Annotated in this window: 52 protein-coding genes and 2 pseudogenes (2 of these 54 only partly in view); 35 read left to right on the top strand and 19 right to left on the bottom strand. The window is 64.9% G+C overall.

Going from position 1 to position 56476, the window contains the following annotated elements; all coding sequences use genetic code 11:
• The 3 genes from ptsN to ACLE20_RS10175 all read left to right on the top strand — a co-directional run.
• Positions 1 to 436: the 3' portion of a PTS IIA-like nitrogen regulatory protein PtsN gene (ptsN, locus tag ACLE20_RS10165; protein WP_410940154.1), read on the top strand. 29 nt of this gene lie to the left of the window's left edge; only the last 436 of its 465 coding nucleotides appear in the window; the start codon falls outside the window, past its left edge; the stop codon is at positions 434 to 436.
• Positions 437 to 517: 81 nt separating this feature from the next.
• Positions 518 to 1285 carry an SDR family NAD(P)-dependent oxidoreductase gene (locus ACLE20_RS10170; RefSeq protein ID WP_410940155.1) on the top strand — a complete coding sequence of 256 codons (768 nt, stop codon included), beginning with the start codon at positions 518 to 520 and terminating at the stop codon, positions 1283 to 1285.
• A 34-nt stretch (positions 1286 to 1319) separates the two neighbouring features.
• Positions 1320 to 2594 (top strand): D-arabinono-1,4-lactone oxidase, encoded by a 1275-nt coding sequence (locus ACLE20_RS10175; RefSeq protein WP_410940156.1) that lies wholly within the window; start codon positions 1320 to 1322, stop codon positions 2592 to 2594.
• 42 nt (positions 2595 to 2636) lie between these two features.
• On the opposite strand, the gene ACLE20_RS10180 is transcribed toward ACLE20_RS10175, so the two are convergent.
• On the bottom strand, positions 2637 to 4922 hold the full coding sequence (locus ACLE20_RS10180) for an NADP-dependent malic enzyme (protein ID WP_410940157.1): 2286 nt from the start codon (positions 4920 to 4922) through the stop codon (positions 2637 to 2639).
• 149 nt (positions 4923 to 5071) lie between these two features.
• Between ACLE20_RS10180 and mutS the strand changes: the two genes are divergently transcribed.
• The 19 genes and pseudogenes from mutS to trmB all read left to right on the top strand — a co-directional run bounded on the left by mutS (position 5072) and on the right by trmB (position 27020).
• Entirely contained in the window at positions 5072 to 7777 is a 2706-nt protein-coding gene (gene mutS, locus ACLE20_RS10185; protein WP_410940234.1) for a DNA mismatch repair protein MutS, read from the top strand.
• Between the two features lie 297 nt (positions 7778 to 8074).
• A complete protein-coding gene (locus tag ACLE20_RS10190) occupies positions 8075 to 10909 on the top strand; it encodes a [protein-PII] uridylyltransferase (protein WP_410940158.1) in 2835 nt (944 codons plus the stop codon).
• Complete coding sequence (gene murJ, locus ACLE20_RS10195) at positions 10906 to 12510, top strand: murein biosynthesis integral membrane protein MurJ (protein ID WP_410940159.1); 1605 nt, start codon at positions 10906 to 10908, stop codon at positions 12508 to 12510. Before ACLE20_RS10190 ends, murJ begins: the two co-directional genes overlap by 4 nt.
• Positions 12511 to 12529: 19 nt before the next feature.
• Positions 12530 to 12919, top strand: coding sequence for a VOC family protein (locus ACLE20_RS10200; protein ID WP_410940160.1), 390 nt, complete (start codon positions 12530 to 12532; stop codon positions 12917 to 12919).
• A gap of 51 nt (positions 12920 to 12970) precedes the next feature.
• Entirely contained in the window at positions 12971 to 13753 is a 783-nt protein-coding gene (locus ACLE20_RS10205) for an AAA family ATPase (protein WP_410940161.1), read from the top strand.
• A gap of 72 nt (positions 13754 to 13825) precedes the next feature.
• Entirely contained in the window at positions 13826 to 14890 is a 1065-nt protein-coding gene (gene trpS / locus ACLE20_RS10210) for a tryptophan--tRNA ligase (RefSeq protein WP_410940162.1), read from the top strand.
• A 66-nt stretch (positions 14891 to 14956) separates the two neighbouring features.
• Positions 14957 to 15448, top strand: a complete 492-nt coding sequence (locus ACLE20_RS10215) for a universal stress protein (protein ID WP_410940163.1) — start codon at positions 14957 to 14959, stop codon at positions 15446 to 15448.
• Between the two features lie 188 nt (positions 15449 to 15636).
• A complete protein-coding gene (locus tag ACLE20_RS10220; protein ID WP_410940164.1) occupies positions 15637 to 16203 on the top strand; it encodes a NifU family protein in 567 nt (188 codons plus the stop codon).
• A gap of 110 nt (positions 16204 to 16313) precedes the next feature.
• Positions 16314 to 16973: a tRNA (adenosine(37)-N6)-threonylcarbamoyltransferase complex dimerization subunit type 1 TsaB gene (tsaB, locus tag ACLE20_RS10225; protein WP_410940165.1), complete on the top strand. Its 660-nt coding sequence runs from the start codon at positions 16314 to 16316 to the stop codon at positions 16971 to 16973.
• Positions 16974 to 16983: 10 nt separating this feature from the next.
• A complete protein-coding gene (locus ACLE20_RS10230; protein ID WP_410940166.1) occupies positions 16984 to 17478 on the top strand; it encodes a GNAT family N-acetyltransferase in 495 nt (164 codons plus the stop codon).
• Between the two features lie 7 nt (positions 17479 to 17485).
• On the top strand, positions 17486 to 18274 hold the full coding sequence (locus tag ACLE20_RS10235) for a lysophospholipid acyltransferase family protein (RefSeq protein WP_410940167.1): 789 nt from the start codon (positions 17486 to 17488) through the stop codon (positions 18272 to 18274).
• A 112-nt stretch (positions 18275 to 18386) separates the two neighbouring features.
• Positions 18387 to 19724: pseudogene (gene miaB / locus ACLE20_RS10240) on the top strand (tRNA (N6-isopentenyl adenosine(37)-C2)-methylthiotransferase MiaB); the annotation flags it as partial.
• Positions 19725 to 19753: 29 nt separating this feature from the next.
• Positions 19754 to 20806, top strand: a complete 1053-nt coding sequence (locus tag ACLE20_RS10245) for a PhoH family protein (RefSeq protein WP_410940168.1) — start codon at positions 19754 to 19756, stop codon at positions 20804 to 20806.
• Positions 20807 to 20824: 18 nt separating this feature from the next.
• Positions 20825 to 21331: an rRNA maturation RNase YbeY gene (gene ybeY / locus ACLE20_RS10250; protein ID WP_410940169.1), complete on the top strand. Its 507-nt coding sequence runs from the start codon at positions 20825 to 20827 to the stop codon at positions 21329 to 21331.
• Between the two features lie 12 nt (positions 21332 to 21343).
• Complete coding sequence (locus ACLE20_RS10255; RefSeq protein ID WP_410940170.1) at positions 21344 to 22519, top strand: transporter associated domain-containing protein; 1176 nt, start codon at positions 21344 to 21346, stop codon at positions 22517 to 22519.
• A gap of 92 nt (positions 22520 to 22611) precedes the next feature.
• Positions 22612 to 24207: an apolipoprotein N-acyltransferase gene (lnt, locus tag ACLE20_RS10260; RefSeq protein WP_410940171.1), complete on the top strand. Its 1596-nt coding sequence runs from the start codon at positions 22612 to 22614 to the stop codon at positions 24205 to 24207.
• Between the two features lie 139 nt (positions 24208 to 24346).
• Positions 24347 to 24769, top strand: a complete 423-nt coding sequence (locus ACLE20_RS10265) for a helix-turn-helix domain-containing protein (RefSeq protein ID WP_410940172.1) — start codon at positions 24347 to 24349, stop codon at positions 24767 to 24769.
• Positions 24770 to 24998: 229 nt separating this feature from the next.
• Positions 24999 to 26240, top strand: a complete 1242-nt coding sequence (gene metK, locus ACLE20_RS10270) for a methionine adenosyltransferase (RefSeq protein ID WP_410940173.1) — start codon at positions 24999 to 25001, stop codon at positions 26238 to 26240.
• 81 nt (positions 26241 to 26321) lie between these two features.
• Positions 26322 to 27020, top strand: coding sequence for a tRNA (guanosine(46)-N7)-methyltransferase TrmB (trmB, locus tag ACLE20_RS10275; RefSeq protein ID WP_410940174.1), 699 nt, complete (start codon positions 26322 to 26324; stop codon positions 27018 to 27020).
• Between the two features lie 21 nt (positions 27021 to 27041).
• Here trmB and ACLE20_RS10280 read toward each other — a convergent pair whose 3' ends face one another.
• Both ACLE20_RS10280 and ACLE20_RS10285 read right to left on the bottom strand, forming a co-directional pair.
• Positions 27042 to 27299, bottom strand: a complete 258-nt coding sequence (locus tag ACLE20_RS10280) for a DUF1150 family protein (protein ID WP_410940175.1) — start codon at positions 27297 to 27299, stop codon at positions 27042 to 27044.
• A 144-nt stretch (positions 27300 to 27443) separates the two neighbouring features.
• The gene (locus tag ACLE20_RS10285) at positions 27444 to 27872 is read right to left on the bottom strand and encodes an Hsp20 family protein (RefSeq protein WP_410940176.1); all 429 of its coding nucleotides are present in this window, start codon (positions 27870 to 27872) and stop codon (positions 27444 to 27446) included.
• A gap of 262 nt (positions 27873 to 28134) precedes the next feature.
• Between ACLE20_RS10285 and ACLE20_RS10290 the strand changes: the two genes are divergently transcribed.
• Positions 28135 to 29079 (top strand): nucleoside hydrolase, encoded by a 945-nt coding sequence (locus ACLE20_RS10290; protein WP_410940177.1) that lies wholly within the window; start codon positions 28135 to 28137, stop codon positions 29077 to 29079.
• A gap of 70 nt (positions 29080 to 29149) precedes the next feature.
• Here the strand turns inward: ACLE20_RS10290 and ACLE20_RS10295 are convergent, their stop codons facing one another.
• The 3 genes from ACLE20_RS10295 to ACLE20_RS10305 all read right to left on the bottom strand — a co-directional run bounded on the left by ACLE20_RS10295 (position 29150) and on the right by ACLE20_RS10305 (position 31789).
• The gene (locus ACLE20_RS10295) at positions 29150 to 29476 is read right to left on the bottom strand and encodes a hypothetical protein (RefSeq protein ID WP_410940178.1); all 327 of its coding nucleotides are present in this window, start codon (positions 29474 to 29476) and stop codon (positions 29150 to 29152) included.
• 166 nt (positions 29477 to 29642) lie between these two features.
• Entirely contained in the window at positions 29643 to 30551 is a 909-nt protein-coding gene (locus ACLE20_RS10300) for a ribokinase (protein WP_410940179.1), read from the bottom strand.
• A gap of 65 nt (positions 30552 to 30616) precedes the next feature.
• Positions 30617 to 31789: a DNA recombination protein RmuC gene (locus ACLE20_RS10305; protein ID WP_410940180.1), complete on the bottom strand. Its 1173-nt coding sequence runs from the start codon at positions 31787 to 31789 to the stop codon at positions 30617 to 30619.
• A gap of 133 nt (positions 31790 to 31922) precedes the next feature.
• Between ACLE20_RS10305 and def the strand changes: the two genes are divergently transcribed.
• Entirely contained in the window at positions 31923 to 32447 is a 525-nt protein-coding gene (gene def, locus ACLE20_RS10310; protein WP_410940181.1) for a peptide deformylase, read from the top strand.
• A 9-nt stretch (positions 32448 to 32456) separates the two neighbouring features.
• Here the strand turns inward: def and ACLE20_RS10315 are convergent, their stop codons facing one another.
• Positions 32457 to 33188: a hypothetical protein gene (locus ACLE20_RS10315; protein ID WP_410940182.1), complete on the bottom strand. Its 732-nt coding sequence runs from the start codon at positions 33186 to 33188 to the stop codon at positions 32457 to 32459.
• A 138-nt stretch (positions 33189 to 33326) separates the two neighbouring features.
• Between ACLE20_RS10315 and ACLE20_RS10320 the strand changes: the two genes are divergently transcribed.
• From ACLE20_RS10320 to truA, 3 genes are read left to right on the top strand one after another with little or no spacing between them, the layout of a single operon-like run.
• Positions 33327 to 34376, top strand: coding sequence for a helix-turn-helix domain-containing protein (locus ACLE20_RS10320; RefSeq protein WP_410940183.1), 1050 nt, complete (start codon positions 33327 to 33329; stop codon positions 34374 to 34376).
• Between the two features lie 48 nt (positions 34377 to 34424).
• The gene (fmt, locus tag ACLE20_RS10325) at positions 34425 to 35360 is read left to right on the top strand and encodes a methionyl-tRNA formyltransferase (RefSeq protein ID WP_410940184.1); all 936 of its coding nucleotides are present in this window, start codon (positions 34425 to 34427) and stop codon (positions 35358 to 35360) included.
• On the top strand, positions 35360 to 36103 hold the full coding sequence (truA, locus tag ACLE20_RS10330) for a tRNA pseudouridine(38-40) synthase TruA (protein WP_410940185.1): 744 nt from the start codon (positions 35360 to 35362) through the stop codon (positions 36101 to 36103). The genes fmt and truA overlap by 1 nt, the downstream gene beginning before the upstream one ends.
• 10 nt (positions 36104 to 36113) lie before the next feature.
• Here truA and ACLE20_RS10335 read toward each other — a convergent pair whose 3' ends face one another.
• Positions 36114 to 36713: a hypothetical protein gene (locus tag ACLE20_RS10335; RefSeq protein ID WP_410940186.1), complete on the bottom strand. Its 600-nt coding sequence runs from the start codon at positions 36711 to 36713 to the stop codon at positions 36114 to 36116.
• A complete protein-coding gene (gene dapE, locus ACLE20_RS10340) occupies positions 36700 to 37920 on the bottom strand; it encodes a succinyl-diaminopimelate desuccinylase (RefSeq protein ID WP_410940187.1) in 1221 nt (406 codons plus the stop codon). Before dapE ends, ACLE20_RS10335 begins: the two co-directional genes overlap by 14 nt.
• A 112-nt stretch (positions 37921 to 38032) precedes the next feature.
• Between dapE and ACLE20_RS10345 the strand changes: the two genes are divergently transcribed.
• The 3 genes from ACLE20_RS10345 (at position 38033) to ACLE20_RS10355 (ending at position 40489) form a co-directional block, all read left to right on the top strand.
• On the top strand, positions 38033 to 38311 hold the full coding sequence (locus tag ACLE20_RS10345) for a metal/formaldehyde-sensitive transcriptional repressor (RefSeq protein WP_410940188.1): 279 nt from the start codon (positions 38033 to 38035) through the stop codon (positions 38309 to 38311).
• Complete coding sequence (gene dmeF / locus ACLE20_RS10350) at positions 38308 to 39318, top strand: CDF family Co(II)/Ni(II) efflux transporter DmeF (protein ID WP_410940189.1); 1011 nt, start codon at positions 38308 to 38310, stop codon at positions 39316 to 39318. The genes ACLE20_RS10345 and dmeF overlap by 4 nt, the downstream gene beginning before the upstream one ends.
• A 121-nt stretch (positions 39319 to 39439) precedes the next feature.
• Complete coding sequence (locus ACLE20_RS10355) at positions 39440 to 40489, top strand: aldo/keto reductase (protein ID WP_410940190.1); 1050 nt, start codon at positions 39440 to 39442, stop codon at positions 40487 to 40489.
• 12 nt (positions 40490 to 40501) lie between these two features.
• On the opposite strand, the gene dapD is transcribed toward ACLE20_RS10355, so the two are convergent.
• Positions 40502 to 41359 carry a 2,3,4,5-tetrahydropyridine-2,6-dicarboxylate N-succinyltransferase gene (gene dapD, locus ACLE20_RS10360; protein ID WP_410940191.1) on the bottom strand — a complete coding sequence of 286 codons (858 nt, stop codon included), beginning with the start codon at positions 41357 to 41359 and terminating at the stop codon, positions 40502 to 40504.
• A gap of 171 nt (positions 41360 to 41530) precedes the next feature.
• On the opposite strand from dapD, the gene ACLE20_RS10365 reads away from it, so the two are divergent.
• Both ACLE20_RS10365 and ACLE20_RS10370 read left to right on the top strand, forming a co-directional pair.
• On the top strand, positions 41531 to 42430 hold the full coding sequence (locus ACLE20_RS10365) for an LOG family protein (protein ID WP_410940192.1): 900 nt from the start codon (positions 41531 to 41533) through the stop codon (positions 42428 to 42430).
• Positions 42431 to 42512: 82 nt separating this feature from the next.
• Entirely contained in the window at positions 42513 to 42941 is a 429-nt protein-coding gene (locus ACLE20_RS10370) for a pyridoxamine 5'-phosphate oxidase family protein (protein WP_410940193.1), read from the top strand.
• A gap of 119 nt (positions 42942 to 43060) precedes the next feature.
• On the opposite strand, the gene ACLE20_RS10375 is transcribed toward ACLE20_RS10370, so the two are convergent.
• The 5 genes and pseudogenes from ACLE20_RS10375 to argB all read right to left on the bottom strand — a co-directional run bounded on the left by ACLE20_RS10375 (position 43061) and on the right by argB (position 48895).
• The gene (locus ACLE20_RS10375) at positions 43061 to 45892 is read right to left on the bottom strand and encodes a M10 family metallopeptidase C-terminal domain-containing protein (protein ID WP_410940194.1); all 2832 of its coding nucleotides are present in this window, start codon (positions 45890 to 45892) and stop codon (positions 43061 to 43063) included.
• A 425-nt stretch (positions 45893 to 46317) separates the two neighbouring features.
• Entirely contained in the window at positions 46318 to 46827 is a 510-nt protein-coding gene (locus tag ACLE20_RS10380) for an EF-hand domain-containing protein (protein ID WP_410940195.1), read from the bottom strand.
• Positions 46828 to 46979: 152 nt separating this feature from the next.
• On the bottom strand, positions 46980 to 47684 hold the full coding sequence (locus ACLE20_RS10385) for a pyrimidine 5'-nucleotidase (RefSeq protein ID WP_410940196.1): 705 nt from the start codon (positions 47682 to 47684) through the stop codon (positions 46980 to 46982).
• 53 nt (positions 47685 to 47737) lie between these two features.
• A pseudogene (locus tag ACLE20_RS10390) lies at positions 47738 to 47878 on the bottom strand (type II toxin-antitoxin system RelE/ParE family toxin); the annotation flags it as partial.
• 108 nt (positions 47879 to 47986) lie between these two features.
• Positions 47987 to 48895, bottom strand: a complete 909-nt coding sequence (gene argB / locus ACLE20_RS10395; RefSeq protein ID WP_410940197.1) for an acetylglutamate kinase — start codon at positions 48893 to 48895, stop codon at positions 47987 to 47989.
• A 217-nt stretch (positions 48896 to 49112) separates the two neighbouring features.
• On the opposite strand from argB, the gene ACLE20_RS10400 reads away from it, so the two are divergent.
• Positions 49113 to 49841 (top strand): anti-sigma factor domain-containing protein, encoded by a 729-nt coding sequence (locus tag ACLE20_RS10400; RefSeq protein WP_410940198.1) that lies wholly within the window; start codon positions 49113 to 49115, stop codon positions 49839 to 49841.
• A 55-nt stretch (positions 49842 to 49896) separates the two neighbouring features.
• On the opposite strand, the gene yihA is transcribed toward ACLE20_RS10400, so the two are convergent.
• The 4 genes from yihA to rpmH form a co-directional block, all read right to left on the bottom strand.
• Entirely contained in the window at positions 49897 to 50550 is a 654-nt protein-coding gene (yihA, locus tag ACLE20_RS10405; RefSeq protein WP_410940199.1) for a ribosome biogenesis GTP-binding protein YihA/YsxC, read from the bottom strand.
• Positions 50551 to 50655: 105 nt separating this feature from the next.
• Positions 50656 to 52449: a membrane protein insertase YidC gene (yidC, locus tag ACLE20_RS10410; RefSeq protein ID WP_410940235.1), complete on the bottom strand. Its 1794-nt coding sequence runs from the start codon at positions 52447 to 52449 to the stop codon at positions 50656 to 50658.
• Positions 52449 to 52883, bottom strand: a complete 435-nt coding sequence (gene rnpA, locus ACLE20_RS10415; protein ID WP_410940200.1) for a ribonuclease P protein component — start codon at positions 52881 to 52883, stop codon at positions 52449 to 52451. The genes yidC and rnpA overlap by 1 nt, the downstream gene beginning before the upstream one ends.
• 71 nt (positions 52884 to 52954) lie before the next feature.
• Positions 52955 to 53092, bottom strand: a complete 138-nt coding sequence (gene rpmH / locus ACLE20_RS10420; protein ID WP_323106326.1) for a 50S ribosomal protein L34 — start codon at positions 53090 to 53092, stop codon at positions 52955 to 52957.
• Between the two features lie 317 nt (positions 53093 to 53409).
• On the opposite strand from rpmH, the gene ACLE20_RS10425 reads away from it, so the two are divergent.
• Both ACLE20_RS10425 and ACLE20_RS10430 read left to right on the top strand, forming a co-directional pair.
• Complete coding sequence (locus tag ACLE20_RS10425) at positions 53410 to 55521, top strand: methyl-accepting chemotaxis protein (RefSeq protein ID WP_410940201.1); 2112 nt, start codon at positions 53410 to 53412, stop codon at positions 55519 to 55521.
• Positions 55522 to 55759: 238 nt separating this feature from the next.
• A protein-coding gene (locus ACLE20_RS10430) for an ATP-binding protein (RefSeq protein WP_410940202.1) crosses the window boundary here: on the top strand, positions 55760 to 56476 show its beginning. The gene runs 759 nt beyond the window's last position; the window shows 717 of its 1476 coding nt (coding positions 1-717); it begins with the start codon at positions 55760 to 55762; its stop codon lies beyond the right edge, outside the window.

The raw sequence follows: 56476 nt of genomic DNA on the forward strand, positions 1-56476 counted from the left end.
TGCGATCCTCCCCGCTCTGAGGGCCCAGACCAAGAAGCAGCTGCTTCAGGAACTGTCGGCCAAGGCGGCGAAGATCACGGGCCTGCCCGAGCGCGAAATCTTTGACGTCATCCTCCAGCGCGAACGCCTTGGTTCCACCGGCGTCGGCAATGGCATCGCCATCCCGCATGGCAAGCTGCCCGGTCTCGACCAGATCGTGGGCATCTTTGCCCGGCTGGAGTCTCCCGTCGATTTCGAAGCGCTGGATGACCAGCCGGTCGATCTGGCCTTCCTGCTGCTGGCACCCGAAGGGGCCGGCGCGGATCATCTCAAGGCGCTGTCGCGCATCGCCCGCGTGCTGCGGGATTCCGACATGGTGGCCCGCCTGCGTGGCACCGATTCCGCCACCGCCATCTATGCGTTCCTGAGCGACGACCAGACCTCCAACGCCGCCTGATCAAACTCGTCTTGCTGCCATATCGACAGCGGCCCGCTTCTCTCCGATACTGCCTTCAAACAAAGAAGGTGGGGACAGGGCATGGCAGGCAGGCTGGCGGGGAAGGTGGCGTTGATCAGCGGGGGCGCCGGCGGCTGCGGCCAGGCGGCCTCCGAACTCTTTGCGCGGGAAGGGGCGCGGGTCGGCATCGTCGACCTGCCGAGAAGCCGCGGGGCGGAGCTTGCCGAACAGATCCGCGCAGCGGGCGGCGAGGCGATCTTCGCGCCCGCCGACGTCTCGGTCTCCGCTGAGGTGACCGCGGCCGTCAAGGCCGTCGAAGCCGCCTTCGGTCCGATCACCGTTCTCTTCAACCATGCCGGCATCCTGGCCGTCGGGCCCTTTCTCGAGGTCGAAGAGGAGGAGTGGGACCGGCTGATGGCCGTCAATGTCCGCTCCATGTTCCTGATGACCAAGGCGGTGCTGCCCGGCATGATCGCCGCTGGCGGCGGCAGCATCGTTTCTACCTCTTCCATCTCCGCTGTGGCGGCGACGCCGATGGAGGTGCTCTACGACACCACAAAGGGCGCCTGCCATATGTTTGCCCGCGCCATCGCAGTCGAGTTTCGCGATCGCGGCATCCGCTCCAATGCGGTCTGCCCCGGCTTCATCGCCACCGACCACGGCAAGCGCGAGCTGGTTGGGCTGGCGAAATATGGCGTCGATGTTTCCGATGCGGCGATCGCCGCCCAGCAGGGGCGCATGTGCGAGCCGATCGAGGTTGCGCAGGCTGCGCTGTTCCTCGCCAGCGACGAGGCGAGCTTCATCAACGGCACCCATCTCTTCGTCGATAACGGCTTCACCGCCGTCTGAGCGGCGTGGCCAAGTGAGCCTGAGGGAGAACGGCATGGACAGTGGGATCGGCAAGAGTTTGGAGAGCGAAAGCGGCCTCAGTGCCGGCGGGCACTGGCGCAACTGGGTGGGGAATCAGTCCTGCATCGTGCGCCGTCGCGGCGCGCCGACGAGCGAGGCGGAGCTCTCGCAGATGGTGGCCACGGCAGCCGGCGAGGGACTTGCCGTCCGCTGCGCCGGCTCCGGCCATTCCTTTACGCCGGTGGCGCTGACGAGCGGGCTGCATCTGACGCTCTCCGGCATGCAGGGGGTCACCGGCATCGACCATGAGCGCAAGCGCGTTTCGGTCTCGGCCGGCACGACCATCAACACGCTCGGCAAGATTTTGAAGCAGAACGGCCTGTCACTGATCAACCAGGGTGACATCGACAGCCAGGCGCTGGCCGGCGCGCTGACCACGGGCACGCATGGCACGGGCGCTGCGCTCGGCAACATGGCTTCGCAGATCGTCGGCATGCGGCTCGTCCAGCCGGATGGCAGCATCCTCGTGGTCGACGAGCGGGACCCGGATCTCCTCAACGCCGCCCGTGTCTCGGTCGGCATGCTGGGCGTGATCTCCGAAATCACGCTGCAGGCGATGGACAGCTACAATCTGCATGAAAAGCTCTGGCGCTGCACCTTCGAGGAATGCATGGAGCAGCATGACGATCTTGCCGCCAGCCACCGCCATTTCGGCTTCTTCTGGTGCCCGGTTCCGGAAAGCCGGCACTGCTACTGCCTGCCGGACACCGCCTCCGTCTCGACCACCGACCGTCTGCACGATGTCTGCGAGATGAAGGTGATCGACATCACCGATCAGCCGGCGATGGAGCGCGGCTTCGAGAAGATCGCCTATTCCTCGGAGATCTATCCGATCGAATATGTGCCGAATTTCCACGAGCTCGAATATGCCGTGCCCGTGCGCTACGGCAAGGAAGCCTGCCGGCAGGTGCGGGAGCTGATGCTGACCAAGCATCCGACCTGCATCTACCCGATCGAATATCGCTTCACCGCCGGCGACCCCGGCTGGATCAGCCCCTTCTTCGAGCAGGATTCGATCACGCTCTCGGTCTCCGGGGAGCCCGGCACGGATTACTGGACCTATCTGAAGGACGTGGACGATATTCTCCGCCAGTTCGGCTCGCGCCCGCACTGGGGCAAGCTGCATTTCCTGACCGCCGAGGATGTGACGACGCTCTATCCGCGCGCCGCCGACTTCAAGGCGCTGCGGGAGAAGCTCGATCCCGCCGGCATCTTCTTGAACGACCATCTGCGCCAGCTCTTCGCCTGACGCTGCCCGGCCGCAGCTCCGGCCGGGACCTCTCTTTGCGCCTCATCGGCCGGCATTATGCGCGGCGAGCGCCGCCATGTTGACAATATCGGAATCCTTCGCGCCCATCGGCACGATTTGCACCGCCTTGTCGAGGCCGACGAGCAGCGGGCCGATGACGGTCGAACCGCCCAGTTCCTGCAGCATCTTGGTGGAGATCGAGGCCGAGTGGAAGGCGGGCATGACCAGCACGTTGGCGGGGCCGGACAAGCGGCAGAAGGGATATTGCTCCATCAGCTGCGGGTTGAGCGCCACATCCGCCCCCATTTCTCCGTCGAATTCGAAATCGACACGGCGGCGATCCAAAATGTCCACCGCCTCGCGCACCCGCTCCGAGCGCTCGCCGGAGGGATGGCCGAAGGTGGAATAGGCGAGCATGGCGACGCGCGGCACATAGCCGAGCCGGCGGGCAAGGCCCGCGGCCTCCTCGGCGATATCGGCAAGCTCCTCCGCCGTCGGCATGTCGTGGACCGCCGTATCGGCGACTAGAACGTTGCGGCCGCGGCAGAGCGCCAGCGACACGCCGATCACCCGGTGGCCGGGCTTGGGGTCGATGCAGCGGCGCACGTCGTCGAGCGCGGTCGAGTAATTGCGGGTGATCCCCGTCACCATGCCGTCGGCATCGCCGAGCGCCACCATGCAGGCGGCGAAGTGGTTGCGGTCGTGGTTGATCAGCCGCTGCGCATCGCGGAACAGGAAGCCTTTGCGCTGCAGCCTGGCATAGAGATAATCGACATAGGCGCCGGTGCGCTGCGAGATGCGGGCGTTGACGAGCTGAATGCCCGGGCGGTTGAGGTCGATGCCCTCGCGCTCCGCCGTCTCGCGCATCCGGTCTTCCCGGCCGAGCAGCATGGCCGTGCCGAGCTGCTGCGTGGCATAGGCCACCGCCGAGCGCATCATCTGCACCTCCTCGCCTTCGGCAAAGACGATCGTCTTCGGATTGCGGCGCACCCGCTCGAAGATGCGGGTCAGCGTCGAAGCGATCGGGTCGCGCCGGGCGGAAAGCTGGCGGGCGTAGCCGGCGAGATCGGCGATCGGCCTGCGCGCGACGCCGCTTGCGATCGCCGCTTTCGCGACCGCCACCGGAATCGAGGAGATGAGCCGCGGATCGAAGGGGACGGGGATGATGTATTGCGGCCCGAAGCGCGGCCGATTGCCCTGATAGGCGGCGGCCACGTCATCCGGCACGTCTTCCTTGGCGAGCTCGGCCAGCGCGCGGGCGGCGGCGATCTTCATGTCCTCGTTAATGGTCGTCGCGCGGACATCGAGCGCGCCGCGGAACATGTAGGGAAAGCAGAGGACGTTGTTCACCTGGTTCGGATAGTCGGAGCGCCCGGTCGCCATGATCGCGTCGTCGCGGATCGCCGCCACCTCTTCCGGCGTGATTTCCGGATCGGGATTGGCCATGGCGAAGATGATCGGCCGTGGCGCCATGGAGCGGATCATGTCTTCAGAGAAGGCGCCCTTCTGCGACAGGCCGAACACGATGTCGGCGCCCTCCATCGCCTCTTCCAGCGTGCGCCGGTCGGTGCGGGCGGCATGGGCGGATTTCCACTGATTCATGCCCTCGGTGCGGCCCTGATAGATCACGCCCTTGGTGTCGCACATGATGATGTTGTCGGCGTTGAAGCCGAGCGATTTGATGAGCTCGACACAGGCGATCGCCGCGGCACCGGCACCGTTGCAGACGAGCCGCGCCGTCTTCAGGTCGCGGCCCGTCAGTTCCAGCGCGTTGATGAGCCCGGCGGTGGCGATGATCGCCGTTCCGTGCTGGTCGTCATGGAAGACCGGGATATCCATGATCTCGCGCAGCTTCTGCTCGACGATGAAGCATTCCGGCGCCTTGATGTCTTCGAGGTTGATGCCGCCGAAGGAGGGGCCGAGATAGCGCACGCAATTGATGAAGGTCTCCGCATCCTCGGTATCGACTTCCAGGTCGATGGAGTCGACATCGGCGAAGCGCTTGAAGAGCACCGACTTGCCCTCCATCACCGGCTTGGAGGCGAGCGCGCCGAGATTGCCAAGACCCAGAATGGCCGTGCCGTTGGAGATGACGGCGACCATGTTGCCGCGCGTCGTGTAATCATAGGCCGTCGCCGGATCGGCGGCGATCGCCTTGACGGGAACGGCGACGCCCGGCGAATAGGCGAGCGACAGGTCGCGCTGCGTCGCCATCGGCTTGGTAGGCGTGATCTCCAGCTTGCCGGGCCGGCCCTCGGCGTGGAACTGCAGCGCCTCTTGATCCGTCACCGCCGTGCCGCTGCGCCGCGCCTTGCGTTCGTCCACCATGCCGTTTCCTCCCAAGCTTCTGTGGGTGGCCTCCTCGCCTCCCTTCATTCTCGTTGCCTTCTATAGACGCCGATGGCTAGTCTGCCACCTTGTTTTTGGGGTCGGGAATGGCTTTTGTGAGCGATCGGTCATCTTCGGGCGGCGAGGCGATGGGCGAAGATCCGCCGTCTGTCGACAGTCAGGCGGCGCCCCTGAAGGCCACGCCGATGATGGAGCAATATATCGAGATCAAGGCGGCCAATCCGGGCTCGCTGCTCTTTTATCGCATGGGCGATTTCTACGAGCTGTTCTTCGACGATGCGATGGAGGCCTCGCGTGCGCTCGGCATCGTGCTCACCAAGCGCGGCCAGCATCTCGGCCAGGACATCCCCATGTGCGGCGTGCCGATCCATGCCGCCGACGACTATCTGCAGAAACTGATCGCGCTCGGCTACCGCGTCGCCGTCTGCGAGCAGATCGAGGATCCGGCGGAGGCCAAGAAGCGCGGCTCGAAATCGGTCGTGCGGCGTGATGTCGTGCGGCTGGTGACACCCGGCACCATCACCGAAGACAAGCTGCTCGTCGCCTCCGAGAGCAACTATCTGATGGCGCTGACTCGGGTGAGGGGCGGCGCCGGCGCGAACCTGGCACTTGCCTGGATCGATATCTCCACCGGCATCTTCCGCTTGGCGGAGACCAACGAAACGCGGCTGCTCGCCGATATTCTGCGCATCGAGCCGCGCGAGCTAATCCTCGCCGATACGCTGTTTCATGATCCGGAACTCCGCCCCGTGCTGGACGTGATCGGCCGCGTCGCCACCCCGCAGCCGGCCGTGCTCTTCGACAGTGCGACAGCCGAGAATCGTCTCGCCCGCTACTATGGCGTCCAGTCGCTTGATGGGTTCGGGCAGTTCTCGCGGGCCGAACTGGCGGCGGCCTCCGCCGCGGTCGGCTATGTCGAGAAGACCCAGCTCGCCGAGCGGCCGCCGCTCAACATCCCCGAGCGGGAGAACACGGCGGCGACGCTCTTCATCGACCCGGCGACGCGCGCCAATCTGGAACTCGTCAAGACGCTGTCCGGCAGCCGCGAGGGCGCGCTCTTGAAGGCGCTCGACCGCACTGTCACCGGCGGCGGCGCCCGGCTGCTCGCCGAGCGGCTGATGTCGCCGCTGACCGATCCCGAGGCCATCCGCCGCCGGCTCGATTCGGTCGCGGCCATTCTCGACGATCCGACGCTTTGCGCCGACCTGCGAAGCGCCCTGAAGCGCGTGCCGGACATGCCGCGCGCGCTCTCCCGTCTCTCGCTTGGCCGCGGCGGCCCGCGGGATCTGGGCGCCATCCTGGCCGGCACGGGTGCGGCCGCGGAGATCGCCCGCCTCCTGGACGCTGCCGAGCTGCCGGAGGAACTGCTGGAGGCGAAGGCGGCACTTGCCGGCTTGCCGGCCGATCTCGCGACACGGCTGGCGCAGATGCTGGCCGACGACTTGCCGCTGTTGAAGCGCGACGGCAATTTCCTGCGCGATGGCGCCGATGGTGAGCTCGACGAGATGCGCGCGCTGCGCGACCAGTCGCGCCGGGTCATCGCCTCGCTCCAGGCGCGCTATGCCGAGGAGACCGGCCTCAAGGCGCTGAAGATCAAGTACAACAATGTGCTCGGCTATTTCATCGAGGTCACTGCCGGCAATGCCGGACCGCTGACCGAGGGCGAGGCCAAGGCGCGGTTCATCCACCGCCAGACCATGGCGAACGCCATGCGCTTCACGACGACGGAACTGGCGGCGCTCGAAACCAAGATCGCCAACGCTGCCGACCGGGCGCTTGCCATCGAGCATGCCGCCTTCGAGGCCTTGAGCGCCGAGGTGGTCGGCGCGGCCGGCCCGATCAAGTCCGCAGCCGCCGCGCTCGCGGTGCTCGATGTTGCGGCGGGGCTCGCCGTACTCGCCGAGGAGCAGGACTATCGCCGGCCGGTGGTCGATCGCTCGAAGATGTTTCGCATCGAGGGTGGGCGCCATCCGGTCGTCGAGCAGGCGCTGCGCCGCCAGGCGGCCGCGGCCTTCGTCGCCAACCATTGCGATCTCTCACCCGCGAGTGAAACCGGGGATGGCGCGCTGTGGCTGCTGACCGGCCCCAATATGGGCGGCAAGTCCACCTTCCTGCGCCAGAATGCGCTGATCGCGATCATGGCGCAGATGGGGTCCTATGTGCCCGCCACCGCCGCTCATATCGGCACGGTCGACCGGCTGTTCTCGCGTGTCGGCGCCTCAGACGATCTCGCCCGCGGCCGCTCCACCTTCATGGTGGAGATGGTGGAGACGGCGGCGATCCTCAACCAGGCGACCGACCGTTCGCTGGTGATCCTCGACGAGATCGGCCGCGGCACGGCGACCTTCGACGGGCTGTCGATCGCATGGGCGGCGGTGGAGCATCTGCATGAGGCCAATCGCTGCCGCGGCCTGTTCGCGACCCATTTCCACGAGCTGACCGTGCTGTCGGAAAAGCTCCCCCGGCTTTCCAATGTCACCATGCGGGTGAAGGAGTGGGATGGCGAGGTGGTCTTCCTGCACGAGGTCGGGCCGGGGGCGGCCGATCGCTCCTATGGCATCCAGGTCGCGCGTCTTGCCGGGCTTCCGCCGGCCGTGGTGGCCCGGGCGCGCGATGTGCTGGCCAAGCTCGAGGATGCCGACCGCAAGAACCCGGCCAGCCAGCTGATCGACGACCTGCCGCTCTTCCAGGTCGCGTTGCGCCGGGAGGAGGCCGCCCGCGTCAAGCCCTCGGCGGTCGAGGCGCGGCTGAAAGCGCTCAACCTCGACGACATGACCCCGCGCGAGGCGATGGACGCGCTCTACGCGCTGAAGTCGGAGCTGGCAAAAGGCTGACGGCCGCCTCACCTCAGCGCCGCAAGGGGCTTGACCTTGGCCCGGCGAGAGACGATGTCTGCGCCAACGAGAGCTGCGCTGCGGCGAAAGGGGAGACCAGATCTCCCACAGCGACGAGCGAAACGACTTGGCAAGGCTTCTTGTTTATTGATCTTGAAACAATTGAGCCGGCGTGCGCAGGGGCAAGACCCCAGGAGGCGCCCTCCAGCTCCGCGGTGAGAGGTTGGATGGCGCATGCATAAGCAGCGGCTCGCAAAAGAGGCCGGGCCCCAGCCTATCCGGCCGGTCGCTGGCAAGATGAAGATGCACGTTCCTGATTCACTCGACATTTCGAACCTGCGCGCCCGCTGCGAGATGATCGCCTCGGTGCATGCCGACAATCGCGACCAGATGCGCCAAGCCCTGCTGGCTGCTTTCAAGGAGGCCAATGCCGCGGGTCGGGCACGCGCCTACGAGCGCCTGAAGGAAGACGGCAGTGGCCTCAAGTGTGCCGAACGCATCTCGCGCCTGCAGGATCAGCTGATCACCGTCCTGCATGATTTCACGCTCAATCACATCTTTGCCGCCGCCCAAGCGCCGAAGGCGGAGCGAATCGCGATCGCGGCGGTTGGTGGTTATGGGCGCGGCACCCTGGCGCCGGGCTCGGATATCGATCTTCTGTTCCTGCTGCCGGCGCGCAAGGCGCCCTGGGCGGAGCCGGCGATCGAGTTCATGCTCTATCTGATGTGGGACATGGGCTTCAAAGTCGGCCATGCGACGCGAACGGTCGACCAGTGCATCGACCTGTCGCGCGAGGACATGACGATCCGCACGGCGATCCTCGAGACGCGGTTGATCTGCGGCACGGCCACGCTGACCGAGGAGCTCGATCGGCGCTTCGACGACGAGATCGTGCGCAATACCGGCCCGGAATTCATCGCGGCCAAGCTGGACGAGCGCAATGAGCGCCATCGGAAAGCCGGCGACACGCGCTATCTGGTCGAGCCGAACGTGAAGGAAGGCAAGGGCGGCTTGCGCGACCTGCACACGCTGTTCTGGATCTCGAAATATTACTACCGCGTCCGCGAATCGGCCGATCTCGTCCCTCTCGGCGTTCTCTCGCGCGCCGAATATAATCTGTTCCGCAAGTCGGACGACTTCCTCTGGGCGGTGCGCTGCCATATGCATTTCCTGACCGGGAAGGCGGAGGAGCGGCTCTCCTTCGATATCCAGCGGGAAATCGCCGAGGCACTCGGCTATCACGACCATCCGGGCCTGACCGCCGTCGAGCGGTTCATGAAGCACTATTTCCTGGTGGCCAAGAATGTCGGCGACCTCACCCGCATCTTCTGTGCGGCGCTGGAGGACCAGCAGGCCAAGAACCGTCCCGGCTTCGCCAATGTCATCACGCGCCTGCGCCGCCGCATCCGCAAGATCCCCGGCTCGCTCGAATTCGTCGATGATGGCGGCCGGATCGCGCTTGCCAATCCGGATGTTTTCCGGGACGACCCGGTCAATCTGATCCGCCTTTTCCACATCGCCGACGTGAATGATCTCGAATTTCATCCGGCGGCGCTGAAGCAGGTCACCCGGTCGCTGTCGCTGATTACGCCGGCGCTTCGGGAGGACGAGGAAGCAAACCGCCTGTTCATGTCGATTCTCACCTCGCGGCGCACGCCGGAGCTGGTGCTTCGGCGGATGAACGAAGCTGGCGTGCTCGGCCGCTTCATCCCGGACTTCGGCCGGATCGTCTCGATGATGCAGTTCAACATGTATCACCACTATACGGTGGACGAGCATCTGCTGCGCGCCGTCGACATCCTTTCGCGGATCGATCGTGGCGAGGACGAGGAAATCCATCCGCTGGCGGTGAAGCTCATGCCGGCGGTCGAAGACCGTACCGCCCTTTATGTCGCCGTGCTGCTGCACGACGTGGCCAAGGGGCGCCCGGAGGATCATTCGGCGGCGGGTGCCCGGCTGGCACGGCGCCTGTGCACGCGCTTCCGGCTGACGGCAAAGCAGATCGACACGGTCGCCTGGCTGATCGAAGAACATCTGACCATGTCGATGGTGGCGCAGACGCGCGACCTCAACGACCGCAAGACCATTCTCGACTTTGCCGAGCGCGTGCAATCGCTGGAGCGGCTGCGCATGCTGATGATCCTGACCGTCTGCGACATCCGCGCCGTCGGCCCCGGCGTCTGGAACGGCTGGAAGGGCCAACTCCTGCGCACGCTCTATTACGAGACCGAGCTCTTGCTCTCCGGGGGCTTCTCCGACGTGCCGCGCAAGGAGCGGGCGGCGCATGCCGCCGACATGCTGTTCGAGGCCTTGAGCACCTTCAGTCAGAAGGACCGCAAGGCCTATGCGCATCTGCACTACCAGCCTTATCTCCTCTCGGTGCCGCTGGAGGATCAGGTGCGGCATGCGAAGTTCATCCGCGAGACCGACAAGGCGGACAAGACGCTGGCAACCATGGTGCGCACGCACCAGTTCCACGCGATCACCGAAATCACCGTTCTGGCGCCCGACCATCCGCGCCTGCTCGCCATCATCGCCGGCGCCTGTGCCGCGGCTGGCGCCAATATCGTCGATGCGCAGATCTTCACCACCACCGACGGCCGGGCACTGGACACGATCCTCATCAACCGCGAGTTCCCCGCCGATGACGACGAGCTGCGCCGCGCGGCAAGCATTGGCCGGATGATCGAAGACGTGCTGGCGGGACGCAAGCATCTGCCGGAGGTGATCGCGAGCCGGACGAAGAGCCGCAAGCGGCCGAAGGCCTTCACGGTGCCGCCCGCCGTCACCATCAGCAATTCGCTGTCCAACGCCTTCACGGTCATCGAGATCGAATGCCTCGACCGCACGGGATTGCTGTCGGAGATCACCGCCGTGCTTTCCGACCTGTCGCTCGATATCCGCTCGGCCCATATCACCACCTTCGGCGAGAAGGTGATCGACACCTTCTACGTGACCGACCTGGTGGGCGCGAAGATCACCAATGAATCGCGCCACGCCAATATCGTCGCGCGCCTGAAGCCGGTCATGGCGGGGGAAGCGGATGAGGCGCGCGATCGTATGCCGGCCGGCATGATCGCGCCGGCCGCCTCGGCCCGCGCCTCCGTCCGCAAGGCAAAGATCGAAGGATGAGCCTGGTCCGAAAATTCGCCACCGTTGGTGGCGCCACCCTCGGCAGCCGGGTTCTGGGCTTTGCGCGCGAGACGCTGATGGCCGCGGCCCTCGGCACCGGCCCGATGGCCGATGCCTTCTATGCGGCCTTCCGCTTTCCCAATCTCTTCCGTCGCCTCTTCGCCGAAGGCGCCTTCAACGCCGCCTTCGTGCCGCTCTTCGCCAAGGAGATCGAGGCGAACGGGATCGAGGGCGCCAAGCGCTTCTCCGAAGAGGTGCTGGGCGTCCTTTTTACAGTCCTGCTGCTGATCACCATCGTCATGGAACTCGCCATGCCGCTGATCGTCTCGACGATCATTGCACCGGGCTTCGTCGATGATCCGCAGAAGTTCGATATCACGGTCAAGCTCGCCATCGTGATGTTCCCGTACCTGATGTGCATGTCGCTCACCGCCATGCTCTCCGGCATGCTCAATTCGCTGCATCATTATTTTGCGGCGGCGATCGCACCGGTCTTCCTCAATGTCACGCTGATCGCGGCGCTGGCCTATGGCCTGTGGAGTGGCGCCGATCCGTTGGCGACCGCCTGGTATCTCTCCTGGGGCGTGCTGGTGGCCGGCCTTCTGCAGATGGCGGTGCTCTATGCCGGTGTCCGCTATGCCGGCATGCGCTTCCGCCTGCGTCGGCCGCGCTATACGGAGAATGTCAAACGCCTGCTCTGGCTGGCGCTGCCCGCCGCCGTCACCGGCGGCATCACCCAAATCAACCAGATCATCGGCCAGATGATTGCCTCGACGAAAGATGGCGCGATCGCCGTGCTGCAATATGCCGATCGCGTCTACCAGCTGCCGCTCGGCGTGGTCGGCATTGCCGTCGGCGTCGTGCTGCTGCCCGAACTGTCGCGGGCCCTGCGATCCGGCGCGCGCAAGGAGGCCGACAATCTCCAGAACCGCTCGCTCGAATTCGTCCTGTTCCTGACCCTGCCGGCAGCGGGCGCGCTCTGGGTCATTTCCGACGAGATCGTCCGCGTGCTCTATGAACGCGGCGCCTTTTCGGCCGCCACCACGGCAACCGTCGGCAGCGTGCTTGCCATCTACGGACTCGGCCTGCCGGCCTTCGTCATGACCAAGGCGCTCAATCCCGGCTTCTTCGCGCGCGAAGACACGAGGACGCCGATGCGCATCACCGGGCTCACCGTGCTCGTCAATTGCGCACTCGCCGTTTCGCTCTTCCCGTTCTTCGGCGAGCGCGGCATCGCGACCGCGGAGGCGACGGCAGGATGGGTCAATGCCGTCATCCTCTTCTTCGTCCTGGTTCGGCGTGGCCACTGGCACTGGGAAACGGCGCTGTTCTCGCGCGTCGTCCGGCTCGTCATCGCCACGATCATCATGGCGGCGGCGCTCAATTATGCGGCGGATTTTCTGGCTGACTGGCTGACGCCCGGAACCGCGCTCCTCCATCAACTGGCGGCGCTGGTGCTGCTGATCGGCCTGTCGATGGTCCTCTATTTCACGCTCGCCTTCGCGATCGGCGGCGCCGATTTCGGCATGATCCGCCGCAACTTGAAGCGCAAGCCGGGACCCGACACCGAACCGGCCGTCATGCCGCCGCCGGGGATTTGAGGATGGGAGGCCGCCGCGCATGAGGCAGATCATCGCCCGCATCACCCTGGTCGTGCCTGATTACGAACCGGCGATCGCCTTTTATTGCGGCGCGCTCGGTTTCGACCTCCTCGAAGATCAGGACATGGGAGAGGGCAAGCGCTGGGTGGTCGTCCGGCCCAAGGGGGCGGCGGAGACTGCGCTCTTGCTCGCCAAAGCGGTGAATGCAGACCAGGCGGCGGCGATCGGTCGCCAGGCCGGCGGTCGCGTCGGGTTCTTCCTCCATACCGATGATTTTGTGCGCGACCACGCCGCCTTCACCGCAGCCGGCGTCCGCTTCCACGAAGCGTCGCGCCACGAGCCTTATGGCATCGTCGCCGTCTTCGAAGACCCGTTCGGCAATCTGTGGGACCTGCTGCAGCCGGCATAATGCCGCACGAACGCGGTGCTGCGGCCGGTCGCAATGCTCGAGGAGGTGATCGTGGCGCGCAATAAACCCTCTTTGCTTCGTCCGCCCTTCCTGAAAAGGGTCTGGATCGACGAAACGGCGGTACCGCCTGCAAAGGGCTATCCTTTCGACCTGCCGATGTTCGCCAACGGTTTCGACGTCAACTTCCCGACGCCCGTGACCATCATCGTCGGCGAAAACGGCACCGGCAAATCGACCTTTTTGGAAGGCCTTGCCGGTCTGATCGGCTTCGACCAGGCGGGCGGCGGAGCCGGCTATCGGCCGGTCGATCACAGTGGCGCGGTCGAGGTGGCGGGCGACGTCCTGCGCTCGGTGCTGCGGGCCGGCTGGCTGCCCAAGGTCAGCACCGGCTGGTTCTTCAAGGCGGAGACCTTCTTTTCCGTCGCACGCTACCTCGACGATGCCGCACGTGATGCCAGCGCCTTGCCACCCGACTTCTTGTCGCATTCCCATGGCGAAGGGTTTCTGCGCTTCTTCGGCGAGCGTTGCCTGAGGCGTGGCATTTTCCTGTTCGACGAGCCGGAATCAGCGCTGTCACCGACCCGCCAGCTCGAATTCCTGCGTCTAATCGCGGACATCGAGCGCGCCGGAACAGGCCAGCTGATTATTGCGACCCATGCGCCTCTTCTGATGGCCTATCCGAACGCCACCCTGCTCGAAACCACGCGCTCCGGCTTCCGCCCCATCGCCTTCCGCGAGACCACCCACTACCGCGTCATGGAAGCGTTCTTCCGCGATCCGGAGGACTATCTCGCGAACGCCCTCTCCGCGCAGGATCCAGATCGCGCCCCTTGATCCCCGCCCTTGCCCCGTGCATAAGCCCGCCAAACGCCCCAGCGCCGTCCACACGCCCTGATCGAGGTTCCCATGGCAGAGTTTCCCCCGCTCGTCTTTTCCGGTGTCCAGCCGACCGGCAATCTTCACCTCGGCAATTATCTCGGCGCGATCCGCAAGTTCGTGGCGCTGCAGGAGAAGAATGATTGCATCTACTGCGTCGTCGATCTTCATTCGCTGACCGCGCAGCTGGTGCATGAGGACCTGCCGGGGCAGATCCGCTCGATCGCGGCCGCCTTCATCGCGTCCGGCGTCGATCCCAAGGCCCATATCGTCTTTAATCAGTCGGCCGTGCCCGCCCATGCGGAGCTTGCCTGGATCTTCAATTGCGTCGCCCGGATCGGCTGGATGAACCGCATGACGCAGTTCAAGGACAAGGCCGGCAAGGATCGCGAGAATGCCTCGCTGGGCCTGCTCGCCTATCCGAGCCTGATGGCCGCCGACATCCTCGCCTACCGCGCGACCCATGTCCCGGTCGGGGACGACCAGAAGCAGCACCTGGAACTCGCCCGCGACATTGCGATGAAGTTTAACCTCGATTATGCCGAGCGCATCCGTGCCCATGGCAAGGGGGTGGATATCGTTGTCGGCGAAGAGCCGGTGCATGCCTTCTTCCCGATGGTCGAGCCGCTGATCGATGGCCCGGCGCCGCGCGTCATGTCGCTGCGCGACGGCACCAAGAAGATGTCGAAGTCGGATGCGTCGGATCTCTCGCGCATCAATCTGATGGACGATGCCGAAGCGATCTCCCGAAAGATCCGCAAGGCCAAGACCGATCCGGATGGCTTGCCCTCGGAGGTCGATGGTCTTCAGGGACGACCCGAGGCGGACAATCTGGTCGGGATCTATGCGGCACTTGCCGATCTTTCCAAGGCTGAGGTTCTCGCTCAGTTCGGCGGCCAGCAGTTCTCGGTCTTCAAGCCGGCGCTGGTCGACCTCGCCGTCAGCCATCTGGCGCCGATCACCGCCGAGATGCGCCGTCTGATGGACGATACCAGCCATATCGACGCGATCCTGCGGGATGGCGGCGAGCGGGCCGGGGCGCGTGCGGAGATCGTCATGAACGATGTCAAGGACATTGTCGGCTTCCTGCGATAAGCCGTTGCCGATTGCGGCAAAAAAGAGGCCTTGCGGCCGGACGGGCGGAATGCGACAAACGCCATCATGGTTTCCGCACGTCTCTCGAATATGGAAGGTCACCGCCGCAAGTTTCTGGCGGTGATCGACGATACGCCGGAATGCGGCCGCGCCGTTCACTATGCCGGTCTGCGCGCCCGCCATTCGAACGGCGCCCTTGTCCTGCTCTATGTCATCCCGGACGGCGACTTCCAGCAATGGATCGGCGTCGAAGGCATCATGCGCGCAGAGGCGCGCGCCGAAGCGGAAGCGACGCTGGCCAAGATCGCCCAGACCGTGCGCGAAAAGGTCGGCATCGAGCCGGAAATGGTCATCCGCGAAGGGGTGGCGACGGCCGAAATCCATGCGTTGATCGAAGAGGATCGCGACATCGCCATCCTGGTGCTCGCCGCAGGCTCTGCCAAGGATGGCCCCGGTCCGCTCGTCGCCTCGATCGCCGGCAAGACCGCCGCCTTCCCGATCCCCGTCACGGTCATTCCCGATCTGTTGACCGACGAGGATATCGAGGCGCTGAGCTGAAGCGGGCGGTGCGCCACCGTGCGCAGGAATCATCTTTATGACGGCCCTCATATCTGGTATCAGCCACTCCACATTCCCATCTTCAGCAGAGATCCTGCTCAAGCGGGAGCGCGCGCGCCGACGAGGGCCGACGCCGATTGTTTCACCCCATGCCCGATGGCCGCTCTGGCCAGACTTGGAGATCTGCGATGTTCATCCAGACCGAATCGACCCCGAACCCCGCGACGCTGAAATTCCTTCCCGGCAAGGTCGTGCTTGAAAACGGCACCGCGGAGTTCCGCGACGAGGACGAGGCGCGTGCGGCCTCTGCGCTTGCCGCCCGCATCTTCGCCATCCCCGGCGTGAGCAGCGTCTATTTCGGCTACGACTTCATTACCGTCACCAAGAGCGACGCGGAATGGCAGCATTTGAAGCCCGCGATTCTCGGCTCGATCATGGAGCATTTCATGTCGGGCCAGCCGGTCATGGCCGGTGGTGCCCGTGCCGAAGAGGCGGATGAGCAGGGCGAGTTCTTCGACGACGGGGATGAGACGATCGTTGCCACCATCAAGGAACTGCTCGAGACGAGGGTTCGCCCGGCGGTCGCCCAGGATGGCGGCGACATCACCTTCAAGGGTTTCCGTGACGGCACCGTCTTCCTCAACATGAAGGGCGCCTGCTCCGGCTGCCCGTCCTCGACGGCCACGCTCAAGCATGGTGTGCAGAATCTGCTTCACCATTTCGTGCCCGAGGTTCAGGCGGTCGAGGCCGTCTGATTCGTCGGCGACACCGACGCGACAGACTGCACCTTGAGCCCGCGCCATAGCGCGGGTCTTCCACCCTCTTCGCCGGGCCGGCCCGGCGCGGCCTTTCGGTTGACCTGACGATGATCGTTCTCGCCCTCGACACCGCCGGTATTGCATGCCAGGCCGCCCTCTTCGATGCGGCCGCCGGCAAGGTGCTCGGCCAGGCGAGCGAGGAGATCGGCCGCGGCCATGCCGAGCGGTTGATGGAGATGATCGATGCAGCGCTTCTGGCCTCGGGACTGCCGCTGGAGGCGGTCGATCGCATCGCGGTGACCATCGGGCCCGGCTCCTTCACCGGCATTCGCGTCGGCGTCGCGGCGGCGCGCGGTCTTGCGCTGGCGCTTGGCAAGCCCTGTGTCGGCATTTCCATCCTCGAGGCTCTGGCTCGTGCGGCCCTGCCGGATGCCGGAGGCCGGGCTATTCTTTCCGTCCTCGATGCCAAGCGCGAGGAGCTCTATCTGCAAGTCTTCTCGCCGGATGGCAGTCCACGCGCCGAGCCACAGGCCGTCGAAATCATGTCCGCTCGGGCCGAGTTTGCAGGTTTCGAAGGATTGATCGTCGGCTCCGGCGCCGGCTGGCTGACCGGCGCGGGCCCCGCCGCTCGGCCGGATGTGGCCGAGATCGGTGTGGTCGCGGCGCTGGGCGCTAAGGCCGATCCGCAGACAGCCCTGCCGAAACCGCTCTATCTGCGCGGACCGGATGTCCGCTCGCAGGCGGGCTTTGCCGTTGCGAGGGCCTGAAGATCCGTCCATGTCGCTGATCGACTATTTCATCCGCCGGCCTGAGTTCGACATCTTCCAGATGCGCGCCGACCATTTGGAAGAAGTCGCGGATCTGCACCGTCAGCGTTTCTCACCACCCTGGAGCGCCGGCGAATTTCATGGCCTGCTCAGCCAGTCGAGCGTCTTCGGCTTCGTCGCGCGGCAGAACAATGCCTATGCCTGGCCGGCCATGGGCGGCTTCATCCTCGTGCGTGCCGGCGGGGGGGAGGCGGAAGTCCTGACGATCGGGGTCGATCTTCGCTATGGCCGCAGCGGACTTGGCTGGCGGCTGATGCAGGCAGCCCTCACCGAGAGCCGCAAGCACGGCGTTGAGAGCCTGTTCCTGGAGGTCGATCAGGCCAATGTCCCGGCGCTCGGCCTTTATCGCCGTCTCGGCTTCCGCAAAGTCGGCGAGCGAAAGGCCTATTACAAGGGCGGCGGGCCGGAAACGGGCGGTGCCGATATCATGCGGCTTGACCTGTGAGGCGCCGATGATCGCCTGGGCCCGCATTGTTATCTGCGTCCTGCTCCTGAGCCTGGCGACGCTCCTCCTTGCTCCCCTCCAGATCCTGTTTCTGTGGCGCGACATGCCTCAGCGGCGCAGGCTGCCCCGTTTCTTCCACCGCATCGCCTGCCGGATGATCGGCCTCAGGGTGCATGTTCACGGGCGGATCGACCCGCGCCGGCCGCTGATGCTCGTCGCCAACCATGTCAGCTGGAAGGACATTCTGGCCCTCGGCTCTGTGGCCGATGTCGTCTATGTGGCCAAGGCAGAGGTGCGTCAGTGGCCGGTCTTCGGCGTGCTCGCGAGGCTGCAGAAAACAATCTTCGTCGAGCGCGAGCAGAAGCGTGCGGCAGGTCTGCAGGCGAGCGAGATCGGCAGCCGTCTGGCGGCCGGCGAGATCGTCGTGCTCTTCCCGGAAGGCACGACCTCGGACGGCAACCGGCTGCTGGAGATCAAGTCTTCGCTGTTCGGGGCCGCGGCCAGCGCCGTTCCGCAATCGCCGACCGGGACGGTGCATGTCCAGCCGGTGGCGCTTGCCTACACGCGCGTCCACGGCATGCCCATGGGACGCTACCACCGGCCGATCGCCGCCTGGCCAGGCGATATTGCCCTTCTCCCGCATCTGATCGGCGTGCTGCGCGAGGGCGCGCTGGATGTCGATCTCGTCTTCGGCGAGACGATCGATTATGCGCGGGACACCAACCGCAAGCTGGTGAGCCGACAGATCGAGGCAGCGCTGCGATCCATGCTGGTCGCGCGGCTGCGCGGGCGTTAGCCTTCATTTCCCCGCGCTTTTGCGCTATGGCACCGCCATGACCGACCAAAGCCTCCTCACTCCCCCCGTTTTCGACGCCGCCGCCGCACCCACGCCGCTTGCCGGCCAGCCGAAGAAGGTCTTCGTCAAGACCTATGGCTGTCAGATGAATGTCTATGATTCCGACAGGATGACGGATGCCTTGGCGCGCGATGGCTATGTGCCGACCGATACGGCCGAAGATGCCGACCTCGTGCTGCTGAACACCTGCCATATTCGCGAAAAGGCCGCCGAGAAGGTCTATTCGGCGCTGGGGCGATTGCGGGAGCTGAAGAAGAAGAAGGGTGCGCAAGGCCGAGAGATGATGATCGGCGTTGCCGGCTGTGTCGCGCAGGCCGAAGGCGACGAGATCCTGCGGCGCGCCCCGGCCGTCGATCTCGTCATCGGGCCGCAGACCTATCACCGCCTGCCCGATGCGCTGCGCCGTGTGCGCAGCGGCGAGCGCGTGCTCGAGACCGACTATGCCATCGAAGACAAGTTCGAGCATCTGCCGGCCCCCGACAAGGCGCGCACCCGCGCCCGCGGCGTCACGGCTTTCCTCACCGTGCAGGAAGGCTGCGACAAGTTCTGCACCTTCTGCGTGGTGCCCTATACACGGGGCTCCGAGGTCTCGCGGCCAATGGCGCAGGTGGTTGCCGAGGCGGAAAAGCTGGTGGCGGCCGGCGTGCGCGAGATCACGCTGCTCGGCCAGAATGTCAATGCCTGGCATGGCGAAGGGGAGGGCGGACGGGCGCTTCGGCTCGGCGATCTTCTGCGTCGCCTGGCGGAGATCCCCGGTCTGGCGCGGCTGCGCTATACGACCAGCCATCCGCGCGACATGGATGACAGCCTGATCGCCGCCCATGCCGAGCTCCCGGCGCTGATGCCCTATCTGCATCTGCCGGTCCAATCCGGCTCCGACCGGATCCTGAAGGCGATGAACCGGCGGCATACGGCGGCGGAGTATCTGGCGCTGATCGCGCGCATCCGCGCCGCCCGGCCGGACCTTGCTCTGTCCGGCGATTTCATCGTCGGGTTTCCCGGCGAGACCGACCGGGATTTCGAGGATACGCTGGCGATCGTGGAAGCGGTCGGTTACGCGCAGGCCTTCTCCTTCAAATATTCGACGCGGCCCGGCACGCCCGGCGCGGAGCTCAAGGATCAAGTGGCGGAAGAGGTGAAGGCGGAGCGGCTGGAGCGGCTGCAGGCTTTGCTTCTCAGCCAGCAACAGGCCTTCAACCAGGCCTGCATCGGCCGCGAGATCGACCTTCTGCTCGAAAAGCCGGGCCGCATGCCCGGCCAGCTCATCGGCCGCTCACCCTGGCTGCAATCGGTGAATGTTGATGCAAAGGGCCTGGAAATCGGTGACATTAGCCGTGTACGAATCACCGCCGCGGGCCCTAACAGTCTGTTTGCCAACGTGGTAGACTGAGGCTCAGGTCTTACCAGGAGCCTTGCCGCTTGAACGGACACGAATTGGTTTCATCCTCGCCGCGCCAGTCGAAGACACAGACCGACGCCAATCATTTCGTGCTGACGTTCGAGAACAACCGCATGGCCAGCGAGCTCTTCGGCCAGTTCGACCAGAACCTGAAGCTGATCGAGCAGCGGCTGCATGTCGATGCGCGCGCACGCGGCAATTCGGTGTCGATCTCCGGCGAAGTCGCCGCGACCGATCAGGCCCGTCGGGCTCTCGATTATCTCTACAGCCGCCTGCAGAAGGGAAATACGATCGAGCCTTCCGACGTGGAAGGCGCGATCCGCATGGCGGTGGCGGCTGACGACCAGCTGCAGCTGCCGACCATGGAACGCAAGGCAAAGCTCAATTTGGCGCAGATTTCCACCCGCAAGAAGACCATTGCCGCCCGCACGCCGACCCAGGATGTCTATATCCGGGCCCTCGAGCGCTCCGAGCTGGTCTTCGGCGTCGGCCCGGCCGGCACGGGCAAGACCTATCTCGCGGTTGCCTATGCCGCCCAGCTGCTCGAGCGCGGCGCCGTCGATCGCATCATCCTCTCCCGCCCGGCGGTGGAAGCCGGCGAACGGCTCGGCTTTCTGCCGGGCGACATGAAGGAGAAGGTCGATCCTTACCTTCGCCCGCTTTACGACGCGCTCTACGACATGATGCCGGGCGACAAGGTGGAACGGGCCATCACCGCCAATGTCATCGAGATCGCGCCGCTCGCCTTCATGCGCGGCCGCACGCTCGGCAATGCGGCGGTGATCCTCGACGAAGCGCAGAACACCACCTCGATGCAGATGAAGATGTTCCTGACGCGGCTTGGCGAGAACGGGCGGATGATCGTCACCGGCGATCCGAGCCAGGTCGATTTGCCGCGCGGCGTCCAGTCCGGCCTCGTCGAGGCATTGCAGATCCTCAAGGGCGTCGAAGGCGTCTCGGTGGTCCGATTCAAGGATGTCGACGTGGTCCGCCATCCGATGGTGGCACGCATTGTCCGCGCTTACGAATCAAGCACCGCTGTCCAGGACGAAAGCGAGCAGACGGACCGCTGAGGCGCCGTCTGCCCGATCATGACCATGCTCGACATTCAAATCAGCATCGAGGCGGACGGCTGGGCCGGCGAGGATGCGTTGCTGGCGCTAAGCGAAACCGTGCTTGGTACGGCAGCGTCCTTTCTCGCGCGCGAAGAGGGCCAGCCCTTCCCCGACACGCCGCCCGAAGTCTCGCTGCTCTTCACCGACGACGAGACGATCCGCGGCATCAATGCGGAATGGCGAGACCAGGACAAGCCGACCAACGTGCTGTCTTTCCCCGGTTTTCCGGTTGTTCCAGGGGGCAAGCCCGGGCCGATGCTGGGCGATATCATTCTCGCGCAGGAGACGATCGCGCGCGAGGCGGCCGAGCTCGGCAAGCCATTCGAGGCGCATCTCACCCATCTTCTGGTGCACGGATTCCTGCATCTTTTCGGCTATGACCATTTGGAAAGCGACGAGGCGGAACGAATGGAATCGCTGGAGACTCGCATTTTGGCCGGTCTTGGGCTATCTGATCCCTATGGGGACACGGATCCCGTTTGACGATTTGGAACGATGAGCGACTTCAGGACACAGTCGACGGCGGTCTCGCCCGAAGAGGGCGAGGCGTCCAGCCAAGACGAGCCGGGCAGTAGTAGCCCCGCTCAGTCGAGACACGAGACCACAAGGCAACCTTCCTTCTGGGCCCGTGCGGCACGCCTCTGGCGCAGCCCGAACGGTGCGACGATCCGCGAGGATCTGGCCGATGCGCTGATGGCGGATCCCGGCACGGATGCGGTCTTCTCGGCGCCCGAGCGCGCCATGCTCAACAACATTCTCCGCTTCCGCGAGGTTCGCGTCGCCGATGTCATGGTGCCGCGGGCCGACATCGAGGCGGTGGACCAGAGCATCACCATCGGCGAGCTGATGCTGATCTTCGAGGAATCTGGCCGCTCGCGCATGCCGGTCTACAATGAGAGCCTCGATGATCCGCGCGGCATGGTGCATATCCGCGATCTGCTCTCCTATGTAACACGCGCCGCGCGTAGCCGCCGCGATGGGCCGCCGCGCCCGCCGGCCTCGCCGCCGGCGATCGCCATCGCCGAGCAGGGCGACAAGACGCTGCGCCAGCCACGCGCCGGCTTCGACCTCGCCCGCGTCGATCTCAACGAGACGCTGGAGGCCTCTGGCATCGTTCGCCAGGTCCTGTTCGTGCCGCCGTCCATGCATGCCGCCGATCTGATGCAACGCATGCAGACGGCGCGTATTCAAATGGCGCTGGTGATCGACGAATATGGCGGGACCGACGGTCTGGCCTCGCTGGAGGACATCGTCGAGCTCGTGGTCGGCGATATCGAGGACGAGCATGACGACGAGGAGGCGATGTTCACGCGCACCTCCGACGACGTCTTCGTCGCCGATGCCCGGGTGGAGCTCGAGGAGATCGCCGAGGCGATCGGCCCGGATTTCGACGTGCGCGAACAGCTGGAAGACGTCGATACGCTGGGCGGCCTGGTCTTTGCCACGCTCGGCCATATTCCCGTGCGGGGCGAGGTGGTGCATGTCATCCCCGGCTTCGAGCTTCAGGTCCTCGAGGCTGATCCCCGCCGGGTGAAGCGCGTGCGCATCATCCGCAAACGCTCGCCCGCCCGCCGCCGGCAGCGCGAAGGTGAAGAAGGGGCTGTCGGCCTGCCCGCCGGCACGACGGTCGCCTGCCGCGGTCCTGATCACGGCGCCCGGCACGATGCTTGAGTGCCAAGGACCCTCCAGTCTCGGCCGACAGGACAAGGCAAGGCTTTTTTGAAAGAGTGCCCACGGACTGATTCGAGGGTCGGGGGCTGAAGATGGAGTGGCTTGCAGGCAGGGTGATGCTGGTTTCCGGCATGCGCCGTGCGGGAGTGGCGGTACTGGCCGGCCTGTTGACGGTTCTCGCTCTGCCGCCGTTCGATCTCTTCGCCATCCCCTTCTTCACCTTGCCTCTCCTCGTCTGGCTGATCGACGGCGTCTCCGGCAATCCGGACCATGGGATGCTGCGCCGCTCTTTCCCCGCCTTTGCCATCGGCTGGTGCTTCGGCTTCGGCTATCTCGCCGGCAGCCTCTGGTGGCTCGGCGCCGCGCTGCTGGTCGAGGCGGATACATTCGCCTGGGCACTGCCCTTTGCGGTGCTCGGCCTTCCGGCCTTCCTCGCGATCTATTACGGACTGGCTGTCTCTCTGGCGCGGCTTCTCTGGTCGGACGGATGGGGCCGGATCGCCGCCCTCGCGCTTGGCTTCGGCGTGGCCGAGTGGCTCCGCGGCATTCTGCTCACCGGCTTTCCCTGGAATGCCATCGGCTACACGGCCATGCCGGTTCCGGTCCTGATGCAGTCTTCGGCGATCATCGGCATATCCGGCATGAACATCGCCGCCGTCTTCGTCTTCGCCGCGCCGGCGCTTCTCGGTACGCGGCGCGGCCTGCGCGCGGGCCTCGGACTCGCGATTCTGATGGTCGGCCTGCATGTGGGCTATGGGGCCTATCGCCTGTCGCTGCCCGCCGCTGTACCGCTCGATCCGCCGCTGACGGTGCGCATCGTCCAGCCGCTGATCGACCAAGCGAAGAAGCTCGACGACAGCGAACGGTCGGCGGTATTCGAGGCCCATCTGGCCCTGAGCGCGGCCGCCGTCGATGGCGGCAGCCGGCGTCCCGACCTCATCGTCTGGCCCGAGACGGCGGTACCCTTCCTTTTGACCGACAATCCGGATGCCCTGGCGCGGATCGCCGATGTGCTGCAGGACGGTCAGATCCTGGTGACGGGTGCCGTGCGCACCGAGGATGCCGGCGCTGGGCTGCCGCCCCGCTTTTACAACTCCATCTATGTCATCGATGATCGCGGCCAGATCGTTGGAGCGGCCGACAAGGTGCATCTGGTGCCCTTTGGCGAATATCTCCCTTTCGAAACGCTGTTCGCCAAGGCCGGCTTGAGCGCAGTCGCCGCCTCCATGCCGGGCGGCTTCTCCGCCGCCGCCGCGCGCACCGTGCTGACGCTGCCGGGTGGGCGCACGCTCTATCCGCTGATCTGCTACGAGGCGATCTTCCCGGGTGAACTCGGCAATGCGCCGCTTTCCGCCGCAGCGCTGCTGAATGTGACCAATGATGCGTGGTTCGGAGAGACGCCCGGTCCCTATCAGCATTTCCAGCAGGCGCGGCTGCGCTCCGTCGAAACCGGTGTGCCGATGATTCGCGGGGCCAATTCCGGAATATCCGCCGTCGTGGATGGGCGTGGAACGGTGGTGAAGGGCCTGGATCTCGGCGCGCGCGGCTTCGTGGATGTCGATCTGCCGGGCCGCACCATTCCCCCCTTCACCCCCGAGGCGCAGGTGCGCAATGCCATTCTCCTGGCGATTGTCGCCGCGCTCGTCGCGCTCGCCGCGCGCCTTGGTTTTCGCCTGCCGAAGAATTGACCGAAAATCATGAAATCTGCATAGTGCCGCCGGTCAACCTGACCGGCGGGCATTGGCTCTGCCCGCTGCATGACGATCCTGCGGCCGACGCGCGTCGGGCGAGGGAGCAGAGTGCGCCTCCGGCGAATGGGAACAGGGAATGATTGAGAACAAGAAGAAGCCGAATCCGATCGACATCCATGTCGGCAGTCGCATCCGGCTTCGAAGAACTATGCTGGGCATGAGCCAGGAGAAGCTCGGCGAAAGCCTCGGCATCACCTTCCAGCAGATTCAGAAATATGAGAAGGGCACCAACCGCGTCGGCGCCAGCCGGCTGCAGAATATCTCCGCCATTCTCAATGTGCCCGTCTCCTTCTTCTTCGAGGATGCGCCTGGAGATGCCGCCGGCGGTGCGCCAGCCGGGCTCTCGGAAGCTTCCAGCTCCAATTACGTTGTCGATTTCCTCTCCTCGTCCGAAGGCTTGCAGCTCAACCGCTCCTTCGTGAAGATCACCGACCCCAAGGTGCGTCGCAAGATCGTCGATCTGGTCAAGGCGCTCGCTGCCGATTCGGACAGCGACTGACGCCCCCCACGCCCGCTGCCGTTCATCCAATGTTACGCCGTTCATCCAGTCCCGGCTGAACGGCGTCCTCGCGTGAGCTTCGCGCAAGCCAGAGCGCGCAACCATCCGGCGGATCGGCAGCCACCATTTGCAGACGGATATAAAGATATATTTATATCCTTGTTCGCTTGTTTTTTGGTGGGACTGTCTCTAAACGATATGGGCTATTTACTTTGAGGGGACGTCCCGCATGCGCGCCAACTATCTCTTCACCTCGGAATCCGTGGCCGAAGGGCACCCGGACAAGGTGTGTGACCGGATCTCGGACGAGATCGTCGATCTGGTCTATCGTGAAGCCTCCAAGACCGGCGTAGATCCCTGGAGCGTCCGGATCGCTTGCGAAACGCTTGCCACCACCAACCGCGTGGTCATCGCCGGTGAAGTTCGCCTGCCGCCAAGCCTGATGAAGAAGGACAAGAGCGGCGAAGACGTGATCAATCCGGCCAAGTTCAAGTCCGCAGCCCGCAAGGCCATCCGCGAGATTGGCTATGAGCAATCGGGCTTCCACTGGAAGAGCGCCAAGATCGACGTTCTCCTGCATTCCCAGTCGGCCGATATCGCCCAGGGTGTCGACAATGCCTCGGACCGCCAGGGCGACGAAGGCGCGGGCGACCAGGGCATCATGTTCGGCTATGCCTGCCGCGAGACGGCCGAGCTCATGCCGGCCCCGATCTATTATTCGCACAAGATCCTGTCGCTGCTCGCCGCAGCCCGCAAGAAGGGCGAGGGCGAAGCCGCTCTACTCGGTCCTGATGCCAAGAGCCAGGTGACCGTGCGCTATGTGGATGGCAAGCCGAAGGAGGTCGCCTCCATCGTACTCTCCACCCAGCATCTCGAAGAGTCCTGGGACTCGGCCAAGGTTCGTTCGGTCGTCGAGCCCTATATCCGCGAGGCGCTGAGCGACATCGAGATTGCCGAGGATTGCCAGTGGTACATCAACCCCACCGGCAAGTTCGTGATCGGCGGCCCGGATGGCGATGCCGGCCTCACCGGCCGCAAGATCATCGTCGACACCTATGGCGGCGCGGCCCCGCATGGTGGCGGCGCCTTCTCCGGCAAGGACACGACCAAGGTCGACCGCTCGGCCGCCTATGTCGCCCGCTACCTCGCCAAGAACGTGGTCGCCGCCGGCTTGGCGGACCGCTGCACCATTCAGCTTTCCTATGCGATCGGCGTCGCGCAGCCTCTGTCGGTCTATGTCGATCTGCATGGAACCGGCAAAGTGACCGAGGATGAGGTGGAAGCCGCCATCCGCAAGACGATGGATCTCTCGCCCTCCGGCATCCGCCGCCATCTGGATCTTAACAAGCCGATCTATGCCAAGACGGCGGCCTATGGCCATTTCGGCCGGAAGGCCGGCCGCGACGGCTCCTTCTCCTGGGAAAAGCTCGATCTGGTCAAGCCGCTGAAGGACGCATTGAAGGCGGCGTGAGGCCTTTCGCGATTCTGCATTTCGCTCTAGACGAAAGCGGCTGCCCCCGGGGCGGCCGCTTTTTTGATGGAGACGACGCGAATGACCGAGCCGCGACCGAGCCGCGCAACCGAGGCCTTCTTCGGCCGGCGCAAGGGCAAGCCGCTGCGCGCCAGCCAGGCCGCCCACCTCGACACGGTCCTGCCGCGCCTCAAGCTCGATCTTGCAGCACCGGCACCGACCGACCTTGGCGGCCTCTTTCCCGAGCCGGTCGCGCGGCTTCGGCTCGAGATCGGCTTTGGCGGCGGCGAACATCTGATCCACCGCGCCACCGAGCAGCCGGATACTGGCTTCATCGGCGTTGAGCCCTTCGTCAATTCCATGGCCAAGCTGGTGGGCAGCATCGAGGCGGCCGGCGCGAAGAACATCCGCCTTTATGATGACGATGCGACGCTGGTGCTCGACTGGCTGCCGGAGGCCTCGATCGACCAGATCGATCTGCTCTATCCCGATCCCTGGCCGAAGCGGAAGCACTGGAAGCGCCGCTTCGTCTCCAAGATCAATCTCGATCGCTTTGCGCGCGTGCTGAAGCCGGGCGGGCTTTTCTGCTTCGCCTCGGATATCGACACCTATGTCAACTGGACGCTGCTGCACTGCCGCGACCACGCCGCCTTCCGCTGGACGGCGCGCAATGCGGCGGACTGGACGACGCCCTTCGAAACCTGGCCGAGCACGCGCTACGAAGCGAAAGCCCGCCGCGAAGGACGGGCCTCAGCCTATCTGACTTTTGAGCGGGTGTGAGCGCCGGAGCGCCCGACGGTTTCAATGAAGCGTGACGGTCTTCAGATCGTCTTCGGCGGCCTTGAAGAAGGTGCTCGAACGGTTGTCCGTGAGCAGGATCGGCGTGCCATCCGCGCCGAACAGAGCCCAGAGATCGAGGCCCGGTTCCATGGAGGGTGCTTCGGGGAAGCAGCGGGACACCTCGTCGGACCGCATCTTGCGGATATAGCCGACTTCGCCGGAGCCGAGGTGAGCCAGATCGGTCTTAGACAAACAGTTGCTGACGTGCTTCAATCCCATGAACCTTCTCCGCGGTCTGCGCCAGAGGAGCCGGGAGGGCTCGTTAGCATGACCTTACGATTTTGTTTTCATGCGAGGATTTGGCGAAAATCAGCACCAGCGTCGCCAGCCTTGCAGCCGGCAAAGCCTCATTTGCCGGTGATCTCACTCTGAGACCAAAATATTAATTTTCTTTACCATGCGGAGCGGTTCCGGGCGGATCAGGTCCACGGAAAGAAGACCGTTGCGCAACTGCGCATTGCGCACCTCCATGCCATCGGCCAGCACGAACATCCGCTGGAACTGGCGCGCGGCAATGCCGCGGTGGAGATAGTCGCGGTCTTCCGCATCCGTCTGCCGACCACGGATGATCAGCTGGTTTTCCTCGACGGTCACGTCGAGATCCTCCTCGGAGAACCCGGCAACGGCGAGCGTGATGCGCAGCAGATCCGGCTGGCCGGCGGCGGTCGCGCGGACGCGCTCGATATTATAGGGGGGATAGCCGTCATTGCCCTTGGCAATGCGCTCGAGGGTCTTTTCCATCGTGTCGAAACCCAGCATCAGCGGGCTCGAAAAGGGCGTTACGCGCGTCATGTCTCGTCCTTGGAAATGCAAGCGACAGGGGCGGATCTGCGGGGCAGCCTCCGCCACAGCTGAAATATGGGTGCCGGCCGGCGCGGACGCAAGCGGCCCATCACCATCCGCGACGCGGCCCGCGCCGAATTTGATCGCCACCTCGCCCGAGAAAGCGATTGCGGATCGCCGGGCGATGCGGCAGGCATGACGCGCAAGGCCGCGATCCCGTTCATGACGGCGCGGCACAGAGACAGGCATGACGGAGGGGAAGGACCAGCGCATGAGCCAGCCGAGAAAGATCATCATCGACACCGACCCCGGCCAGGACGATGCCGCGGCCATCATGCTGGCACTGGCAAGCCCCGGGGAGATCGAGGTGCTGGGAATCACGGCGGTGGCCGGCAACGTGCCGCTGAGCTGGACGCAGCGCAATGTCCGCGTCATCTGCGAGCTTTGCAGCCGGCCGGACATCAAGGTCTATGCGGGCGCCGACCGGCCGATCAAACGGCCGCTGATCACGGCCGAACATGTGCACGGCTCGACCGGCCTCGACGGGCCGACACTGCCCGAGCCCACCATGCCGCTGCAGGACGGCCACGCCGTCGATTTCATCATCGAGACGCTGCGGCGCGAGCCGGAAGGAACCGTGACGCTTTGCACGCTCGGTGCGCTGACCAATATCGCCCTGATGCTGCAGAAGGCGCCGGACGTGGCGTCGCGGGTGCGCGAACTGGTCATGATGGGCGGCGGGTTCTTCGAAGGCGGCAACATCACGCCGGCGGCGGAGTTCAACATCTATGTCGATCCCGAGGCGGCCGAGATCGTCTTCAAGTCCGGCATCCCGATCGTCATGATGCCGCTCGACGTGACCCACCGGCTGCTGACGCTCAAGGCCCGCGTCGACAAGATCCGCGCGATTGGTACGCGGCCTGCGGTCGCCATGGCGGAAATGCTCGATTTCTTCGAACGCTTCGACGTCGAGAAATATGGCAGCGATGGCGGCCCACTCCATGATCCGACCGTGACCGCCTATCTGATTCGGCCGGAACTATTCTCGGGCCGGGATTGCAATGTCGAGATCGAGACGCAGTCGGAACTGACCGTCGGCATGACGGTGGTCGACTGGTGGCAGGTCACCGATCGGCCGCACAACGCCAAGGTCATGCGCTTTGTCGACGACCAGGGTTTCTTCGATCTCCTGACCGAACGGCTCGCGCGCTTGTGACATTCGGCAAGGCGCCGCGCTGGAGGCAGCGCGGCGTCTTGAAAATATCGTCGATGGAATGGGGCGTCGATCAGAAGTAGTCGCGCCACCAGCTGCGCGGCTCCGACTGGGTAGCGGCGCCGAGCGCATAGCCGACCAGCATGCCGAGTGCGGTCGCGAGAACGACGACGCCGCCGATGCCGAGCGGATGCTCGCGGGTGGCCTCGGCAACGGCGCTGCCTTCCGCCTTGACCTGGTCGATCGCCCGGCGGGCGTGGGGCAGCGCAGCTTCATAGGCTTCGCTGGCCTTGTCGCGCGTGTCGCTGTAGGCGCGCGCGCTTTGCGCGGAAATGATCTTCGACAGGCGCGAGACTTCCTCGCGCAGAGCCGTGATTTCGGAATCGGCGGACGGTGCCATCAGGGTTCTCCAGTGAGATGTGCTCCGGCGATACAATCGGGTGCGGACGCGCCGGACGTCGTGCGCAGGCAAGACGGCCCTCAACGCCGCGCCAGCGCGATTGGTTCCGATTGTCTTATACAGCGTCGCCCGATTGGCCCCGACGGAAGGGAAAGCCCTTGCTATCTTAGAGCCGACCGAGGGCTGCATTGACCTCGCTGGCAAGCGGGATGGACGGCTGCGCGCCCGGCTTCAGGCAGGCGAGCGACCCCGCGGCGGCAGCGCGCGACAAGGCGTCCTGGAAAGGCAGGCCTGCGTCGAGCCCGGCCGCCAGATAGCCGCAGAAGGTGTCGCCCGCGCCGACCGTGTCCACCGGCTCGATGACCAGCCCGGCGGCACGGAAGAACGAACCCTCATGCAGGGCCACGACGCCCTCGGCGCCGAGCGTGACGATCACCGTCTGGCCGGTTTCTTCGACCAGCGTGCGCATCGCCACCTCCCGTTCGTCCACCGACAGGCGATCGCGTCCGGCGAGACGTTCGAACTCGGTCTCGTTCGCCACGACGATGGCCGCCATGCGGCCGAGCGCGGCGGCATGTTCGGTGAGCGGCGCGATGTTGATGATCGAGCGGATGCCGCGCTCCCGCGCCTCGTTGAGCGCCGTTTCCACCGCGCCGGTCGGGATCTCCAGCTGTAGAACCAGCGTATCGCCCGGCGAGAGCGCGGCAACGGTGTTGCGCGCGTCCTCATCCGTCATGGTGCCATTGGCGCCGGCCACGACGACGATCATGTTCTCCCCGTCGCCACCGACAAGGATATGGGCGGTGCCGGTCGGGAGATCCGCCGTCTTGACCGTGCTGAGGTCCGTGCCGGCCTCGCGCATCAGGGCCAGTGCCTCGGCGGCAAAGCTGTCGGAGCCTACGGCGCCGGCCATGCGGACCGTGGCGCCGGCGCGGGTGGCGGCGAGCGCCTGGTTGGCGCCCTTGCCGCCAGCCGCGGTCGAGAAGCCGTTGCCCTCCACTGTCTCGCCCGGCTTCGGCAGCCGCGCTGTGGTGGCGATGAGATCCATGTTGATGGAACCGAACACCGTGATCATGAGAGCCTCCCGAAGCGACAGTGGCGCCTGACCGGCGCGATCGCGGGCGACACTGCCCGAGCGGGTCAGTCCTCGTCAACCACGCGCAGCTTCAAGGCGCCGAGGCGCGGCTCGGCGGCGGGTGCAGGCGGGGCCGGCGGCTCGCCAAGTTCCAGCGCCTCGATCCGCGTGCCACGGCGCTTCACCTTGTCGGAGGAGATCAGGATCTCGTCCACATCCTTCTGGGTCGCGGTGAAATGACCATGCAGTTTGCGCACGCGGTCGTCGAGCCGTGTCAGATCCTCCATCAGCCGCACGACCTCGTTCTGGATCAGATGGGCCTGTTCGCGCATGCGCTGGTCGCGCGAGATCGACTGCACCACCTGGATCGACAGCATGAGCAGGGAGGGGGAAACAATGACGACTCGCGCCTTGTGCGCCTTCTGCACCAGGCTTTCGAAATGTTCGTGGATATCGGCGAAGATCGATTCGGAGGGGACAAAGAGAAAGGCAGTCTCCTGCGTTTCGCCGGCGATGAGATATTTGCCGGCAATATCGCGGATATGCACCTCCATGTCACGGCGGAACTGCTGGGCGCTGGCGCGCGCCACCTCGGGGTCCTTGGCGGCGCGCATGGCGTTCCAAGCTTCCAGCGGAAACTTGGCATCGATCACCAGCTGCGGCTGACCGTTCGGCATGCGGATCGTGCAGTCCGGCCGCGCCCCGTTCGAAAGCGTCGCCTGGAAGGCATAGGCGCCCTGCGGCAGCCCGTCGGCAACGATCGCCTCCATCCGGCCTTGGCCGAAGGCGCCGCGCGTCTGCTTGTTGGCAAGGATCTGCTGCAGACCGGCCATGTCCTTGGCAAGCGTCTGGATGTTGGTCTGCGCCGCATCGATCACGGCCAGCCGCTCCTGCAGCCGGCGCAGGTTCTCATGTGTCGTGCGCGTCTGCTCGCCGATCGTCGCGCCGATCCGCTGCGTCATGCCGTCGAGCCGCTGGTTGAGCGATTGGTTGAGCTCGGACTGCCGGCTGCCGAAGATCTCGGCGAGCGTCGCCATCCGCCCCTGCATCTCGCTCTGCGCGGCGAGCAGTGCCGCCATCCGCTGATCCGCCTCTTCGGCCCGGCGGCGGCTGCCGCGTGCGCTCAACAGCGCCGCCAGCAGGGCCAGCAGGATGAGCCCGGCGAGCCCAAGCGCGAGGAGAAGACCGGCCGGTGGCAGACCGGTCGCGGCGGCGAAGCGGGAGAGAAGCTCTGTCATACGACAAGGCTATCAGCATCGCCGGCAAATTCCAGATCAAAGGGGGAACATCGCCACGATCTGTGACAGATTTCAGCGTTTCACGGCCTTTCGCACAATTCCCAGGCCCGAAAAGATCGGTTATCAGAGCGCCATGACCATCAAGCCGCTCATCATCCTCCCCGATCCCGTCCTCCGCCAGGTTTCCGCACCTCTGGAGCGCGTCGACGATGCGGTGAAGCGGCTCGCCGACGATATGCTCGAGACCATGTATGACGCGCCGGGCATCGGGCTGGCCGCCATCCAGATCGGCGTGCCACGCCGTATCCTCGTCATCGATGTCGCCAAGGAGGGCGAGGAGAAGGCGCCGCAGGTCTTCATCAATCCCGAGATCCTCGGCGCCTCCGAAGACCGCTCGACCTATGAGGAAGGCTGTCTCTCGATCCCCGATTATTATGCGGAGGTCGAACGTCCGGCTGCCATTACGCTTCGCTATCTCGATCGTGATGGCGCGGAGCGGCAGATGGAGGCAGACGGCCTGCTCGCCACCTGCCTGCAGCACGAGATCGACCATCTGAACGGCGTGCTGTTCATCGACCATATCTCCAAGCTCAAGCGGGAGATGGTCGTACGCAAATTCACCAAGGCCGCCAAGCTGCGTGGCTCCAAGGCGATCTGAGGCCAGGCCCTAGCGGATGGTCGCATGCACCATGCTGCCGCGGATCTCGATCTCGGGCTTGGCGCCGGGCGTGTTCGGCAGCTGGCTGTCGACGTAGGAGGCTGTTGTCTCCACCAGATAGCTGACGGCCGTGCCCAGGGGGAAGACAAGGTTCGCCTGCATCATCGTTCCGAGGAGCCGGATCGTCTCGCTGTTGCGCACCGTGTCAAAGACAAGACGGGCGCGGAGCGCGGCTCCGGTCAGTGTGAGACGCTCGGCATGTCCGTCGAGCTGCATGTCGCCGGCCGCGGCGTTGACATCCACCGACAAGAAATCGCCCGCGAGCTCGATCTTCGCGGCCTGCTGGTCGATCTTGAGCGCCGTACCGGGCCGGATATTGGCGGTCAGCGTCGGCAGGCACTCGTCCCAGCCGAGGAGATCGGTCGAGGGCCCGGTGTCGATCGTCGCCGTGCCGTTTGCAACGGAGAGCGCCGTCTCCGGCCGGCAGGTGGGATCATACCAGAGCGAGCGCCAGACCCCCCAGCCGGACCGCTCGGCCGTCAGTCGCGCCTCGAAGCGCCGGGCTGGATCGGCGGTGACCCGGATGCGGCTTGCGCTGCCGGAAATGTCGATCCTGTCGACCGCTGCCAGGTCGAGCGGGACGGAGGCATAAGCAGGCTGGTCGAACAGGGTGAGCGCCTGGCCGAGCAGCAGCAGCGCTGCGATCGTGCCGGTGGCGGTGAGGAGGATCTTGCCTTTCATGAGGGAAACCTTTTCTGTTCACGGCAGGGACCGCCTGATCCTCCTTAAAGGGGCGGACGATGCGACCTCGAACCTGTTTCAGGTCGCCTCCGATCCGGTTCGCGGTCGAACCTGGGCGAGACCCGCCGGAGTTTCCTCGTGCTTCTCATTCCGCTTCCCTTCGTCATCCCCATCCTGCTCTTCGTCTTCGCCGCCAGGCTGCAGCGCGGCGCGGCCGAGCGCGGCGATGAGGTCATCAGGTTCCTTGTGCTCCTTGCCTCCTATGGTGTGCAGTCCGTACTGGTCGGAGCCCGCTGGGGCTATGGCCTGACCGCGCTGCTGCCGGCGATGGCGCTCAACGGCACGCTCGTGCCGCCGCTCGCCTTCCTCGCCTTTCGGGGTTTGGTGAATGGTGAAGCCCGGCCAAGCTGGGGGGATCTGCCGCATTTCCTCTGGCCCCTGGCCGCTGCCGGTCTGCTGCTCTTCTGGCGGGACGGGGTCGGCTTGCTGATCATCCTCGACTTCCTGGCTTACGGTATCGCGCTGGTGTCTCTGGCGCGCGGCGGGCCGGATCGATTGGCTACCGCTCGGCTGGAGGGCGTCGGTCCCTCGCACCGTGCGATGCTGATCACAGGCTGGACGCTCATTGCCTCCGCGCTCTGCGATTTCGTCATCAATCTCGATCTGTCGTGGACGGGTGGCGCCTATAGCGGTCTGGTGGTCGCGACCGGCACCACGATCAGCCTCATTCTGTTCGCCTCCGCTGCCGCCTTCGCCCAGCCTGGCGCCCCTGAGCACCCCGAACCGTCCACAGTCGCCGATATTGGCGACGTGAGGGGCGGGACCGACCAGGATGGCCTGACCGCCACCGCCGAAGACGCCGCCCTGGCCGCCGAGATCGACCGGTTGATGGAAGAGAGCGCGCTCTACCGAGATCTCGATCTCAACCTCCTGCGCCTGGCGCGCAAGCTGAAGCGGCCGGCCCGAGCGGTCTCGCAGGCCATCAACCGCGTGCATGGAATGTCCGTATCCGCTTACGTCAATGGACTGCGGGTCGCCCGCGCGAAGGCCCTGCTGAAAGAGACCGACATGGCGGTGACGCAGGTGGCCTTCGAGGCCGGCTTCATGACCAAATCCAACTTCAATCGCGAGTTCCTGCGCCTCGCCGGCATGAGCCCGAGCGCCTGGCGGCAGGGAAAAAAGGCTTGATCTCGGCTGCGGAAGGGGCTTGAACGGTCCACCAACACGGGACGCGCCATGCCGCTTCGCATCATTTTCATGGGAACGCCGGATTTTTCCGTGCCGACGCTGGCCGCCTTGGCCGAGGCGGGGCACGAGATCGTCGCCGTCTATACCCAGCCGCCGCGCCCTGGCGGGCGGCGCGGGCTCGATCTGCAGAAGTCGCCGGTGCACCAGGCGGCGGAGCTGCTCGGCAAGCCGGTGCTGACGCCGGTCAACTTCAGGGACGAGGCCGACCGCGAGACCTTTCGATCTTTCGAAGCGGATGTCGCCGTCGTCGTCGCCTATGGGCTTCTGCTTCCCCAGGCCATTCTCGATGGTACGCGGCTCGGCTGCTACAATGGCCATGCCTCGCTTCTGCCGCGCTGGCGGGGTGCGGCCCCCATCCAGCGAGCGATCATGGCCGGCGACCGTGAAACCGGCATGATGGTCATGAAGATGGAGAAGGGGCTCGACACCGGCCCCGTGGCGCTGAGCGATATCGTGCCGATCCCGGAGGAGATGACCGCCGGCGACCTGCATGACCGGCTGAAACTTGTCGGCGCGCGGCTGATGCGCCAGGCGATGGACAAGCTTGAGGCGGACGATCTGCCGCTGACGCCGCAGAGGGAGGACGGCGTGCTCTATGCCGCCAAGATCGACAAGGCGGAGACCCATATCGACTTCACCCGGCCGGCGCGCGAGGTCCATGACCATATTCGCGGCCTCTCGCCCTTTCCCGGCGCCTGGTTCGAGCTCGACGTCGGCGGCCGTCGCGAGCGGGTCAAAGTGCTGGGCTCGCGGGTGGAGACTGCCAGCGGTGCCGTCGGCACGGCACTGTTCGACGACCTGACGATTGCCTGCGGCGCGGGGTCGGTGCGGCTGACGCGGCTGCAGAAGGCCGGCGGCAAAGTGCTCGATGCCGAAACCTTCCGTCGCGGCACGCCGGTCCCGGCCGGGACGAGGCTCTTCTGATGCCGCGCTTCCGCCTGACCGTCGAATATGACGGGTGGGACTATGTCGGCTGGCAGCGGCAGGACAATGGCGCTTCCGTGCAAGGGGCGATCGAGGGCGCGATCCTGCGGTTGACCGGCGAGACCGTCTCGATCCGCGGGGCGGGGCGCACCGATTCCGGCGTTCACGCCCGCGGCCAGGTGGCGCATGCCGATCTATCGCGGGCCTGGAAGCCCGAAACGCTGCGCAATGCGCTCAACGCCCATCTCGGCCAGGCCGGCGAGCGGGTGGCAGTCCTCGACGTGGCAGCAGTCGATGACGGCTTCGACGCGCGTTTCTCCGCTATCCGCCGCCACTATCTCTACCGCATCCTCTGCCGCCGGTCGCCGCCGGCGCTCGAGGCGCGGCGCGTCTGGTGGGTGGTCAAGCCGCTCGATGCGGTGCGGATGCACGAGGCGGCACAGGTGCTGACCGGGCAGCACGACTTCACCACCTTCCGCTCCGCCCATTGCCAGGCCAACAGCCCGGTGCGCACGCTGGATCGGCTGGACGTGACGCAGGATGGCGACATGATCGAGATCCGCGCCAGCGCCCAGAGCTTCCTGCACAATCAGATCCGCTCGCTGGCCGGCACGCTGAAGCTGGCGGGGGAGGGCAAGTGGAGCGTCGCGGACGTGCGCGCGGCGCTGGAGGCGCGCGATCGCAAGGCCTGCGGTCCGGTGGCGCCGCCGGAGGGCCTCTATTTCATGCAGGTGGATTACTGAGGCGCTCCACTCATGGCGGCAGCAGGTCGAAGAAGCGCTGCAGCATATTGCCGACCATCAGCGGCGGGAGCACGAGCAGCACGCAAAGCGTGCTGGCCAGCAAGGTCTGGTTTTCCCCCGTTACGGCTTTGAGCACCCGGAAGGTGGCGATCAGCATGGCGACGAGCAGCGCGATCGACAGCATGGCCGCCAGGCCCTCGCTGCCCGGCACCACGAGCCGGATCGCCGCCGGCAGGGCCATGCCGTAGAAGACCGGGATCGACAGCCAGTTGGTCGAGACGATGATGGCGATCAACGCATCGGCAAAGCCGAGCGGGCCGGCGAGTGCGGCGATGAGGATCAGCGGCATCAGCCAGGTCACGACATCGACCAGGAAGAGCTTGAAGATGAAGGCGATGCCGGCTTCGCTGCCGCTCGGCATCTCGGCCAAAAACATCAGCCGCCAGGAGGCCCAGCTGACCGCCATGGCCGGCAGGCACCAGAGGATGGCGCCGAAGGAGCGCCAGACGCCGCGCGCCGTCAGGTCCAGCCAGCGAAAGCCTTCCGACTTGCCCTGCACGAGCAGCCAGATACCCTTGAGGTAGATGCCGACCTCCTCAAGCTGCGGCATGGGTGCTTCCCTCCTGATCGAACCAGCGCTCCAGGAAGGCCAGATAGACGCCGGTCAGGGTTTCGAGATCGGAGAGCGCCACGCGCTCATCCACCATATGCATCGTCTGCCCGACGAGACCGAATTCCACCACCGGGCAGTGGTCCTTGATGAAGCGCGCATCCGAGGTGCCGCCCGTGGTGGAGAGCGTCGGTTCGCGGCCGGTGACGGCGGCAATCGCTGAGGAGAGTGAGGCGATCAGCTGGTTGCTGCGCGTCAGGAAAACCGGGCTCGGCCGCTCGGTCCAGGCGATCTCGTAGCGGACGGGGTCGCGATCCGGCCGGAGCGGGCCTGCCGCCGCGGCTTTCTCCAGCCGGTCGACGATCGCAGCTTTGAGGCTGTCCGCCGACCAGCGATCGTTGAAGCGGATGTTGAAGCGCGCGGTCGCACGCGCCGGGATGACGTTGACCGCCGGATTGCCGACATCGACCGTCGTCACCTCGAGATTGGAGGGCTGGAAGTCGCTGGTGCCGGCATCGAAGGGCGGGTCCATCAGCGCGGTCGTCAGCAGCAGCAGGCCGCGCACCGGGTTGTCGGCCAGATGCGGATAGGCGGCGTGGCCCTGAATGCCGTGCACGGTCAGCGTGCCGGAGAGCGAGCCGCGCCGGCCGATCTTGATCATGTCGCCCAGCGCCTGCGGATTGGTAGGTTCGCCGACCAGCGCCGCATCCCAGCGCTCGCCCCGCGAGACGGCCCAATCGAGCAGCTTCGGCGTGCCGTTGATCGCCGGACCTTCCTCGTCGCCGGTGATGAGGAACGAAATCGACCCGGAGGGCGCGCCATGCCGGGCGGTATAGCGGGCGACGGCCGCCACGAAACAGGCGATGCCGCCCTTCATGTCCACCGCGCCACGTCCATACATCATGCCGTCTGCAACCGCCGCGCCGAAGGGCGGATGCGTCCACTGGGCCTCGTCGCCGACCGGCACCACATCCGTATGGCCGGCAAACATCAGATGCGGCCCGTCGTTCCCAAGCCGGGCATAGAGATTTTCCACATCCGGCGTGCCGTCCTCCCGCGCCGTTACCCGCTCGACGGAAAAGCCGAGGGGCGAGAGCATCGCCGCCAGAGCCGAGAGCGCCCCGCCTTCGGCCGGAGTCACGGAGGGGCAGCGGATCAGCCTGGCCAGCAGATCGGCGGGGTCGGACAGAGAGGGCGTGGACGTCATGAAGCGGCGGGCCTTGAGAATCTGTTTTTAGCTCTAACCGATCCCCGCCGGCCTGTCACGGCGCTCTGGCCCTGCTTGTCACAATGGGCCATATAGGGTATCCCCCTATGCTATGTCGCATCTTACCAAGACCAAGGCGAAGCTTCTCGCCCGCGTGCGCCGGCTGAAAGGCCAGATCGAGGCAATCGAACGGGCGATCGAGGCGGAGGAGGCGTGCAGCGTCATTCTCAATCAAGTCGCCTCCGTGCGCGGCGCGGTCACGGGCCTGACGGCGGAGCTGATCGAGGATCATATTCGCAACCATGTGGTTGATCCCGACCGGGAGGCCGATCCGGACCGCGCGCAGGGCGCGGCCGATCTCATCGATGTCATGAGGACCTATCTGAAATGACCGATCATGAAGAGCGGCTGTCGAGCCGGCACCAGCATGTCTTCCTCGGTGAAGACCATCGGCGCAATGAGACGCGCACTTGGATCGTCATCGCGCTGACCACCACGACCATGGTGCTCGAAATCGCCGCCGGCTCGCTTTTTGGCTCGATGGCGCTGGTGGCGGATGGGTGGCACATGTCGACTCATGCTGCGGCGCTTCTGATCGCGGCGCTCGCCTATCTCTATGCCCGCCGGCATGCGCGCGATCCCCGCTTCACCTTCGGCACCGGCAAGCTCGGCGATCTCGCCGGCTTCGCCAGTGCCGTCGTCCTGGCGCTGGTCGCGCTGTTCATCGCCTTCGAGAGCACCAAGCGGCTGATGGCGCCGGTGCCGATCGATTTCGGCCAAGCGATCGCAGTGGCGAGCTTCGGCTTGGCGATCAACCTCCTCTGCGCATTCCTGCTCGGCGGACATGGCCACGGGCACTCGCATGGTCACGGCCATGATCATGGACACAAGCATTCGCATGGGCACGATCACGATGATCACCATCACCATCAGGAGCACGGCCATCATCACCCGGGCGAGGCACCCTCGCGCCCGGTGCAGGACAACAATCTGCGCGGCGCCTATCTGCATGTGCTGGCGGATGCGCTGACCTCGGTGCTCGCCATTGCCGCGTTGCTGCTCGGCTCGCTCTATGGCTGGATCTGGCTCGATCCGGCGATCGGCATACTCGGTGCGCTGGTCATTGCCCGCTGGTCCTTCGGCCTGATGCGAGACACCGGCCGCGTGCTGATCGACTTCGTGCCCGGCGATGACGACCTGTCGGGCGAAATCCGCCGCGTCATCGAGGCGGAAGGCGCAGAGGTCAACGATCTGCATGTCTGGCAGCTCGGACCGGGCCATCACGGCGCCATCGTCTCGCTCGCCGCCCGCAAGCCGGCGCCGCCCGCCTTCTATCGCGAGCGGCTGAGCCACATCGCCGCGCTCTCGCATGTGACGGTCGAAGTCGAAGCGGCTTAAAGGTAAGTTTTACTTTCCTTGACCGCTCTCGCATTGCGGGGTTTCGGCGCTATGTTTGGGTGTTCCGGCGCAGGACGCGCCGGCCTCCCAGATCAAACCGAAACGGCAAGGACGCATTTCCATGCGCTACAATCAATTCGGCAATACAGGACTGTTCGTCTCCGAACTCTGCCTCGGCACCATGACCTTCGGCGAAGCCGGTAGCGGCAGCACCTGGGGTGCCATCGCCGATGTCGACCAGGCCTCGGCCGACCGCATCGTCGAGCGGGCGCTTGCCGCCGGCGTCAATTTCATCGACACGGCGGATGTCTATTCCTTCGGGCAGTCGGAAAAGATGCTCGGCCAGTCGTTGAAGAACCTCGGCGTTGCCCGCAAGGATGTGGTGATCGCCACCAAGGTCTTCGGCCAGATGGGCGACAAGCCCAATGACCGCGGCGCCTCGCGCGGGCATATCATGGATTCGGTCGAGCAGAGCCTCGAGCGGCTGCAGACCGACCATATCGACCTCTACCAGATCCACGGCACCGATCCGGTGACGCCGATCGAGGAAACGCTGCGGGCGCTGGACGATCTCGTCTCGCGCGGCCTCGTCCGCTATGTCGGGCTGTCCAACTGGCAGGCCTGGCGCATCGCCAAGGCGCTCGGCATTTCGGAGCGCAAGGGCTTTGCCCGCGCCGAGAGCCTGCAGGCCTATTATTCGATCGCGGGTCGCGATCTCGAGCGGGAGATCGTGCCGCTGCTGACCGAGGAGAAGATCGGCCTCATGGTCTGGTCGCCGCTTGCGGGCGGCCTGCTCTCCGGCAAGTATGGTCCGGGCGCACCCGGCAATGGCGAGGGTCGCCGCGCCAATTTCGACTTTCCGCCGGTCGAAAAGGACCGCGCCTGGGCCTGCGTCGCCGCGATGCGCGAGGTTGGCGCCAAGCATGGGGCCAGCGTCGCGGAAGTGGCGCTCGCCTATATTCTCGCCAAGCCCTTCGTCACCAGCGTCATCATCGGCGCCAAGCGGATCGAGCAGCTGGACGAGAATCTGAAGGCCGTGGCGCTGACGCTGGATGCGGACGATCTCGCCAAGCTCGACGAGGTGAGCGCCCTGCCGCCGGAATATCCGGGCTGGATGCTTTCCCGCCAGGGTGCCGCGCGCATTCCCCAGCCCTTCACGCCGAAGGGCTGAGGCGAGTCCGTATCAGTCGCGCAACAGCTCGTTGATGCCGGTCTTGGAGCGGGTCTTCTCATCGACCCGCTTCACGATCACCGCGCAATAGAGGTTCGGGGCCGGCTGGCCGTTGGCCATGGTCTTGTCGGAGGGCAGCGAGCCGGCGACGACCACCGAATAGGGCGGCACTTCGCCATAGGTGATCTCGCCGGTGGCACGATCGACGATCTTGGTCGACTTGCCGATGAAGACGCCCATGCCGAGAACCGAGCCTTCGCGCACGATGCAGCCTTCGACGACTTCCGACCGGGCGCCGATGAAGCAATTGTCCTCGATGATGGTCGGACCCGCCTGCATCGGCTCCAGCACGCCGCCAATCCCGACGCCGCCGGAGAGATGCACATGGGCGCCGATCTGCGCGCAGGAGCCGACGGTGGCCCAGGTATCGACCATCGTTCCCTCGCCCACATAGGCGCCAAGATTGACGAAGGAGGGCATCAGGATGGCATTGGGCGCGATATAGGCCGAGCGGCGGACGACGCAGTTCGGCACGGCGCGGAAGCCCGCACGCTCGAATTCATTGACACTCCAGCCGTCGAACTTGGAGGGCACCTTGTCCCACCAGACCGACTGGCCCGGTCCGCCCTTGACGATCTCCATCGGATTCAGCCGGAAGGAGAGCAGCACGGCCTTCTTGAGCCACTGATTGACCGTCCAGCTGCCGTCGGCGCCGCGCTCGGCGACGCGGGCTTCGCCACTGTCGAGCAGGTTGAGCGCGGCATCGACGGCGTCGCGCACCTCGCCCTTGGTGCCGGTGCCGATCGCATCGCGATTGTCGAAGGCGGTGTCGATCGTCTGGGCAAGGGTGGCGAGATCGGCGCTGGTCATCGCGGGTCCTTCTTGAGGCTCTGGGGTCGTGGAAAAAACTCACCCGCTGTAAATGAAGCTCAGGCAAAGTTGAAGCGTTTTTCAGTTGCGGGCGACGGTGGCGCATTGTCTATCTCCCGCCACGACGCACCGGTAATGGCAAGCAACGACGTATGTCGGACAGGACTGACAATGGCACGCATGAAGAAGCAGAACCTGCGACGCAAGGATGGAGCCTGGGACGCGCTCGCCGACAGCGGCGAGGCAAAGAACCGCGCCGCCGGTGTGCCGCAAACGCCGCAATCCGTATCTCCCTCCTATCGGCTTGCCTATGCCGACGAGGAGTTTCTCTGCCGGGAAGAACTCCGGCCGATCCGACTGCAGCTCGAGCTTCTGAAGACGGAGATGGCACTCTCCGAGCGCGGCATCACCTCCACCGTCGTTATGTTCGGTGGCGCGCGCATTCCGGCACCCGGCCAGGCGGCCTGGGCGGCGAAGAACGAGGTACAGCGCGCCAATCTGGAAGCTGCCTCTGTCTATTATGACGAGGCCCGGAAATTCGCGCAGATCTGTTCCCGTCATGCGGCGCAGTCCGGCTACACGGATTTCGTGATCGTCACCGGCGGCGGGCCGGGGGTGATGGAGGCGGGCAATCGCGGCGCGGCCGATGTCGGTGCACCCTCGATCGGCCTCAACGTCGTGCTGCCGCACGAGCAGGCGCCGAACGCCTATGTCACGCCCGAGCTTTCATTCAACTTCCACTACTTTGCCATTCGCAAGATGCACTTTTTGATGCGCGCCAAGGCGGTGACCGTCTTCCCGGGCGGGTTTGGAACGCTGGACGAGCTCTTCGAAACCGTGACGCTGATGCAGACCGGGCGCATGGCGCTGGTGCCGCTGATCCTGTTCGGCGCGGAATTCTGGCGCTCGATCATCGATTTCGAGGCACTCGCCCGTTTCGGGACGATTGCGCCTGGCGATGTCGACCTCATGCACTTCGTCGAAACGGCAGACGAGGCCTGGGCGATCATCGAGCGCTTCTATGCGAGCGTCGACCCGGCCTCCCTGCCGCTCGCGACACTCGATCGATAGGAAATGTGGCGCAACCGAACGCGGCCTGACGCGTTGTCCCGCTCGAACCGAACGAACGAGCAAACCTTCAAGGACAACGCCCATGGCCGACCGCGCCCTTTCCGACTTCGCAGCCAAGATCCGGGAGATCGACATCTGCATGCTCTCCACCCACACGGAGGGCGGGGCAATCGCCGGCCGGCCGATGAGCAACAATCAGCAGGTCGATTATGACGGGGATTCCTATTACTTCACCATGGAAGACACCCGCATGGTCGATGATATCAAGAAGGACCCCAAGGTGGCGCTCAGCTTCCAGGGCGCCAAGGCCTTCCTGATTGCCATCGAGGGCGAAGCGGAGCTGGTGCGCGACAAGGACGCATTCGCCGAGCACTGGTCCCCGGACATCGACACCTGGTTCGCCGATGGCATCGATACGGACGGCCTGGTGATGATCAAGGTCCGCGCCGCGCGTGCCCACTATTGGGACGGCGAAGAGGATGGCGAGATCACGATAAAGGCGCGCCACTGAGTCGTATCAGAGCCCGCTCCGTTCCGGCGCAGGCCAGGTGTTGGCTGATCGGTGTTTAGGCGTCGGCGCGAAGGCTGTTTATTGGCCTTCGCACCATGGAAAGCTCTGAATACCCGCCTTCAGAGCAGGAAGTACCCGGCCTTCAGCGAGAGCGCAGTGGCAAGGTGGATCATGAAATCCGCCTTGCCGTCGCCGTTCACATCCCCGCTTATATAGGTATCGGATTTCGACTGCACGAAGCGCAGCTCGCCTGCATGCTTGTCGAACTTGTCTGAGCCGATGAAATCGAAGGCCTGGTCGCCCTTTGCTTTGGTATTGGCGTCGATGTCGCTGATGTCGATCCGGTCACGCTGTCTTTGCGAAAAATCGAAGATCGTATCCGCGCTGCTGTTCCGTGACCCCGTCTCACCGTCGTCGAACAGGAATATGTCCGCGCCGCTGCCACCCGTCAGATCATCGATCCCTTGCCCGCCGTCGAGCTTGTCCTTGCCGGCACCGCCGAGGAGGCTGTCCTTACCTTTGCCGCCCGAGAGATCATCCCCGCCGACGCCGCTGAGTGTGTTGGCGAAGGCATTCCCGCTCAGCCTATCGTTGAATCGCGATCCGAGCAGGTTTTCGATCGAACCGTAAGTATCACCTCCTGCGTCGCTGCTATTGCTGCCCGGGTTGGCGAGGCTGGCAATGACAGCCGCCGCCGCCGTGGCATAGGAGGCCGTGTCCGATCCGTCCCCGCCATTCAGCTGATCGCCGCCGGCTGCACCGGACAGGAGGTCATCTCCGCCGCCGCCGCTGAGCGTGTTGGCGAAGGCATCGCCGCTCAGCGTATCCCCGAACTGTGATCCGAGCAGGTTTTCGATCGCGTCGTACGTATCGCCTGCGGCATCACCGCTATTGCTGCTGGGGTTCGAGAGGCTCGCAAAGATGCCGGCTAAGGCACTTGCATAGGAGGCCGTGTCCGATCCGTCCCCGCCATTCAGCTGATCACCGCCAGCTGCACCGGACAGGAGATCATCTCCGCCGCCGCCGCTGAGCGCGTTGGCGAAGGCATCGCCGCTCAGCGTATCCCCGAACTGTGATCCGAGCAGGTTTTCGATCGCGTCGTACGTATCGCCTGCGGCATCACCGCTATTGCTGCTGGGGTTCGAGAGGCTCGCAAAGATGCCGGCTAAGGCACTTGCATAGGAGGCCGTGTCCGATCCGTCCCCGCCATTCAGCTGATCACCGCCAGCTGCACCGGACAGGAGATCATCTCCGCCGCCGCCGCTGAGCGCGTTGGCGAAGGCATCGCCGCTCAGCGTATCCCCGAACTGTGATCCGAGCAGGTTTTCGATCGCGTCGTAGGTATCGCCTGCGGCATCACCGCTGTTGCTGCTGGGGTTCGAGAGGCTCGCAAAGATGCCGGCTAAGGCACTTGCGTAGGAGGCCGTGTCCGATCCGTCCCCGCCATTCAGCTGATCGCCGCCAGCTGCACCAGACAGGAGATCATCTCCACCGCCGCCGCTGAGCGTGTTGGCGAGGCCATCGCCGCTCAGCGTATCATTGAATTGCGATCCGAGCAGGTTTTCGATCGAGTCGTACGTATCGCCTGCCGCGTCGCCGCTGTTGCTGCTGGGGTTCGAGAGGCTCGCAAAGATGCCGACTAACGCACTTGCATAGGAGGCCGTGTCCGAGCCGTTACCCCCATTCAACTGATCGCCGCCGGCTGCACCGGACAGGAGATCATCTCCGCCACCGCCGCTGAGCGCGTTGGCGAAGGCATCGCCGCTCAGCGTATCCCCGAACTGTGATCCGAGCAGGTTTTCGATCGAGTCGTAGGTATCGCCTGCCGCGTCGCCGCTGTTGCTGCCGGGGTCGGCGAGGCTGGCAATGACAGCCGACGCCGCCGTGGCGTAGGAGGCCGTGTCCGACCCGTTTCCGCCGCGCAAGGTGTCGCTGCCCCCTTGGCCGGTCAGAACATTGTTGATCTCATTGCCGACGATCACGTCGTTTCCCGCACCGCCGATGGCGTCCTCGATCAAAGACGCCGTATTCCCATGATATTGCAGCGCATTGAAAACGCTGCCACGCGCCGTATGGCCGTCCCCAAGATCCGCGAGCTGCGATAGATTGAGCACCGACCACTTGCCCGGCCGGAGGTCAATGCTGAGGGCAGAGGAATAGGCGCTGAAATCATAGGTGTCGTTGCCACCCCCGTCCCAGACCGTCATGAAGATCGTGTTGCCGCCAGCATTGATCGCTACTGCGCCGTTGACCAGTGTATCGCCCGACCCCGGCGTCCATCGATAAACGGTGGCATCGGCATTCGTCGTATAATCAGCGCCATACATTGTCTGTAGCGCAGCGATGTCGAGCATCATATAGGTCTGCGCAAAGCTCCATTGAGCATTCGTCAAGCCCCTATTAACACTGACGTTCTCGTAGGAGCGATAGGTCATGACGGTGAACTCCATCATGTCCATGTTCTGCGGCACGCCGCCAAAGCTCCAGCCCGTCTCGTGCGGATGCTTCAAGCCGAGCGCATGTCCGATCTCGTGGATCTGCGTGAGCCAGGCATAGTTGCCCGCTTGCGGTGTCCGCAAGTCATAGATTGGCCTGCTGTCATAGGCAGCGCCGGTCCATATATCGCCGTTGTCGCTGCGATCCGAGGAGATGACATTGCCCGGGAAGTCTGCGACGCGCGCAGTCCCCACGCTGCTGCTGGTCGTGCCGGCGAAGCGGATATGGGTTCCGCTGGTCGAGTCGACATCGCCCAAGCCCTGAATATTCGCGGACGTAAAACCCTCGACCGAGAACCCGACCGCCGCCGCGTTCGAGCCACCGTCCAGAGCAAAGGCGGCGGCGAGCTTCTGCTGCGCGGTATAGGCGCGGAAATGAGCCGGAAGGTCGGTAACGTCGCTCGAACTGTAGCTATAGGCAGCGGACGAAAGGGAGAACGAATAGAAGATCGTCACGTCCGCCCATTTTTCACCTGAAAGTAACCCGTCGATGTATTGGTCGCCAGTGGCCGTGACCCCCGTTGTTGTCGTGCCTGATCCGCTCATTGTTGCTCCTCCAAGCTCATGCGTTAACAGAAACGATCAAAGATCCGCAAAGCGAAGCTCAAGCGGGCCTTTCTATGAAGGCGATCTTCGAATTTTCACTTGGAGGCGCTTGGCCAGCAAAGGCCGAGTTGCTTGGCACCCCACATGTAAAAGAATGTTAACCATAATGCATGTCTGCCAACCGGAGTCGAGTCGTTGCGTTAAGCGTCGATGACCATAGCGCAGCGGGTCTTCGACGACGAATGGTTGCAGGCGGAAGCGTCTCGCGAGCGAAACGAAAAAGCCCGGCCGTGAGGCACGGCCGGGCTGTTGAATGGAGGTCAGGATCGCGAATCTCAGCCGCGCTTGGCGAAGTCGCTCGCATCGAGGAAACCGTCGCCATTGCGGTCGCGCTTCTTGAAGCGTTCGCCGACCTGCGCGGTTACTTCGGCCAGGGACAGCGTGCCATTCTTGTCCGTATCGGCACGATCGAAGCCGCGGCTGCCGGCGCCGGGCAGCATGGCCGGGCGCGACTTCATCAGCTCGGCCCGGGCGGCGGCAAGATCGGTGCCGTTCTTGCGGGCCTCACGCAAGGCCTGGCGCGCCTCGCGGAACGCCTTGCGCTTCGTCTCGACCTCCTGCTTGGAGACTTGGCCGTCCTTGTCGGCATCGAAGGCGGCAAAGGCAATCGTGGCGCGATTCTCGGCCTCGTCGAGCGAGACCTTGCCGTCCTTGTTCGTGTCGAGCCAGCGGATCATCCGCTCGCCGCGCGCTTCCGGCGGCTTCTTCGCAAAGCTCGGCGCAACCGCGCCGGTCACGGCAAGGCTGAGAGCGGCGAAGCCAAGAAGGAGTCGTTTCGTCTGCATGATCGTCCTTTCCTCGCAGGCCGCGCCGCTCCGGGCGCCTGTCGCCTGCGTCAGTGCTGACCACCGTTTGAAGGGCGGCCGGGTGATGTCCCATGCGCGAGGATAGGAGGAGGGGCGGGGAAGACCAGTTAAACTTTGGTAATCGAAGAAGCTCAGATCAGGCGACGCAGGAAGCCGGCCAGATCCTCGGTGACGAAATCGACGTGATCCTGCTCGTCGCCGGCCTTTTCCCAAGCTTCGGCAAACTCATATTCGAAATTGCGCGGCACCAGCAGAACGGTGGTCATGCCGAGCGCCTTGGGCACGACCAGATTGCGCGGCAGATCCTCGAACATGGCGGCATGGGTCGTATCGACGCGGTTGAGCGCCATGAACTTGTCATAGGTCGCGCCCGCAGGTTTCGGCACGTAATCGGCGGCGACGATGTCGAAAATATCGTCGAAATGATCGAGGATGCCGAGCGCGCGGGCTGCCATCTCCGCATGCGCCACCGTGCCGTTGGTAAAGATGAACTTGCGGCCGGGCAGCGCCTTGATCGCCTCGCCGAGCGCCTGATCAGCGGGGATCACCGTATAGTCGATCGCATGCGCTTTTTGGAGAAAGTCGCTCGGATCGATCCCGTGGTTCTCCATCAGGCCGCGCAGGGTCGTGCCATGGTCGCGGTAATATTGCTTCTGCAGCGCCTTCGCCTCGCCCGGCTCCATCTGCAACAGCGCCGCCACGAAGGCGGTCATGTTCTTGTCGATCTGCGAGAAGAGATCGACATGATGTGGATAGAGCGTGTTGTCGAGATCGAACACCCAGTCGGTGACATGGGCGAAGTCCTGAGCGCTCGGCAGTCGTTCGATGGAGGCCATGGCGCCTTATGCCATGCGCAAGAGGGGATGCAAGCGGGAATCGCGATCGCTTATCAGGAGAAGCGAGTCAAGGTGCGTCGCGCAGCGTGCCGGACGCGCAGGATCGCGACGTCTTGTCGACGAATGCGGTAAAACACGACGTAGGGAAAGGGATTGAGAACGAGGCGGCGGGTCTTGTGGTCGCTCAGCCTCTGTCCCGCTTCCGGAAATGGGCAAGAGAAGCAGGGTCATGAGGTGATCATGACAAAGCTTTGCGGCGAAGAAAAGAGGGTGTTTCCGAGCGCTCTAAAGAACGTCCTGGATCACGGAACGATCAGCGTGCCGGCGCCGTGTTCGGTGAAGATCTCGAGCAGGACCGAATGGGCAGTCTTGCCGTTGAGGATGACCACGCCCTGGACGCCGGCCTTGATGGCCTCGATGCATGTCTCGACCTTGGGGATCATGCCCCCCGAGATGGTGCCGTCGGCGATCAGCGCCTGGGCCTCGGCGACCGAGAGTTCCTTGATCAGCTGCTTGTTCTTGTCGAGCACGCCGGGTACGTCGGTGAGGAAGAGCAGGCGGGTGGCGTTGAGCGCCCCGGCGATGGCGCCGGCGAAGGTATCCGCATTGATGTTGTAGGTCGCGCCATCACGACCCGGCGCCACCGGCGCGATCACCGGGATCATCTCCGAACGGGCGAGCAGGTCGAGCAGGGTGCGATCGACCTCGACCACCTCGCCGACGAAGCCAAGGTCGAGCACGCGCTCGATATTGCTGTCGGGATCGACGATGGTCTTCTTGGCCTTTTCGGCAAAGACCATGTTGCCGTCCTTGCCGCAGAGGCCGATCGCCCATTCGCCGGTCTGGTTGATCAGCGCGACGATCTCCTTGTTGATCGAGCCGGCAAGCACCATCTCGACGATCTCGACCGTCTTGGCATCCGTGACGCGCAGGCCGCCCTCGAACTTCGATTCGATGCCCATCTTCGTCAGCATCGCGCCGATCTGCGGGCCGCCGCCGTGGACGACGATCGGATTGACGCCGGACTGCTTCAACAGCGCGATATCGCTGGCAAAGGCCTTGCCGAGCTCGGCATTGCCCATGGCATGGCCGCCATATTTCACCACGATCGTCCTGTTCTCGTAGCGCTGCATATACGGCAGGGCCTGCGCCAGCAGGCGCGCCTGGATTTCGCTTTCGGAGGCGGTCGGGGTGGCGGTCTCAGAGGACATGGAGGGTCACCTTCGGGGGATCGATGCGGCGCTATCTAGCGCAAGTTTTCAAGCCTGGGAATGATCCGCCGGAAAGATAACGCTGTGATGGCAGGGGTTCGGGCAGCGTCTCCGCGAAAGCGCGCATCGCTGCAAATGACGATGGAAAACCGTGTTAACCATGCGTATGATCCACAGCCTATTCGGCGGGTGCCCGTCTTCAGCGAGCGTTTCGATCATGACGACAGAGAATGCCAAACGCGGGGATTCCCGCCTCGACCAGGTGATCGCCGGCGAATATGTGCTGGGTGTGCTGTCGCCGGAAGAGCGCAGCAAGGTCGAGGCCCGCATGCGGCTCGACCGGAATTTCGCGGCCATGGTCACGCACTGGCAGAGCAATATGATGGCGGTTGAAACCCGGGCGACGCCGAGCCGCGGCAAGGCGCGCCGTCCGGAAACCCCGGCCGCCCGGCCGCGTGCCAAGAGCGATGCGGGGGAGACCGTCGCGCTGTGGAAGCCGCTGCCGAACGCGAAATCGCTGTGGAATTCGGTAGGCTTTTGGCGAGGGCTCGCCGGTGTGGCAAGCTTCTGCCTAGTCGCGATCGGCGTCTCTCAATCCGGTCTTGTGACGCCGGGCCATGCGCCGGTGAGCAAGAGCCTGGCGGTTGCCGGCAGCGATCTGGCTCTGCGGGCCGATTATGACCCGTCCTCCGGCGCACTGACCCTCATTCCGGCGGCGTCCCCGGCCAGGACCGGGGCCGCGATGGAGCTCTGGCTGTCGCAGAAGGGCGGCGAGCCGGTCTCGCTCGGCACGCTCGACCGCGCAAGTGCCTCTCTGACGGTCCCGCCGGCGCTGCGCGGCCGCTTCGGCAGCGACTCCGCGCTGACTCTCAGCCTCGAACCGGCCGGGACGCTCCGCGACACCGTCGGCGGCCCCGGTCCGATTCTCGCCACCACGGCGCGCTGATTCGCTCGGGAGGTTGCCTCCACCCGCTTCAAAAAGCCGTGCGGCTTCGAGGTCCCTAGCGGCCGATCGTCGTCAGGATGGCGTTGCGCAGATCGTCCAGGCCAGCATTCTTCTCGGAGGACGTCGCGATCACGTCCGGAAAGGCTGCCGGCCGCTTGCGGATCTTTTCGAGCGTGTCGGCCACCAAATGCGGTACGGCGCCGGCCTTGATCTTGTCGGTCTTGGTCAGGACGATCTGATAGGACACGGCCGCCTTGTCGAGCAGCGACAGCACCTCGTCATCATTGGTCTTCAGCCCGTGGCGGCTGTCGATCAGCACATAGACGCGCTTTAGGGTCGCCCGGCCGCGCAAATAGTCGAAGACCAGCTTGGTCCAGGTATCCACCTGCGCCTTGGGAGCCTGGGCATAGCCGTAGCCGGGCATGTCGACCAGCGCCATCGGCGGCAGGTCGGCGCCTTCACCGGAATAGCCGTCCGGCACGAAATAGTTGAGCTCCTGCGTGCGACCTGGCGTGTTCGACGTCCGGGCAAGGCCCTTCTGCCCGACCAGCGCGTTGATCAGCGACGACTTGCCGACATTGGACCGTCCGGCGAAGGCCACCTCGAAAGGACCTTCCGGCGGCAGGAATTGCATGGACGGCACACCGCGGATGAAGATCCAGGGGTTCCCGAAAAGCGGCTTCTCGACGGGGGAAGCAGGGTCGGTCATGGCGTCGTCCTCGTTGAAAATCCGGAAACGAAAACCCCGGGCGCGGGGCCCGGGGCGCGATCTTGCTGTCTGTCTTAATGCCGGAACGGCCGGGACAAAAGGCGGCTATTCCGCCGGTTTCGGTTTTCGCGAGAACAGGCTCTTCAGATTGTCGAAGAGTTCGATCTTCGCGCCATGGCGCTTCATGATGAAGGCCTGCTGGATGATCGACAGCGTGTTGTTCCACGCCCAGTAGATCACCAGGCCGGCCGGGAAGCTTGCCAGCATGAAGGTAAAGACCAGCGGCATGTAGGTGAACAACATCGCCTGCGTCGGGTCCGGCGGCGTCGGGTTCATGCGCATCTGCAGGAACATGGTGACGCCCATGATCAGCGGCCAGACGCCGATCATCAGCGCATGCGGAACCGCAAAGGGCAGCAGGCCGAACAGGTTGAAGAGCGACGTCGGATCGGGCGCCGAGAGATCCTGGATCCAGCCGAAGAACGGCGCATGGCGCATTTCGATCGTGACGTAGATCACCTTGTAGAGCGCGAAGAACACCGGGATCTGCAGAAGGATCGGCCAGCAGCCAGCCACCGGGTTGATCTTCTCGTCCTTGTAGAGCTGCATCATCGCCTGCTGCAGGCCCATGCGGTCGTCGCCGAACTTCTTCTTCAGCTCCTCCATCTTCGGCTGGACCTTCTTCATGTTGGCCATGGAGGCATATTGCTTGCTGGCCAGCGGGAAGAAGAGCGCCTTGACGACGATGGTGGTGAGCAGAATGGCGACACCGAAATTGCCGAAGAAGCGGAAGAAGAAATCCATCAGCTTAAACATCGGCTTGGTGATGAAGTAGAACCAGCCCCAGTCGATCAGCAGGTCGAATTGCGGGATGTTGTAGCTCGTCTCATAGCCATCGACGAGGGGCACCTGCTTGGCGCCGGCAAAGACCAGCGTGTCGCGCTTGACCGACTGGCCGGCCTCGACCGTTATGACATCCTGGCGGAAATCGGCCTGGTAGCGCGGGCGACCATCGGTGAAATGGGCGAAACGGGTATCGTAGGCTCCGGCCTGGGGCGGAACGATCGCGGCCGCCCAATATTTGTCCGTGATGCCGAGCCAGCCGCCGGTGGCCTTGCCGGGCTCGCGCGGTGCGGCGTCCTCGACCTTGCCATAGGCAAGCTCCTGCAGCCCATGCTCGCCGATCACGCCGATGAAGCCCTCATGCAGGACATAGACGGAAGGGGTCGAAGGCTTGTTGAATCGGGTGACACGGCCATAGGGCGACAGCGATACGGGCGCGCCGGAGGCATTGGCGATCGTGTCCTCGACCTTGAACATGAAATGGTCGTCGACCGAGATCACGCGGGTGAAGGTCAGGCCCTTGTCGTTGGTGTAGGTCAAGGTGACCGGCGTCTGGCTGGTCAGCTTGGCGCCCTCGGTCGCGGTCCAGACCGTCTGCGGTCCGGGTGCGGTGCCCGAGGTGGCGTCACCGATATAGCCGAGCTCGGTGAAATAGCCGTCCTGCGTTTCGGCGGGGCTGAAGAGCGTGATGATCGGGCTCTTCGGGTCGACCGTCTCGTGATATTCTTTGAGCTTCAGGTCGTCCAGGCGGCCGCCGGTCAGGTTGATCGAGCCGGAGAGCGCCTCGGTGTCGATCGGCACGCGGGCGGACTGGGCGATTGCCTGGTCGCGGCTGGCGGCCGTTTGCGGCACGGCGCCGGGGGCGGCGGCCTGGCCAGGTGCCGCGGGCGCTGCCTGCTGCTGGCCACTTGCCTGCTGCTGGCTCTGTTCAGTCTGGCGGGCCTGCTGCGCCAGGCGCTCGGCTTCCATCTTCGGATTGATATAGAGGAACTGCCAGGCGATCAGAATGAGCACCGACACGCCAATGGCGATGATGTAGTTGCGGTTTTTTTCCATCATTCTTTCCTGGAGCCGGTCTTTCGGCCCTGTCCGACCTCGTTTTCGGGTCTTTCGGGCGCAGGCGCCCTCGGCCTGCCATCGCCACGCCGGCCTTCGATCCGATCGATCAACTGGCCGGTGAGAGTCTCAAAGGGAATGCCGAGCACATCGCGGCGGGCCACAATAACATAATCATGTCCGGGCTTCATGGCGGTCGCCGCCTTCAGCCGAACGGCCTCGCGCAGGCGTCGCCGCATGCGGTTCCGCTCGACCGCGTTGCCGTGTTTCTTCGTCACAGTAAAGCCGACGCGCGGCGCAGCGTCCGCATCCTTGCGATCAAGAACTTCGAGCAGGAAGGTCGGGCCTTTCCGCTTCTCGCCCTCGCGGACGGCAAGGAACTGCGGCCGGCTTTTCAGCCGCCCGGCAGTGTCTCGTGGGTCGCCAGACGTCATGCGTCCAAGGTCTCTCTTGAGGGTGCCAGCCGGCGCATGCGCCACTGCCCCTGCGCCAGCGTGAGAAAAGCTCAGGCGGAGAGACGAGCGCGGCCGCGCGCACGGCGGGCCTGGATGACCTTGCGGCCGCCCTTGGTGGCGATCCGCGCACGGAAGCCGTGGCGGCGCTTGCGAACAAGCTTCGAGGGTTGATAGGTACGCTTCGACATTTATTTAATACCGCGGTGTGCGGCCCTTCTTGGATTTGCTGTATCAGCAAGGGAGCGTGGCTGTCCGGCACGGCCAAGCCGGCGAGCTGTCGCTCACCCGGACGTGCGGCGGCTTATAAGAGTTACGCCGCAAAAGTCAATCGCGCCCGCGTACAAGGGTTTCGCACCGCCCGCCCGTCGCCGCACCGGGCTGGAACCTCATCTTTCAAGAGCGGATAGCGAGAAAGATGCCGCTCATGTTGTGGTTTCTTAAATCTTGCCCCTTAGGGTCCAGCTCTAGGGAAAGCACCAGTTTGGGGACTGCAGGGGCAATCATAATGAAAATTCGTGGAAAGATCGGACTGATCGTCGGCGCCATGGGGGCGGTGACGATGGTGGTGGTGGTGATGGCGCTTGCCGTCGTCGCGCGCTACGACGCACGCATCGCAGCCTTTGAGAATGCGGCCGACCGCGCCTATAATGGCGAGCGGCTGAACCGGCTGGTGACGGCCGTGGTCATGGAAGCCCGCGGCACCTATGCCGCCCCGAGCGTGGAAAAGGCCGAGCCCTTCGCAAAGGGCATCGTCGACAATCTTGCCAAGATCGATGCGCTGCTGGAAACTTGGCGCCCGCTGGTGCCGGCCGCCGAAGCTGCAAGCTTCGAGGCGGTCGCCAAGCGCGCTGCCGAGTTCCGCACCTTCCGCACCGAGACGGCGCGTCTTGCCCGCGAGGTTTCGCCCAAGGCTGCCAACGAGCAGGGCAATACGGACGCGAACCGCGCCAATCGCAAGGCCTTCCAGGGCGAGATTGATGCCATGGTGTCCGCCGACCGCGAGCGTCTGGAGGCGATCCGCACCGAGGTGGCCGGCATCAGCCACCAGATGAGCCTGCTGATCTCCGCCACGGCCCTGATCGGGCTTGCCATCGGTCTCGGCGTCGCCCTGACCGTCGCCGTCCGCCAGCTCAGCCGGCCGATCAGCGCGCTGACCGGCGTCATGACCAAGCTCTCCGACGGGGCGCTCGACACCGACGTGCCGATGGCCGCCCGCCGCGACGAGATCGGCGAGATGGCGCGCGCCGTCGAAGTGTTCAAGCGCAATGCGCAGTCCGTCGAACGGCTGAACAGCGAGGAGGGGGCTCTGCGCGCCCGCTCGGCCGAGCTGCAGACCAGCATCGCCGAAGTGGTTCAGGCCGCAGCCGCCGGCGATTTCTCCCACCGCATCACTCGCGACTACGGCGATCCGGCGCTCAACCGCTTCGCTGACAGCGTCAACCAGCTGCTGGCCGGCGTGAATGCCGGCGTGGAGGAGACGCGCCGCGTCATCGCGGGGCTTTCGAACGGGGATCTCACCGGCGCAATGTCCGGTCAGTTCAGCGGCGCCTTCGGCGAGCTGCAGACGAACGTCAACGAAACGGTGAAGACGCTGCGCTCGACGCTTTCGGACGTGCGCGCCACGACCTATGACATCAACGGCAATTCCAGCGAATTGCGCAGCGCGGCCGACGATCTCGCCCGCCGCACCGAGCAGCAGGCCGCGGCCCTGGAAGAAACCGCCGCCGCGCTCGACGAGATCACCGTCGCCGTGCGGACCTCCACCGACCGCGCCCAGGAAGCGACCGTCATGGTCACGGAAGCCAAGGAAGCGGCCGCCCAGTCCGGCACGGTGGTGCGCAGCGCCGTCGACGCCATGGGCCGCATCGAGCAGGCCTCCAGCCAGATCTCGAGCATCATTGGCGTCATCGACGAGATCGCTTTCCAAACCAATCTCTTGGCGCTGAATGCCGGTGTGGAAGCCGCCCGCGCCGGCGAGGCCGGCAAGGGCTTCGCGGTCGTTGCGCAGGAGGTGCGCGAGCTTGCCCAGCGTGCCGCCAGCGCCGCCAAGGACATCAAGGCGCTGATCGCCAAGTCCGGCACGGAAGTGGCAACTGGCGTGACGCTGGTCCAGCAGACGGGCAGCGCGCTTTCGGAGATCGAGACGCGCATTCTCGCGATCAACGACCATATCCACTCGATCGCAACCGCCGCCCGCGAGCAGGCGACCGGGCTCTCGGAAGTCAGCACCGCCGTCAACCAGATGGATCAGGTGACCCAGCAGAATGCCGCCATGGTGGAAGAGGCCAATGCCGCCACGCACAAGCTTTCGACCGAGGCGGACAATCTGGCGCGGATGATCGATCGCTTCAACCTCGGCGAAGCGGCATCTGCCGGTGGTTCGGCCCGCCACTTCGCGCATTCGCCGGCTTCGGCCCATGTGTCAGCCCCTGCGGCGGCTCCCCGCGCGGCGAAAGCGGCGGCAAAGCCGGTGGCTGCGCGCCGCCCGGCGGCCCTGCCGGCTGGCGGGACTGCGCGCCCGGTCGCCTCGCCGGCCCGGGCGATGGTCAACAGCGTCGCACGTGCCTTCTCCTCCCCCGCCCCGGCGGCGTCCGCCGACAACTGGGAAGAGTTCTGAGGGGTCGGCAGGGGGCGTTCCTGCGGTTTGAAGACCAGCTGTTTGAAGGAAACCTGTCCGGCGGGCCCTGGTCCGCCGGATTGCGTTTTCGGGCGTCACGCAGGTCCGGCAGGCGACGCGGGCTTGAGGCGTGCGAGGCTTCCCACGCCCCGCCGGCACGCCACGGCTTGGACATTGAGCCGCCCTGTCCTATGATAAGCCCCTGAGCGCGGTTCGTTGCTGTAAGGGCAAAGCGTCAATGGAAACAGGCGAGGAAACCATCCTGGGCGGGGCCGAGCCGCGCACCGGCTTCTTCGCGAGCCTGTCCGGTCGCCTGCTGCTGCTCACCGTCCTGTTCGTCATGGTCGCCGAAGTTCTGATCTTCGTGCCGTCGGTCGCGATGATGCGCATGCGCTGGATGCAGGATCGGCTGAACACGGCTGCCGCCGCGGCCGTGGTGGTGGACGGCTTGCAGAACATGCAGCTGTCCGGCCCGGTGCGCGAGGATACACTGATCGCCACCGGCACGAAGGCGATCGCGCTCCGGCGTGCCGAGGAGGCGCGGCTGATCGCCGCCATCGAGGTGCCGCCGGAGGTCGATGCGCAATATGACGTTGCGGCCGTCTCGCCGCTCTCGGAAATTCGCGACGCCTTCGACACGCTCATCTTCGGCGGCAACCGCACGATCCGCTTCTATGGCCCGATCGGCGAGAGCGACACTATCATCGAGCTGGTCATGGAGGATCGCAGCCTGCGCAAGGCGATGCTCGCTTATGCCCGCAACGTCTTCATCGTCTCCATCTGCATCTCGCTCTTCACCGCCGGCCTGATCTTTCTCGTCATCAATCGCGTGATGATCCTGCCGATCCGGCGGATGACCGCCAATATGCGCACCTTCTCCGCCGATCCCGCCGATCCGGCGCGGGTCATGGTGCCGCATTCGGGCGATGACGAGCTTGCGGTTGCAGGCCGGCAT

This window comes from Rhizobium sp. YIM 134829, from assembly GCF_046546455.1.

Excerpts from the sequence above, each read along its gene's own strand:
- ACLE20_RS10170 (WP_410940155.1), top strand. The coding sequence starts at position 518 with ATGGCAGGCAGGCTGGCGGGGAAGGTGGCGTTGATCAGCGGGGGCGCC.
- ACLE20_RS10175 (WP_410940156.1), top strand. The coding sequence starts at position 1,320 with ATGGACAGTGGGATCGGCAAGAGTTTGGAGAGCGAAAGCGGCCTCAGT.
- ACLE20_RS10180 (WP_410940157.1), bottom strand. The coding sequence starts at position 4,922 with ATGGTGGACGAACGCAAGGCGCGGCGCAGCGGCACGGCGGTGACGGAT.
- mutS (WP_410940234.1), top strand. The coding sequence starts at position 5,072 with ATGGGCGAAGATCCGCCGTCTGTCGACAGTCAGGCGGCGCCCCTGAAG.
- ACLE20_RS10190 (WP_410940158.1), top strand. The coding sequence starts at position 8,075 with ATGAAGATGCACGTTCCTGATTCACTCGACATTTCGAACCTGCGCGCC.
- murJ (WP_410940159.1), top strand. The coding sequence starts at position 10,906 with ATGAGCCTGGTCCGAAAATTCGCCACCGTTGGTGGCGCCACCCTCGGC.
- ACLE20_RS10200 (WP_410940160.1), top strand. The coding sequence starts at position 12,530 with ATGAGGCAGATCATCGCCCGCATCACCCTGGTCGTGCCTGATTACGAA.
- trpS (WP_410940162.1), top strand. The coding sequence starts at position 13,826 with ATGGCAGAGTTTCCCCCGCTCGTCTTTTCCGGTGTCCAGCCGACCGGC.
- ACLE20_RS10215 (WP_410940163.1), top strand. The coding sequence starts at position 14,957 with ATGGTTTCCGCACGTCTCTCGAATATGGAAGGTCACCGCCGCAAGTTT.
- ACLE20_RS10220 (WP_410940164.1), top strand. The coding sequence starts at position 15,637 with ATGTTCATCCAGACCGAATCGACCCCGAACCCCGCGACGCTGAAATTC.
- tsaB (WP_410940165.1), top strand. The coding sequence starts at position 16,314 with ATGATCGTTCTCGCCCTCGACACCGCCGGTATTGCATGCCAGGCCGCC.
- ACLE20_RS10230 (WP_410940166.1), top strand. The coding sequence starts at position 16,984 with ATGTCGCTGATCGACTATTTCATCCGCCGGCCTGAGTTCGACATCTTC.
- ACLE20_RS10235 (WP_410940167.1), top strand. The coding sequence starts at position 17,486 with ATGATCGCCTGGGCCCGCATTGTTATCTGCGTCCTGCTCCTGAGCCTG.
- ybeY (WP_410940169.1), top strand. The coding sequence starts at position 20,825 with ATGACCATGCTCGACATTCAAATCAGCATCGAGGCGGACGGCTGGGCC.
- ACLE20_RS10255 (WP_410940170.1), top strand. The coding sequence starts at position 21,344 with ATGAGCGACTTCAGGACACAGTCGACGGCGGTCTCGCCCGAAGAGGGC.
- lnt (WP_410940171.1), top strand. The coding sequence starts at position 22,612 with ATGGAGTGGCTTGCAGGCAGGGTGATGCTGGTTTCCGGCATGCGCCGT.
- ACLE20_RS10265 (WP_410940172.1), top strand. The coding sequence starts at position 24,347 with ATGATTGAGAACAAGAAGAAGCCGAATCCGATCGACATCCATGTCGGC.
- metK (WP_410940173.1), top strand. The coding sequence starts at position 24,999 with ATGCGCGCCAACTATCTCTTCACCTCGGAATCCGTGGCCGAAGGGCAC.
- trmB (WP_410940174.1), top strand. The coding sequence starts at position 26,322 with ATGACCGAGCCGCGACCGAGCCGCGCAACCGAGGCCTTCTTCGGCCGG.
- ACLE20_RS10280 (WP_410940175.1), bottom strand. The coding sequence starts at position 27,299 with ATGGGATTGAAGCACGTCAGCAACTGTTTGTCTAAGACCGATCTGGCT.
- ACLE20_RS10285 (WP_410940176.1), bottom strand. The coding sequence starts at position 27,872 with ATGACGCGCGTAACGCCCTTTTCGAGCCCGCTGATGCTGGGTTTCGAC.
- ACLE20_RS10290 (WP_410940177.1), top strand. The coding sequence starts at position 28,135 with ATGAGCCAGCCGAGAAAGATCATCATCGACACCGACCCCGGCCAGGAC.
- ACLE20_RS10295 (WP_410940178.1), bottom strand. The coding sequence starts at position 29,476 with ATGGCACCGTCCGCCGATTCCGAAATCACGGCTCTGCGCGAGGAAGTC.
- ACLE20_RS10300 (WP_410940179.1), bottom strand. The coding sequence starts at position 30,551 with ATGATCACGGTGTTCGGTTCCATCAACATGGATCTCATCGCCACCACA.
- ACLE20_RS10305 (WP_410940180.1), bottom strand. The coding sequence starts at position 31,789 with ATGACAGAGCTTCTCTCCCGCTTCGCCGCCGCGACCGGTCTGCCACCG.
- def (WP_410940181.1), top strand. The coding sequence starts at position 31,923 with ATGACCATCAAGCCGCTCATCATCCTCCCCGATCCCGTCCTCCGCCAG.
- ACLE20_RS10315 (WP_410940182.1), bottom strand. The coding sequence starts at position 33,188 with ATGAAAGGCAAGATCCTCCTCACCGCCACCGGCACGATCGCAGCGCTG.
- fmt (WP_410940184.1), top strand. The coding sequence starts at position 34,425 with ATGCCGCTTCGCATCATTTTCATGGGAACGCCGGATTTTTCCGTGCCG.
- truA (WP_410940185.1), top strand. The coding sequence starts at position 35,360 with ATGCCGCGCTTCCGCCTGACCGTCGAATATGACGGGTGGGACTATGTC.
- ACLE20_RS10335 (WP_410940186.1), bottom strand. The coding sequence starts at position 36,713 with ATGCCGCAGCTTGAGGAGGTCGGCATCTACCTCAAGGGTATCTGGCTG.
- dapE (WP_410940187.1), bottom strand. The coding sequence starts at position 37,920 with ATGACGTCCACGCCCTCTCTGTCCGACCCCGCCGATCTGCTGGCCAGG.
- ACLE20_RS10345 (WP_410940188.1), top strand. The coding sequence starts at position 38,033 with ATGTCGCATCTTACCAAGACCAAGGCGAAGCTTCTCGCCCGCGTGCGC.
- dmeF (WP_410940189.1), top strand. The coding sequence starts at position 38,308 with ATGACCGATCATGAAGAGCGGCTGTCGAGCCGGCACCAGCATGTCTTC.
- ACLE20_RS10355 (WP_410940190.1), top strand. The coding sequence starts at position 39,440 with ATGCGCTACAATCAATTCGGCAATACAGGACTGTTCGTCTCCGAACTC.
- dapD (WP_410940191.1), bottom strand. The coding sequence starts at position 41,359 with ATGACCAGCGCCGATCTCGCCACCCTTGCCCAGACGATCGACACCGCC.
- ACLE20_RS10365 (WP_410940192.1), top strand. The coding sequence starts at position 41,531 with ATGGCACGCATGAAGAAGCAGAACCTGCGACGCAAGGATGGAGCCTGG.
- ACLE20_RS10370 (WP_410940193.1), top strand. The coding sequence starts at position 42,513 with ATGGCCGACCGCGCCCTTTCCGACTTCGCAGCCAAGATCCGGGAGATC.
- ACLE20_RS10380 (WP_410940195.1), bottom strand. The coding sequence starts at position 46,827 with ATGCAGACGAAACGACTCCTTCTTGGCTTCGCCGCTCTCAGCCTTGCC.
- ACLE20_RS10385 (WP_410940196.1), bottom strand. The coding sequence starts at position 47,684 with ATGGCCTCCATCGAACGACTGCCGAGCGCTCAGGACTTCGCCCATGTC.
- argB (WP_410940197.1), bottom strand. The coding sequence starts at position 48,895 with ATGTCCTCTGAGACCGCCACCCCGACCGCCTCCGAAAGCGAAATCCAG.
- ACLE20_RS10400 (WP_410940198.1), top strand. The coding sequence starts at position 49,113 with ATGACGACAGAGAATGCCAAACGCGGGGATTCCCGCCTCGACCAGGTG.
- yihA (WP_410940199.1), bottom strand. The coding sequence starts at position 50,550 with ATGACCGACCCTGCTTCCCCCGTCGAGAAGCCGCTTTTCGGGAACCCC.
- yidC (WP_410940235.1), bottom strand. The coding sequence starts at position 52,449 with ATGGAAAAAAACCGCAACTACATCATCGCCATTGGCGTGTCGGTGCTC.
- rnpA (WP_410940200.1), bottom strand. The coding sequence starts at position 52,883 with ATGACGTCTGGCGACCCACGAGACACTGCCGGGCGGCTGAAAAGCCGG.
- rpmH (WP_323106326.1), bottom strand. The coding sequence starts at position 53,092 with ATGTCGAAGCGTACCTATCAACCCTCGAAGCTTGTTCGCAAGCGCCGC.
- ACLE20_RS10425 (WP_410940201.1), top strand. The coding sequence starts at position 53,410 with ATGAAAATTCGTGGAAAGATCGGACTGATCGTCGGCGCCATGGGGGCG.